We start from the raw sequence: 57,671 nt of genomic DNA on the forward strand, positions 1-57,671 counted from the left end.
CTCCGTTTATAATATGATCTTCAATCTTGAGTTAAATAAGGGGGATAGGGTGGTCAGTTAAAACAAAACTTTTACAAAGAAATGTTTATACATTTTATTTTCTTCTCAAATTTTTAGGTTTTATCTACCCCCAAACCCCCTAAAACTGAATGATGTCTCCTGATAGAGTAGGAGGTTGCAAATCATCTAGTCCTTCCACCTTCATTCCGTCAAAGTAAATAGTTCCTCTCACTTTCTTTTTGATAACTGAGATATTTTCACTCTCTAAAATAACCTTGAAGTATCGCCAAAAGACCTGACGAGATTTTGTTCCTTTATCATCAATACCTTGTACATGCAGCCACCTCAGGTATATCTGATAAAAGTCCGCCTGCTTTGTTCGAGCACCTTCCACAATAGATACATGCTCTTGAAAAAACTCTTTAACGGGATTTTGTTCGACATAGTAAGAACGGTGACATTCCTCAATAGTCTTACTATGACTGAATTGATAACTGTTTTGTTTTAGTCGTATCAGCCCCTCAATAGCCCAGTTTAAAATTCCAGGTAGTTCTTCCAGCAACTCATCTTTTAAATTAACATTGCGTTCATCTTTGCTGAAAGTTCGTCGAAATGGGATGATGAGTAGTTTTCGGAAATACCCACTCGTCACATCTATTGAGTCAGGTAGACTGTTAACCAAAAAAACTAAACGGCAAAATGGCTGATAACTGATTGCTGGACGGTACTTGATATTGATGTTAATATTATCACCGCTTACAATCGCTTTGAAGTTCTCAGTTTTAAGGGCTTTTCCACCCATTTCATTTTCAGCGGCTATGTTTAACGATTTCCCCATCAAGTTTTCCATACCGAACGGGTCATTAAAGCTCGCCAAAGTAACACTACTTACGTTGGCGGGTCCCACAATGTTAGTGATAACCGTTGCTAATACACTTTTCCCGTTAGCACCCCTCCCGAAATAGTAGACAGCTTTCTCAGCTTTTGTTTCGCCGGTTAGCAAGTACCCAATTAGTTCTTGATGTACGTCTATCAATTCCGCATCATTGAGCGTAATCTCTTGCATGAACGTCAAGAACTTAGGAGAAACAGCGGATGAATCATACTCAATTGGAAGTTGCACCGTTGATAAAAAAAACGGTGAGTGTTCTTCTAAAACGTAAGTCGAAAGATTCAACATTCCGTTCTTCAAATTAATGAAGTTTCGGTCAGCATTCATCGTATCAACGATAATAGCTTCACGTTGAAGTGCCTTGGATATTTCTGTTTCATAGATGCTTTTCCAACTATTCCATCTGCCTTCATGCATCACAGTTCGGATAATTTTACCAAGATTCACTTCAGACAATTCTTCGTACACACCTTTACGATTGTATAGAAATATTCGTCCGTCTTTAGTGGAGCGAACATGGCATCGCTTAATGAAGTGCTTTGCAAAGGCATTGGCATTGAAGTTGAATCGTTTTTTCTTTTCGTCATAGAAGAATCCTCTCTCTTCTGCTTTTGCTACTTTCTTTACGTGTTCCAGTTCCGAGAGTAATAATTCAGATACTAAAGATTCAGACACGATTTCCGTCTTACTGTACATTTCATGTACCGACTTCTTTGACATGTTATGAATGTCTTCCAATAGCGCATTAAAGAACGTTTCTCCCTCTTCATGAACTACTAGATTAATCCCAGTCACTAACATGGAACGCTTTTGTGGAACACTGACTTCCTGCACCAGTCTCTTTAAAGTTTCGCAGGAGTCTAGTATTCTAATTTTTGATATAGGATAAGGTGCTATGTAATCATTCATCTCAACCTCTTTCTGTTTCATCTTCAGTTCCCCCTCATAAGTGTGGTATGTGTAGGAGGAGTTACTCCTCCTACCAATTTATTTTTTCAGTTTTTCTACAGTTCGAACGGCTAAACGCTCATACTCATCACCAGAGTCAGTCATGTAATGCGATATGTCACAACCACCTTTCAAACCGATTAACTGTTGAATTGTGATACTTTGTCCCTCAAATACACATTTGAAATTAATTAGAAACTGCATCAATGGTGAATCCGGATTAGATGAAATAGTATAAGGGATTGTAATATGGTTTGGAACATCTTCACCAGATCGGAGCAGAGAAAAAGTCAGTAGATATTGGTCATATGGGCCATAATTCCCCTGAACCCCTTCCCTAGACGTAACGCTATCAATTTCGAAGAAATAACTCCCCTCTGCCACCTTTGCTCTTCTTAGTAATTTCACCATTTCGTCTGAAAACTTAATTACTCGATTAATTGGTAACCTCGCATTTTCAACAGGTGATTCCGTTACTTCCCGCTCTTCCTTTATTTCTCTTATTGGCTCAATGAGGGAATCTTCATGTGAAGGATCTTCATCAACCGTTCCTTCAGAATTATCCGCGGCTAGCATTTTTTCATGAGCTTCTATTGGACCTCTCAGTATTGGTCGAATTACTTTTTTTAAAGCCATTATGCTACCCCCTCCAATCTTTCGTTTAAGAATAGGACTCTTGTTTCATGTTCATTCAAACAAAAACATGAAGTACAAAAACTGGTATTAAATTGTATAACTTCGTTCGGAGCACTCCAAACCAACCTGTTAGGATCTTCTATTAAACAACGTTCGAGAAATGTCAGTTTAAAGTTTTGAATGTTCTTAATAAAAGAAATGAATTCTTGGATTAATTCTAAATACTGCTCTTGGGTAACTACCATTTGAAACGCTTTAGCGTACCAGTGTATTTCTATACGATTTGTAAATATTATAATTTCATCTGGCGACACCATCCATTTTTTTGAATCCCAAACTAGGTTATTTACCATTTTATTCAGGCTTTGAGTATCTAATCTATTATCAAGGGATACTTCTGCGGAAAATCTATTCAATGCATTTTGGCCATCATAATGGTCTTTTCGCATAGTGAATTTTTTTAACCTTTTGTGCTTTATGGAATACAGTGGTGTTGATTTCATTTTTTTATCTCCTATTCTATTACTTAGTCATTTAATGCTGTTGATTGGTCTGAAAATGTAAATGTGTTAATAACAGAATTTAGATACCATGCAATCACAATTGAATCCTTTTTTATTTCGTAGCCTACAGGTTTCACGTGAAACTTATCCAAATTATTAATAATCCGTTGTGTCACTTCATATCTTTCATTTTCTGTCATATCAACGAGCAAGATTTCTTTAAAAGAATTTATCTCTGCAAAAGCCATTAAATTCTTTAATGTGTTAATATCCTCCAACACTGCAAATTCCTCTTCATCAATTGAATCATAAGGTTCATCACCAAACTGAGAAGTATTCATTAATCTTTTTTCTTTTATCGATATTTCTTCCTGTTCATATTCCCCTTGAATATTATTAATCAAAGTTAATTTCCCATTATAATATTTCTTAACTTGTTCTATCATAAAGTCATCTCCTATTGGTTTTTTTAGTAGTAATCACTTTCTGTAATTGATCATATCAAGAATGAAAGAATATTTTTAGTAGGGCAAAATAAATAATTACACTAACCCTAGTCCAGAAAGCAAAAAAAAACCACCATCAGAATGGCAGCTAATTCTAGTAATTATTTTTATTTGTAAAGCTCCCTTAATGCTTTCTCCAACACTGTTTTACTATCATCATAGGTTATATCATCAGGATTTTCATTTTCATCAATCGCTTGTATCACCTTATCTTCAATCTCTTCATGACGAATTTCACTAAAAATGTCAGCCACTTCACCAAATTCAATAAAACATTTGTAAATCTTTTTTTCCAAATAGTCATACAGTTCAACTACATCGTTTTCATTAAGTAATCTAGTATCGTTAGTTTCATCAGTTAAACCTTCCATTAGAGATGTTTCTTGTTTGTCACTATTATCTGTATGATCTAAATCCCCAAAAGCTCCATATCTCAATTCGGCTTTCTTTATCAACCAACTTAATTTATCAATTAAGCGGTGATGTCTTTCTATAGAAAAATAATGATGGTCAGCATAAATTTTGTTTCTGATTTGCTCTTTTTGAAGAGTATTCTTAATATCCTTAGTACTATATTCCACCAGTCCGTTCACCAACTCACTCCAGGTGGAATACGGTAAACTATCTAATCCACCTTTTCTAATTGCCTTTACGGGTGCCGAAGTATAGTTTAAAAGTAAGAATTTTATGTATTCCTTTGAATCCAACGGTATAGCAAATTCTCTTCCATTCTTTATTGCATTTTTTTCTATGCCTTTAATCTTGAGAAGATCCACTAATTTTTTCACATGTTCTTTTTTATAATTTCCAAATTTTTTTTCATCTACTACTTTTATATTTCCATCTACTTCTTTCTTCACAAGACAATAATTACTTTCCAATGCAAGTTCTTTTGAAATTTGGTACATCGAAACAGTTTTTTTAAAATTCATATCTTAATCTCCTGTCTAAGTCTAATAGAGGAAAGCAAAAAAATTATAGTGAAAGATATCTACTCAATCATTTTACTACATTTTTTCATTATACCAGTATCTTTTTAGTATCATTATATATCTCCTAATCACTTACCCATGATTAGGAAACTATAAAAACTCACTTGATAAATTTAACATCTTTAAAACTAACCAAACGTCCTAGAGTAATTTCTTATTTTATTTCCTTATAATTACAATTGAATTACTAGGCTAAACAGAGGTTTAATTAAAAAATTTGCTTAGATCTAAAAAAAAGTAAATATGAAAAATCATATTTACTATCTAATTATTAATAATCGGTTGGAAACAGCATAGTCTGCTTATCAGAAAATTTAATATCAGAGGTCTGAAAGTAATCCATCCTTTCTCTCTTCTTCTTAGCTAACAGGTCCACTAGATTCCATAAAAGGATTTGTATCTCTACTTCATCATTTATTGCTCTAAATATATAATTAGACTTAATATACTCCGTCATTTTTATCTATCTTTTAGGAGAATTGTAATCCTTTAAAGTTGTTCATTATTAATGAAAATTCGATAGTATCTTTTCATATTTAAGATCCTTTTAAATTAGATCTAAAGGCACATTTTCATCAATTAGTTCCCCATCCTTAATACAAATAGCATGTAGCCACCTATCCGCAATATCAATTTCCGTTACTATAGAGAAGATCCACTCCTGCTCATTTTGATCCATATAAACCGTTGTTAAAAATAGTAATGGATCAGGTAATCCTTTAAGTACATTTACCGGAAAAACATTTTCATCTATCTCAGTCTTATACATTGATAATCCTTCAAAGATCACCTTATCTATATTCACTTTAATATTGTGTGTTTTTTTCATATAATTTACAAATAGTTCAGTTTTACCATTCATTAGATATACCCCTTTTCTTTTAGTGAATTGAAGGTGTTATCGCCTACAATAATATGGTCTAATAGTTCAATTCCAATTAGATTTCCTGCCTCAACTAATCTCTTTGTCACCTTGATATCTTCATTACTTGGGTCAGTTAATCCAGATGGGTGATTATGAAGAACCATAATGCTTGCTGCTGAAGACAAGATGGCTGCTTTCATAACTTCACGAGGACTTACAAGGCTAGCGTTTAAACTGCCAATGTGACAAACATTTATTGAAACAGGTTGATTCTTTGTATCTAATGACATTACAATGAAGTGCTCTCTGTCCTTATCCTCCAAAAAGCTTTTAGCTAATTCGTAAGCATCTTGAGGTGAGCGAATACATCTCTTTTCATAAAGAATACTAGACTCCCTGACTAATCTCACACTAACAATATTCACTCGTTTTGCTGGATCCTGCTTTCCTTCTTTCACTACATCTACTAACGGCAACTTTGACTCTTTGGTGTTCACATACTTTTTCAATTTAAATTCCTCCTAAAATAGAAATAGCCCAAATTCCTTAAAAGGAATTTGGGCTTTGTATTAATAAAATTTATTCTACTAATATTACATATATATTCACGCTTAAATCAGAAGATTTAAATTGATATCATACTCTTTTTTTAATATTAAATAATAAAAGAACACCTCTAGTATCATCCACAGATGTTCTTTAGCACTATTATATTAGAATTTTTAAATATAATATTATTAAGCATTATAATAATCAATAAGTCCATTATAATCTATCTTTTCTATACTTTTATGAATTATCTCCGAAACATATCCTTCAGTAACATATTGTAATTCTTCCATTATATAGGCTTCTATTTTCTCGCTTAATATAGATATTAGCTCTAGTCTGTCTTCACTTTCAGCTTCAGCTAAAATAATATCGATTGCGTTTCCAAACCATTTCGAAACTAAACTTGTTTCAATATTCATGAATTCTTTCATCTTAAAATCAACTCCTTCTATATAGATTATATATACAGTAATATTTTGAAATTCGGATAACAGAGTATCAACTTTTCTCATAATAAGTAATGAGCGATCATTATTCCTTTTGATAATTTTCTACTCTATTGAACTCCTCCAATTCTATAATAACCAAAGGTACTCTTCTACCTATTGATAATATAATTTTTCAATATATATTTAATACGGATACTAATATTTTCATTACTATACTAGGACTTAAATAAATACAGAGTTTACTGATTATACTTTTTAAAATAAAACAAGCCCTAATTCCCTTTTAGAGAATTAGGGCTTATAGCCTGTTCCATTCCTAATAGATCATGTATTGCATTAGCTAACTTTTCACTGAATTTTGGTGGTACTGCATTTCCAATCATCTCATAATTTTGTCCCATACTACCTAAAAATTCAAAATCATCATCAAATGTTTGTAACCTCGCCGCTTCACGTACAGTAATTGAGCGAGCTTGTTCGGGATCTGGATGAATATGTCTGAGTCCATCCTTCTTTAAATGTGCTGGTATTGTATTACTTGGTTTATCCCACCTTAAAACATAATACTTATGAATATTTGATGTTTTTCCTGTTTTCTCTGTGTAAAGCTGTTTTAATGCTTCAGAAGATTGGTACTTATTTTTACCTGTAATAATATCTTTTGCAAGAATACTAAAGATATCCATATCCCGCTTATTATGGTATCTTGGATAATGCCAATTAAAATCAGTTTTATATGGAGTATGCGAATACTTGCGCTTTCCAATTCGATAATCACTTTCTGTTGGCTTTAGTTTTGGAAGATCCATTATTGCATCATGCACATTGAATTTCTTTTCAGACTTATATCTTCCCAAAATTTCATTATAAAAACACTTTAAAATTTGTTGATTTTTATCTTTATTTCTAAAATAGTTGCGGTTTAAACCAACTAGGATCACTCTTTTTCTCTTTTGAGGCACTCCAAATTCAGATAAGTCAAGAAGCGCTTCTCCTTTTATATCGTCTATAATATCAAACCCATAATCATTAAATCCTCTTTTTATCTTATCAACAATACTTTCTCCATCCGGCATAGCCGAGAGCATTCCTTCAACATTTTCGAAGACTACTATTTTGGGATTATAGACTTTTACAACTTTTAAGTAACTTTCAAAAAGGTAATTTCTATAATCTTTTCTCATCCCATCTTTATCCTGAATTCTACCTGCAACTGAGTATGCCTGACATGGTGGACCACCCACAATAACATCTATATCTCTTCCGTTCACTACTTTTTTTAGACCTCGATGGGAATCAAATTCTATATCCTTATCCCAACCATTTATTAACTCTTTCGTTCTTTGTATATCAAAATGAAGAACCCTTTTCTCAGCATCCTCATAATTATACTTATTCTTCAATCTGTTTATCAAGGTATTACAAGCAGACTCCTGCCATTCAACACTAGCAACTGTATTATAGTGACCTGATTTTTCAAACCCATCTAATAGACCACCACACCCGACAAATAGTTCTATTGTATTTAATTTTTGCATAAAATCACCTTTGATTGCTTAGTTCAAGATTTGACTGTGTATAGTCATTTACTTTTATTTTCCCTTTGCTAATATCACTAAAATGTTGCTTAATAGATTTAGCTAAGTGATACGAAAGGAGTGGCGGTACCGCATTTCCTACCTGCCTATTTTGTTGAGTTCTTGTACCTTTAAAAATAAAGTCATCTCTAAAGGATTGTAACCTTGCATTTTCTCTAATTGTAGGAACTCTATTATACTTATAGTGAAAATGATTTCTGTGACCTGTATCAATTGTTCGTGAAGGTTTTTCACTGTGATATCTTGTCCATGCTTCGTTAAATTTCCTGCTATCACCTACACCAGGAGGCAAATCTTTATGATTACCACCTTCGGGCACCTGGTTAATAACCCATTTAACATGGTCTGTATGTTTAGTAGCAACATGGTTATATAGTTTTGAACTGTCTTTTCGCATAAGTTCTTGATACGATGATCTAGGTGAGATAACATACTCATCAATTTCTTCCCCTAGTTCTTTCTCTCTACCAGGCAAATCACTAATGGCGTCAGCACATGTTACATAGTTTTCCGGTGTATGTGTTGGTTCTGGAATTTTAAAGAGTCCATAACCTTTTTGAAAACCCACAAAAAACATTCTTTTTCTCATTTGCGGAACTCCAAATCCAGCTGCTAAGAGAGGTTTTTCGGAAACTGTTACATTGTATTCCATATCCTCAAACGTATTTAGGATCTGCTGTTTAACATTTCCCCCATATAAAGTCGAAATTCCTGGTACATTTTCTATTAAAAATGCTTTGGGTTTAAATTTTCTCACAGCCTTAACAACTGCTAAATAAAGTGTATTTCGAGTATCATTGATATCTCTAGAACCTGTCAATGAAAACCCTTGACATGGTGGTCCTCCGATGATGATATCAATTTTTCTATTTCCAACTTTATCAGATATTTCTTTTATCACTTCATCTTTTGAAAGATCCGCGAGTAAAGTATCCGATCCATTATGATTGTATTTATATGTCTCCAATGCTGCCTTATCAAAATCAACACCTAGTATGACATTATACCCTGCATCTATAAAACCTTGTGACAATCCACCACAACCACAAAATAGATCTAGTACATTTAATTGATTATTTACCATAGACCTATCCCCCTACTTTTAATGCGAACGTATATTCTTTATTTTAATATTACTTTACAAATTAGGCAATTCTGAAATTATATTATAACACTTCTAGACATATAAAAGAGAATAAAAAGAGTTGAATTTATAGTGACTCTAATTAAAATCAACTTCTGTTGCTTAAAATCTCTTTACTACAAAATAATCTTCTGTTCTTTTTTACAATTACTAACTTAATGTGTCTTACACTACGCAACTAATAAAGCCTTATAGATAGCATAATCCCCCCCTTTCTATAACGTAGATATTATATATATTCATAAAAAAATTAAAAAAAAGGGATAACTTAATTATGATCAATGAGATTTACCATTGATTATCTTTGTGTAATTAATGACCAAAATACAGACTAGATGAATTCTTGTGCTGCTTAGTAGACTTATACTATGCAACAAATAATTTCTTTTTGAGAGAAAGTACTTAAAGTAAGATTTATTTATAGGTGATTGGTCTTAACAATCGGGCCAGATTGTTGAATATTTACCAAAATGAAGAGTTATTTGAGATAGTTTATATCAAATTCAATGCTTAATTGTACATTATTCTGGATTTGTTTATTTCGAAAGTCGTTAATATGATATAATTATGTAAATACTGGAAGCCGATGATTTGTTTTGTAATAATACACTCCTTTTACTATCGGCAAATTTAGAGCTTTACCATCCATCTAGTTGAGTATGGTAAAAATAGTTATCAAAGTGTATTATTGATATTAAAATAGTATATTTGGAGGAAATAATGCTTAGTAATAAAGATATAGTAAGAGAAATTATTAAAAGTAAGAACTTAGCTATTTATCCATTAAATACTGAATATATAAATGGTAGTTCAATTAATTTAACTGCCAGTGATTTGGCATGGTATTCTGCTGAAAAAATTAACGGCTCTAATCCACAAGAAGAACCAATTATTATTGATACTCCTGGTAAGTATGCTGTAAATCAAGGGAAAATAAATATTCCTAAAGGAGAAACTGTAAATATATTGACTCAGGAAGCAATATGGGTTTCACGAAAGATTAGCGGTACTTACCATTCAAGGGTTTCAATTTCAGCAAAAGGTTTAAGTAACATTTCAACAACATTAGATCCTAAATGGTGTGGGTTATCTTTAATATCAATCACAAATAATTCTAAGTATGATCAGAGTATTAATGTAGGGGATGGTATTGTTACCTTAACTTTTGATTATTTAAATAGAAAAGCTTCAAAAGATCATGTAGAGATCGCAGCAAGTAGACAAGATATTTATAATAGATTTGATATGACGGGTATTAACTCAACAAGGCTACAATATTTACAAGGAAATGAGCATAGAACTCCATTTAGAATTAAAAATAATATGAGAGAATCTGACATATACAAACAGTTAAGACAGGATACTCCATTAAAGAGGTTCTATAATAATTTTTTATTAAATCCAATTGTATTATTGTTGATTGGTGCCGTATTAACTAAAGTAGGTGAAAGCATTTATAAGTGGATTTCTGGATTATTCAGTTAATCCTTCATAAAAAAATAATATTAAATAAGAGTATAATGGCTATGGGTAACTCAGCTAACTCCGGTTGAACCCGGTGTTATATTTATAGATTATGATTTAAATTGAGGGGAGCATAACAAGATAGAATGTATATCATTATTATTTTAATGCTAATCTCTCTAATAGCTTTAAGTCGAACCTCAAAAGGAAATATACTAGGTTCCTAAGTTTAATGGCTTGTGCAATGGGGATAGTGGTTATTTATTTCTATTTAGAACAAAATATTTTTTCTGTTTTCTACTTTATTATCTGTATGCTGATAATTAATGTGTGTATAACGATTGCAAAGAATAAAAAGAAGAACAGCAGTGCCATATAAAATACTATAACTAAATTCTTCTTCCTAAAACCAAAAGAGATATGTATATTTAAATATAGAAGAGTCTTAATCGATTCTCCTATCAAACAAATAACACATATTCAAATTAAGAAAAAGGGAGTATTACATAAATGACAAATAAAAAATGGGAAGAAATTATCTTAGTTGCACCTCGTAATACAGTATTCAACAATGAATCATTAGCTTTTCAAGGTACTGAACAACGTAAGGAAGTAGTAGATGAAATCATCGCTAACTTATCCGATTCTAATACTTCCTTCCGAAGAGGTGCAACAACCGATCCTACACCTAAAGAGAATAATGCTGAAATCAATACTGACTATAAACAACCTATTCCATACGTATTAATTAAACGTGGTAATGAAATCTATACATATGAACGTTTATCCGGCGGAGGGGAATCACGATTGCATAGCAAATTATCTCTTGGGGTCGGTGGTCACATGAATCCAGAAGAAGGTAATTTTCAAGAAGTATTAATGATTAATCTAAATCGTGAATTACAGGAAGAATTAAACATCCAATCTTCTGCTCGTAATTTACAATTTATCGGATTAATTAATGACGACTTAAATGAGGTAGGTAAAGTACATCTAGGCATCTTAGCAATCCTTGAATTATCAGATGATGCTACGGTAGCTGTTCGTGAAGTAGAACAACTTGAAGGTTATTGGTTAACTATTGATGAGTTAAAACAGTCCGGTACATATAACCGATTAGAACCCTGGTCACAAATTGCGGTAGATATTCTCTAGTTCAGAAATTAATTAGCAAGGTATTTTTTACATATCAAACTAGTATGTTTTTATTTGACATTTAGTATGCTTTTAAGTAGTCAGATGGCGTTTCCTCTTAAGAAGAGTATTTAGTCTAGTTGTGAGGAATCGCCACCTACAGTTCAAATATAGTTTAAGTAGAGCGCTTTAATCTGAAACATGTTAGGAGATTGAAATAATCCAACCCTCTTGTTGAACGGACTAAGGAAGGTAGTACAATGTTCCCTCTCTAACCTCATATCCATATGGGGGATTAGACCCCTTGAAAAGACCTTTTTTGGCTCTAGTCCGTAATGTCTCTTTGACACGACTGCTTGTATTTTGTGACTCCTGTTCATACATCCAGCGTACAAACCAAACATGTTAGTGTTACCTGTCAAAGTATTAATCGCATTACCTAAAGTGATGATATGGATCCCTTGATTCTCGCAAAGGTTTTTAATTTTGTAGGATAATTCCCCATTACGAGCTAGACGAGAATGTTCTTTAGCTAAGATGATATCGAACTTTTTTTCTTGAACATCTCCAATCATTTTTGAAGATTTTTTCTTTTACCCGTAGTTCCTGTCTGGACATCCACACAAAATTCGTAAATGTCCCATCCCTTTTCTTCAATGTACCTGTAAAAAAGTTCCTTTTGATACTTTAGCGATGCTTTTTGTTCCTCTTTATCAGTTGAAACTCGAATGTATATTGCACATCTCATTCTTACATCATTTCCTTTATGAGTAATTTGAGATGTAGCAGTGTTTACCTTAATAATTATGGACAGGACAGCTAAAATTATAAGGTACCTTGGTTTCATATTCATAAGTTGACTTGGAATTTGTAAATAAATGCACTAACGAGGCGGTAATGTGGCATAAGAAAGTCGTAAGTCTTTATAGCGCAGTAGACTTATAATGCGCAATAAATAAAGTGAGGTTTGAAGTAAGCTAATTAGTTTTAAAAGGGATTTTTATGTTACAGTAGAATTAACTTTGTGAAATAGTGTACTTAAAGTAACGACCAATTTCATTCAATAAGAAATCATAAAAGGAACGAGGCTTACTATAAAATAAGATTTGATGTATTAATTTTTTTAAAAATTATGTATAAAAAACGATGTGCTAACATTAGTAAAAAGGTGCGAAAAGAAAATACATACAATCGTAATTTGTAAAGGAGATACATCGGATTATGGATGAAAGTTGGAAAGATAAAATTGTTTACAGTGAAAAATTCTCATATCATTCTTACAAAGAATTAGTCAAAAAATATTGGGAAAATGATTGGAGGGAGATTATCTTTCAGAATCGTGTTGTTATTCCACTTTTAGATAAGCTGTTTATCAACGAAGAAGACATATCTATTATTGATATTTCGTTACAAACCGATAAAAACAATAGTGGTATACATAATACTCGTTTTTACAGAAAAGAGAAGGCTTCATCGCCAGACTTGTTAGTAGCACGTCATTGGAACTATGCCAATATAGTTAATGACGAAATTAATTATCTCGCTGTCGTAGAAGTAAAATCACCTATATTAAATCCTATTTATAATAATAAGAATGACTTCAACAATCAGATAAAAATGCATTTACAGGCAAATGGAAAAGTTATACTAACTGATTGTATTAAGTGGAAATTTTTCAAGAAAGAATATGATTTGGTCCCAGTAAAAACCATTAACTTGTTTGATGAAAATAATAATTGGAAAAGAAAAGACGGTAAAACTCATGAGTGTCTAATAGGAGAATTTCAATTCGAACATACCTATGAAGATGAACCACAAGAATGGAACCAGTTATGCGAATATTTACATGAATTTATAAATGGAAATTAACATTCTTTGTTTGTAAAATGGTGTGCTTAAAGTATTGAGGGGCTATTGTTGAATAAAAAAGACCAAAAACTCCAGATCCTTTGCTACGCAGTACGATTCAATTTCTGTAATAATTCTGAGATAGATTTTTAAAAGTCAACCAGCTTAAAATTATTACAAATCCTCTTAATTATGAGGTAACAAAATTTAACGTTATTATGAATTCCCAAGCAGCAGTAACAATTATTAATAAGAATCCGACTCCAATTGAAGTCACAATAATAAAAGATAGCAGAAAATAAATAGGAGAAGCATCTTTCCTAATCGAAATTATTGCCCAATAGTAAGCTCCTATTAAGAGTGAGACTATTGCCAAAACTATACCGAAGTAAACAACCATACTATTCAATAATTAATGAGGTTCCGCAATCATAAACAAACGATTGCGGAACCTCATTGTCCTAATTCTTTGATAAAAATAAAGAGGATTAAGCTTTTTAACTGTAAATTTTTTCTATCGGTAAACTTTTTACATTAAGCGGTAAATCGCGTGGCAACTACTAGTTAAACAGGGATGGTACATTCTTATGTCTATAATCATAAGTTATTATTTTTTCGGTTTTTATTTATAGCATGACTGATATATATTTATGTGCTGCTATATAAAAACCACTGGTTTAAAAATGTGTTTTTTTAGAATTACTTAACAAATCTACCAAATACATGTTCCCTATGATATTTGATCATTTCCAAGCTTGGCTTTAATTCTTCATTTTGGGGCAGTATTATTTTCTTGCGATCAATATCCAAAAGTATTTTATTGTCCAATGCCTTTTCATGTACTTTAACAGTATAATCATCATTAATGGTAAAGAAGCCACGATCAAATGCCCAATGAAGGTCTAATGAAAAAGAAATCCCATTTTTTGGATTATCAGAGCCCCCGTACTCTTTTCCTTTAATATGAGCTGCTTGTACATTGAATGTATGTCCATAGTTAATGGAAAGTCCTGTTACTGAACATTCATAACTATAAGCTTTGAGAACAGCTTTACGGAATCTACTATCGCGTTTAATTTTTTTCAAAACAGTGACTGTTCGATCAACGCCCTCATTTTGTAAGCTTTGTCTCAACAAATCAGACAATGCCTCTGGGGACAAAGTAGATGAAACTTCCGGAATTGATTTAAGACTAGTGTCTACAGGTAATGCATCAGTTACTTCTTCATCATAATCATAGAGTGATTCATTACTTTCAAACATTTCAGCAATTGTAATATCAATGTCGACTAGCTCTAAAATCGGGATTAGTGCTGCCAAACTTCTCCCTGATTTGTACTTTTTCAACAATCCCTTTACCTTTTCATATTTTAGATTACTGGGGTTAATAAGATAAGTGATGTATTCAACTGGTGGATTAGGTGAAGCAATCATTAGTAAAATGTCACCAGGATTTAACTCTTTGATATAACCTGAATACATACGATACTCATCTCTACCCTTTGGTCTCGATTCTACAATTCTACTGTTATGGTAATCATATATATAGTCATACACTTCTCCACTTTCATTAGCTTTAATGCTAATCGTCTTCTTAGGGTTTAAAATTGACATTGATAGTTCACCAAAGTAACCTTTCGCAACTTGCTTAGGGACTAGTAAAAATGAACCAGCTCTTTTTCCATTAGGGCGTTTCCCCAATTCATTTGATTGCAATAGTTTAGCAAATACTACACCACCATCTTTCATTTTAAGCATTCTGTTTTTATCTTTAGCATTTTGAAATGCTTTCTCTCTTGCGCTTGGAGTTAATAGATGCCCTTTATTTTCTAAAAGAGCAATAAAATTATTTGGTACTAATATTTCCTTTAATTGCTCTTTACTGTTCATAAGATGCTCACTATTTTCTAGATCAATCTCCAAGATTTTTAATAATGATTTCATTGTAATACTGTATTTCCGAGAAATTTCCGACAACCTTGATAAACTATCATCCACTAAATTTTTCATGACCTTATATCCTCCCATACTTTAGTTATTTAAGTTATTTTTTAATTAAATAATTAACTTAAACAGCTGTTTATATATAAAATACACCAAACGCTGTATAATGTCAAATATATTTGAATTATAAATAATAAAAACACTTAAATACAGCGAAAAGGTTAAAGAACTGTACTTAACATTAGAAGGTTACGTAAGATTAGCAAGAAATATAGTGGATACTTTAGATTGCTCCTTCGGAGTTGCTGTAGACATCTCATCAATTCTAGAGCAATTCAAAGATTATGTAAGACCTTTATTGCGAAGAGAAAAAGTTATTGATATAACATGATACCCACATATGGTTGAAGACGTTGAAATAGATCACATGGGACGGCTTTAATGATTGATCGTATCGTATCAACTACATAAGGAAATAACAAAAAAAATAGGCATTCTCCGTACAGGTAAGAGTGTTTGAAAATGACCTATCTATTAGCATTGAACGTCTTGAATATGCCATTAATTTAGAGTCCAGTTTTGATACTCTTATTTGCACAGCCCCTTGATTTGGTTTTTCTAAAAGGGGTTAAATTCCAAAAAAACTATAGATAGATACTAGAAGAGTGTGTATTTTCTATAGGTACCATTTAGTGATAACTTTCTTATTTATTTTTTATGTAGATAACTTTTGACTCATTTATTAATTTCTGGGTTATTGATAAATTCCAGGCCCGTACTCTACTATGCCATTTTCTTTTATTCAAAAACTCGTCCCATGTCAATTCAATTATTTTATCTAATAAGTAATCCCCATTAAATACCACTATTATTACATACTCAAATTTTTTCTGATCAGGTTCAGCCGAATTTGGTTCATTCAATCCATAAAACACACCTGTAGTTTTACCCGTAGTCGACTTTATGCTATATCTTTCTCCATTTATACTAATAGCATCAATATTTTGAGTACCAATTGGTGCAAATTGCAATTTGGGTAACCCTGCAGTCTTGCTATAAAAGTTAATTGCAAAATATTCACCTAAGTCACCTAATAAATTCTTACTTCTAATTATTTCTCTATTCTTTAATTCATTTATTACTCCCCCATAAGCCTCTATTAATTCATCATCAGTTAAAGCTTCAATCTGAAACATTTAAATTCCCCCGTTTCCAATTACTTTAAAATGTAAAATTTTCACCCTCTTTTTTAATTACATGTACTGAATCGCAACTATAAATTTCTATAACATTTTTTATAAAGACTCATTTTTCACGTTGACCTTTCCTTTATTAGTTTTTATGGTCTACAAAAATATTTACTGACCTATCAAATTTATTTAATAGCAGATTCACTAATCTTTTACAGTACAATTGGATTTTAAATCAAATTCTATTGAAGCAATTACAATAGCTAGTAGGTAAGGTTTCCTCTTAAAGTTAACGCTATAGCTAATTTATCCATCATATACCTATACACTAATGTCAAAAAAAGTGGAAATGGCAATAAAAATAAATACATTTTATTTTGCGTAAAAAAACCTCATTTACTTATGGTACGGTTCCCCTCGATTTATCCGATAAGCCCGATAAACCTGTTCCACCAGCACCAAACGCATCAACTGATGTGGTAGGGTCATTTTTGAAAAGGACAGGGCAAAGTCACTGCGACTTCTAACTGATACACTTAACCCAAGCGATCCACCGATCAAAAAAGCGATTTTACTTTTTCCGTGTGTTGCTAGGTCATCTAGTTGGCTGGCTAGTTGTTCGGAGGTGAGTTGCTTGCCTTTGATTTCTAAAGTAAATACATATGTATCTGGTTGGATTTTGGAGAGTATCCGTTCTCCTTCTTTGTTGATGACTTCTTGCATTTGTGCTTGACTCAAATTCTCTGGTGCTTTTTCGTCAGCAACTTCGACAAGGTTGATTGTCGCATAGGCACCTAGACGTTTTACATATTCCTCAATGCCTTGCTTCAAGTATTTTTCTTTTAACTTCCCAACACTAATAATTGTAATGTTCATCTATTTTCCTCCAAATAGCCTTTCATTTCATCGTTCCTTTGTATTTTGTTCATGCAGACTGTGTAACATTTTCATTAATGTTCGTTTTAGTTGTTCAAATTCTTCTGGGTCCCCATCGACATTCTCAAGTAGCTTTGTCGGAATACATGCCGCTTTCTCCTGTGCTGCTCGTCCTTTTTCTGTTAAGGTTACGATCACTTTACGTTCATCTTGATCTGATCGTTCCCGCTTGATCCAATCGTGCTCTGCCATCCGCTTCAGCATTGGCGTCAGTGTACCTGAGTCTAAATATAGGCGATGCCCCAGCTCTTTTACAGAGATCGCATCCTTTTCCCATAATACGAGTAAGACAAGGTATTGTGGATATGTTATTTGTAAATCTTCTAAAAGCGGGCGATAGCGCTTCGTCATTTCACGAGTCGTTGCATATAGAGAAAAGCATAATTGGTCTTCTAATTTTAAAATTTCATCCGGCATTTTCATCACTCCTATATCTATTATAACAAAAGATTTATTTGAACACTCAAAAGGCCAAAGACTTTATCTTGCTTTTTTCATTTAGATTGTGTACAATTAAATTGCAGATAATATAATTATAACACAGAAATGGAGTCGATAAACATGTCAAACGCTCTTTATACTGCAAAATCAACTGCTGAAGGTGGACGTCAAGGTACGGTAAAATCATCAGATGGAACGTTAGACCTTACGCTTTCTATGCCTAAAGGCCTTGGAGGTTCAGAAAAAGCAGGAACGACAAATCCGGAGCAACTTTTCTCTGCAGGGTATGCTGCTTGTTTTGATAGCGCAATTCAAATGGTTGCAGGCCAAGCAAAGAAAAAAATTAAATCTACTGTAACTGCTGAAGTAAGTATTGGTGCAGAAGAAAGTGGTTTTGGTTTATCCGTTAAACTACATGCTGCTATTGATGGTGTATCGCAAGATGAAGCTGTAGAATTAGTAAAAGCTGCTCATGAAGTTTGTCCATATTCACGTGCTACACGTGGAAACATTGATGTTGAAGTAAGCGCAAAAGCTTTATAATTAAAACGCAGAAGACTAGATGAGTCTTCTGCGTTTTTTTGTTGACAAATAGTGGGTTATAGACCAAGCTTAAATTAACAGAAAACTTAATAAAGGTGGTCACTTATTATGATAAAAGCACTACATACCGAAGATGAATTACTTGCAGCATTTCCTGTAATGAATCAGTTACGAACACATCTTGATGAAAAAAAGTATCTTGCTTTGGTTCAAGAGGCGCAAGAAGTAGACCAATACCAAATCGCTGCTCTATACGATGCGAATGAAATCGTTGCAGTCGTTGGTTTCAAACCGATGATCACACTCTATTATGGCCGTTTTGTCTGGGTTTGTGATTTAGTAACAGCGTCAGATAAACGTTCGAATGGATATGGCGAAGAGTTATTATCGTACGTCGAAGATTGGGCAAAGCAAAACAACTATGAATCCGTTGCACTATCATCTGGTTTACAGCGCACAGACGCACACCGTTTTTATGAAAAGAAAATGGATTATGATCGTGCTAGTTATGTGTTTAAAAAGGTGATTAACTAATGAAACAAACAATAGTAGATTTTTGGAAGGCTTATTGGAAAGACAAAAATGTGCAAGCACCTACTACTTATACGTCATGGCAATTTGGAGTTGAGGCCGACACATTAGCTAAACTTGTTTGCGATAATATAAAAACAGCAACGTGCTCCGCCCATATCTTTTATGAAGTTGAGAAGGAGCCGCTTCCTAAAGTTGGTGACTATAGTATTGTCCTAGACAGTCAGGATGAACCTGTCGTAATTATTAAAACGACAGAAGTGACACTTGCACCCATGAATGAAGTACCAGAAGAATTTGCACTAGCGGAAGGTGAGGGTGACAGAACCTATTCTTATTGGTGGCATGCACATGAGACGTTTTTTACAGAGGAACTTCGATCATTAAATATGGAATTTAAAGAGGATCTGCTTCTAGTTTGTGAACGCTTTGAGGTACTAATTTAGTTGGTCATACATATCTTAAATTTTTCAAGGAATGCTACTAGATGTACTTTCTAAACAAATGGAGGACATCTATATGGCAGAAGAGAACTTACATTTTCAATTACAGGACATTAGCAAAAAGATTCAAGCAGCGCAACATGATGTGATGCAGGCACAAGGTAAAGATCCTCATTTACTTCAACAAGCACAGGAACTGTTACAACTAGCTGAAGATGCCTTGCATAGTACACGTGAACAAGCTGGTACTGAGGCAACAGAGAATCCACAATTCCAACAAGCAGCGGAAGAGCTCCACGATATCCGGCAACAAGTACAAGAAGCACAACAAAATAACAGTGACGTTTTATAGGAGACCTCTAAACAGAGGTTTTCTTTTTTTGAAAAAATAACCGACTATTTATTGAAACTTTTTAAGTGAGGCTCCCGTCTATCTTATTAAAGGAGTTGAACGAAATGACAAAGCAGTGGTTAGTTGGCCTATTTTTATTTAATGAAGTAGAGGTATTAGACTTTGCTGGTCCATTTGAAGTGTTATCTATTACAGAAGATCCCGTGACGAAAGAAAAACCATTTCAAGTTAAGACAGTCTCAGAAGATGGCATGCTAATTAAAGCGCGTAATGGTTTAAAAGTACAACCTGATTATAGCTTTGAAACAGCACCATTGTTTGATATCGTGATTATTCCTGGAGGGTATGGAGCTGATCATATTGAGATTGAAAATCCAGTAGTGATTAACTGGATTCAGGCTCAAAGTTCACAAATAGAAATACTTGCCAGTGTCTGTACGGGTTCCTTTCTTCTTGCCAAAGCAGGATTATTAGATAATTTAAAGGCCACCACACACTGGATGGACATCAAGATTTTACAAAGAAAGTTCCCTAAAGTGCATGTACTATCTAACGTGAAATACGTAGACGAAGGAAGTATTATTACTTCAGCCGGAATTTCAGCAGGGATACAGATGAGTCTGCATATAGTAAGACGTTTATTAAATGAAGAAATTGCCTTACAAACAGTTAAGCGAATGGAATATGATCTAGCTAAGATTTGATTCTTAGCTAGATCTTAAACCCCCTCTTTTAAGCGATTAAGTTTACGGTTATCACCCATTACAATTAAAATATCGCCAGTTTCAATCTCTTTATCAGCAGCTGGTATCATGACAACACTTTCTTCATTCTTTTTAATAGCAATAATTTCACATTTATATTTTTCTTTTATTTTTAAGTTAGCTACTGTTTTACCTATAATTTGGCTACTCGCTACTATCTCAATAATACTGTGTTTATTACTTATTTCAATGTAATCAACGATTCTATCCGACGTAATGTGATGCGCAATTCTTCTGGCCATATCACGTTCAGGATGAATAATTTTATCTGCACCGATTTTTTCTAGTATTTTTTGATGGTATTCATTACGAGCTTTCACCCATACTTGTTTCATTCCCATCTCTTTTAATAACAGTGTTACTAATATGCTTGACTCCATATCATCACCGAAACTAATAATAGCACAATCAAAGTTACTGATACCAACTGCATTTAATGCTTGTTTATCCATTGCATCAAGTACAACACCTTGACTTGCAATGTCTTCGTACTTCTGTACTCTCTCACGATCCTTATCAATCGCCAAAACATTAACGCCTTCTTTAATCAACTCTTTACACATGCTACCACCAAATCTACCTAATCCCATGATGACAAACTCTTTTTTCTCAACTTTTACCATCTTAATTCCTTTCAAAACAATAGTTATTTTTAATGTACTATGGCTTTAAATACCTTTTCAAGCATTCAAATTGTTACTAGCTTACCATAAGATTAAAACAAAGGTAAAGAAACTATACATTTCTACTGTTTTTTATAGATATAACGTCTAAACGTATTAGTGCGTTTTAGTTTTAATCCATTGTTACTTGGCAATAGGAGTGACGAAATCTTCTTTCGAGAATCTTTAAAATGTATCCCTCTTAGCAATAGTAATAAAACATATTACTTTGACTCTGCCTTCTTATTATCCTTGCCTGCGAAATATCCAGCACACAGAAGAAAGATTATTCCTAAACCAATCCCAGTAACCATGGCGTATTCAAAAATATTATTCAATGCTAAACCTCCTGCAATTGATCCAACAAAGAACATAATAAACAGCACTGTATAGTTATTTTTCATATTGTTATCAACCTCCGTATTACTATTCTAACACGTTCAACCTTCAAGTTTATATACACCCGTTTTCGATAGATATCTTTTTTAAAAAAACAATCACCATTTATATGATGACTGTTCTTTTGCTACTTTTTATTCCATTGTGTTTCCTTTTGCAGGGATTGGATGATCCTTTAATAATTTCGCGAAATACAACGTGTTATATGCTAGCATACTAACATGACTCTTCACAAAGTCACTATCTTTTCCTCCAGCATCAATAAATGAAGGACCTGGTCCAGCTTCTCCTACCCAATAAGTATCTACATTCGGCGGGATCACAAAACCGATATGTGATAGTCCATATAAGACGGAAGAAGCAGCCTTTTTAGCGCCATCTTCATTTCCTGTTATAACTACGCCACCAACTTTATTATAGTAAATGGATTGTCCTTTCTCATTGGTTTCACTACTACTCGCATATAGCCGTTCAATTGCAAGCGTTGCTAAACTACTCTTTTCACCTAACCAAATAGGCGTTCCAATAAGTACAATATCTGCAGCCTTCACTTTTTCTAGGACAAGTGGCCATTCATCTCCATCACCCATGTCTTCACTCATACCGAATGGAATATGGTAATCGGCTAAACGAAGATTCTCCGTTTCACATTCTTCCTCACGATATATTTCCTCCACCTGTTGATAAAGCGCTTCTGTATTTGAAACTTCTTCTCTACCTTTTAAAGATGCATTCAAAAATAGAACGTTCAGTTTACTCATACTATCCCTTCTTTCTAACTTTTATATTTACATACCCTAATTCTAAACCGATAAATCTGAATGCTTTTAACTATCTACAGAAATTATGCTAAACTAACTATTATAAAAACGTTTACTTCAAGCATAAGAAGGAGTCTTTTCATGATAAATCTTGTTGGTGAAAAAGTAGTTTTAAAAGAAGCAACACAAGTGGATATTGATCGACTATATTACTGGCGATATGAAGAAGAAGAACAAGCCGCTAAGAAATGGAATGGACCCTATATTCCAGAAACACATCTTTCAAAAGACGAGTACAAATTAAGTTGGAAAAAAAATAATACGTTATACCCTAATGTTCCAACTACTTTGGTTATTTTGATAGATGATAAACTGATCGGTACAGTTGGTGCTTATTGGATCGATAAAAACACCAACTGGTTGGAAACTGGAATTGTTATCTACGACAAAAATTATTGGAATGGCGGTTATGGTTACGAAGCATATAAGCTATGGATAGATTTCCTTTTTAAATCAACAACTTTACATCGTTTAGGTATGTCAACTTGGTCAGGAAACCTTAGAATGATGAAGGTTGCAGAAAAAGTTGGGATGCAAGTAGAAGCAAGAATTAGAAATGCACGATTCGTAAATGACACCTATTATGATGCAATTAAAATGGGTATTTTACGTCAGGAATGGGATGAACTATCTCTCGAATAATTACTCAGATTATCCAGGTAATACTTTAACAGGTGAAAAGGTTATTTATTAAGACGTGTCGAAATGATTACATAACAACTATACGACGTTTATACACTATCAGAATCAGGTATGCTTAGTATATGTAGACTATAGGAGGTATGAAAAATGGAACGTATTATTTTTGTTGAAACAGGAACAGGTATGGATACACACGGGCAAGATATAACGAAAGCATCTATAAGAGCCGTTCAAAATGCCATTCATTATAATTCAATGCCTGGAATAAAGCATTACTTACCTGATCAGTCATTAGATAACATGGTGGTGAATGTTAAATTAGCTGTACCTGCAGATTCACACCTTGTTGATATGGAAAAAGTTATTGCAGAAATCCCTTATGGATCTGTTACTATCGAGATCATTGATGGTGGGATGGCGATCTCTAGTGGCATTGTTTTAGAAGAACAAGCTGACAAGAATGATTTAATGTATATCGTTATTGCAGCCGTAGAAGTAGGCTACTAAAAAGGAATCAAAATAGGAGGACTAATGATGACTTATATACCTGCAAGTGATCGATATGAAAACATGCCGTACCATCGGGTTGGAAATTCCGGTTTAAAACTACCCGCTATCTCGCTTGGCCTTTGGAACAACTTTGGTGGTGAAGATGCCATTGAAAACCAGCGCAAAATGTTGCAACGAGCTTTCGATTTAGGAATTACACATTTTGACTTGGCAAATAATTATGGACCTCCTCCAGGCTCCGCAGAAGAAAACTTTGGAACTATTTTCAATAAGGATTTTAAAAATTACCGAGATGAACTGATCATATCCACTAAGGCTGGTTTTAAAATGTGGGACGGTCCTTATGGTGATTGGGGATCAAAAAAATATCTTGTTTCTAGTTTAGACCAAAGTTTAAAGCGTTTACAGTTAGACTATGTTGATATTTTTTATCATCATCGTCCAGATACAGAGACTCCTTTAGAAGAAACAATGGCTGCACTTGATTTAATTGTTCGCCAAGGTAAAGCACTTTATGTTGGAATTTCAAACTATTCAGCCGAGCAAACTGATAAGGCAGTGAAGATCCTACAAGAACAAGGAACGCCTTTTATTATTCATCAAGCAGCTTATTCAATGTTTAACCGTTCTGTCGAAGATGGGTTAACCACTGTATTGGAAAAGGCAGGTATTGGTTGTATTGCCTTTGTTCCTTTAGCACAAGGTTTACTAACAGATAAATATATAAATGGCATTCCTAATGATTCACGCGTAGCAAAATCTCACATTCCATTCCTAAATGAAAAGGATGTTTCAGAAGATGTGTTAATCAAAGTCAAACAACTAAATGAGGTTGCGAAAGAACGTGGACAATCATTAGCACAAATGGCCTTAACATGGGTCTTACAAGAAAAAGCGGTCGTCTCTGCTCTTATTGGTGCAAGTCGTGTCAGTCAAATTGAAGAGAATGTAAAAGCATTAGAATATGCTGACTTCACTGAAAATGAATTAGCAACCATTAATTCCATCTTAAAATGATAATAAGAAACACCGTTAGGATTATCATTCCTAACGGTGTTTTCTTTTTGATACAAATCTAAAATACAGCTATTCAAAAGTTAATAACTGTACGTTCGCACTTAAAAATAAGCGCTAATCATTTGCTGTTATGAGTTTGGCGTCTGTTCATTATAAAACCTGACACTATTTAAAAAAGTTATTTGTTACTGAACATCCATAGATTCTGTGGTAACCGCCATGCTGATTTCCACTTCAGGCAGTCGCTTTCCGCGCGAGTCAACTGCCTTGCGCTACAATCAATTGCTAACTTGTATTTTAATTACAAATAACAACCATTTAATATGATTTTTAATAAGCGGATTAAACTAGCGGATCAAGCGAAATGGGTGACACTCCTGCAGGAACAGCGCGATCTGAAGATCCACTTCGGAAAGCGCCTTTTGCTTAACGAAGTTAGCTGAAGACGTGCCTGCGGAAAGGGAGCCCATTTCGCTTGAGGAGCGGGGCATACACTTGTTATATAGCCATTGATATGAAGAGTGTTACCACAGAGTTTACCTCAAGTTTGTCAAATGAAACGCAGTTATTTTCTATGGAAGCGTTAGCCTTTGTTTTGTTATAAATATTGATTTAAACTTAATCTACTAAGTAATACGCTCTTTATTTACTATATTTGAGAGGAGTTCACATGATGATACGATTAGAATATTTTACAGAAGACGACTTTGAACAATTGATAGAATGGAATAATGGAACCTCACCTGCTTTTTTACTTCAATGGGCTGGTCCGACATTTATATTTCCGCTTTCAAAAAGTCAATTAAGCACCTATCTTGAAGATAGTAACCAGCAAGATGCTACGAAACTTGTTTATAAAGTAATAGATGTGCAAAGCGGCAGAACAATTGGTCACATTTCTTTAGGCAATATAGATTATAGAAATAAAAGTGCACGAATTGGCAAAGTCCTAGTCGGCGATACAAGTATGCGAGGGAAAGGGACAGGGGAATTGATGATTAAAGCAATCGTCAAAATAGGTTTTGAAGACTTACATTTACATAGACTTAGCTTAGGTGTATTTGATTTTAATATTGGCGCAATCAACTGCTATAAAAAGGCCGGATTCCTTATTGATGGATTACTCAGAGACTATCGAAAGATGAATGATCAATATTGGAGTCTCTATGAGATGAGTATACTTGAGACTGAATGGCAACGTGATTAAAAGCCAAAAAACTTCCGTCTGTTAAAACAGACGGAAGTTTTTTATTTACTCTACAATAAATTTACTCACACTTTGTTGTAATTTTTCACTCATTTATGATGGATACGAAACAATAAATTCCGCTTGTCCTTCTAATCGATAGTGATCAACTGTTGCTGGAATAATAAAGTTTTCACCCTTGTTTATTGTAAATACGTTTCCTTTAACAGTAATTTCCGCTTGTCCTTTTACAACACTTATTTGCAGAAAATCGACAACACGTTCTTTTTCAACTACACCATCTAAATTCCAATGGTACACAGTGAAATATGTTTCTTTTACTAAACGTTTGGCAGTTAAGCCAGCATCTATTTCTTCTAGTTGGTCAACATTTGGAGTCTCATGCGGAACAGTTGTCACGTCTGTTGCGGCATTTAAATGTAGCTCCCGCGTATTACCTTGTGCATCTGTGCGATTATAGTCATAAACGCGATATGTAATGTCAGAGCTCTGCTGTGTTTCTAATATGACAATACCTTTACCTATTGCATGAATGGTTCCACTTGGAACGTAAACAAAATCGCCTTCTTTGACAGGCACCCTTCGTAATAAGTTATCCCACTCTCCATCTGCTATCATTTGTTTCAATTCATCATGTGTGTTTGCATGATGTCCAAATATAATTTGAGCATCATCATCTGCTGACAGCACATACCAACATTCTGTCTTTCCATATGGCTGATTTTCCACTTCTCTCGCATATTTATCATCAGGATGTACTTGGACAGATAAATCATCATTGGCATCAAGAATTTTAATTAATAATGGAAAGGCCTCATCGTTCGTTGTTTTTCTATTAAATAAATCGCCATGTTGTTCCCAGGCCTCTTTTAAAGACTCTCCTTTTAAGGCACCGTTCTTTATTATACTCGGGCCATTTGGATGCGCGGATATAACCCAAGCTTCACCAGTATGTTCAAATGGAATCTCATAATTAAATTCAGTTTGTAACTTTTGTCCGCCCCAAATCCGTTCTTGAAAGACAGGCGTTAAGAAAATAGGTTCTTGATACATTACTTTATACACTCCTTTTAATAGGCTGTTTTCTGAAAAAATATTTTTGGATAAAATGGATAAACATAATGAAAAACACATATTACTTTTCTTCTTTATATCATATCAAACTATTTCCTATTTGCGTATGTAACAAATGAATTTGTTCAACAATTGTTATCCACAATTTTATACACAAATTCTATTATAATCGTTTATCAACAGTACTTAACAGGTTAATAACAGGTTATCCACGTATTTTATCTACATGTTTTTTTGTTTATTTGCTATTTGGTATCGGAATAAATGTTCGCCACTAAATATAGAAAGTTATCCTCAGCTTTATACACAGGCTGTGCATAACTTTCTATATTTGACCATTTCATGTGTAAAACTTCTTATTTTCTATCGTTTATCCACTTATAAACCTGTGTATAAGTAAAAAAAGAGTAGCATTCTTATCTGCTACTCTTGCTCCGTTAATTTTATCGTTACTTGATTTTTTTCTTTGCCTCTGTAATATGTCACGACCATTTCGTCTCCTGGTTCTTTTACTTGATACAAATGCTTTCTCAAATCAATAATATTACCAATTTCCTGATCATCTAAAGCAATGATAACGTCGTAAGGTTCCAAACCAGCTTCTGCAGCTGGTGACATCGGTTCTATTCGTTGTAAATAGATACCACTCTCTACGTCATTAGGTAGATTTAAGCTACGTTGCCATTCAACCTGTGCTACATCTCCTAAAGAATAAGCTTCTACTCCTAGAAACGCTCGTCTCATTTGACCTTCTGTTTCTAATTCATTTATAACTGGTACAGCAGCATCAATAGGTATAGCAAAACCGATTCCTTCTACTGCCGATTGGGCAATTTTCATCGAATTAATACCAATTAAGTGGCCATTCACATTAAGTAGCGCTCCTCCACTATTACCAGGGTTTATCGCTGCATCCGTTTGAATAACCTCTGTTTGCCAATCGGCTCGTCCATCTCCATCAAAGTCCTGAGGAATTGCTCGTTGCTTACCGCTAATAACACCTTGTGTGACTGAACCGGATAAATTTAAACCTAATGGATTCCCAATTGCAATAGCAGGTTCACCGACTTTTACTTCATCTGAATTACCAATCTCAATTACATGATTAACTGCTTCACCATCCATCTCTAAAACGGCTAAATCAGTAAAAAGATCGGTCCCTTTTAACTCCGCTGCTAAACGCGTTCCATCTGATAAAATAACTTCAATTTGATCAGCACCTTCTATCACATGATGATTTGTAACGACAAATGCTCGATTATCCGCTTTTTTATAGATGACACCTGAACCGGTCCCAGCTTCACTTGATTCCTGATCCCAAAAGGTTGCTTCTGATTGGATATTTTCTATCCCAACTACTGCTGGACTAACGTCTGCAACAATACCTGTGATTTGTGTTGTGACATCTAAGCTTAACGATTGAAGATTATTATTCAGATCGGCTGTTTCACCATTATTAACAGTTAGTTGATCCTCGCTGATAACGATTTGATAAGGTAAAATATCGTACCGTACTAAACTAGGTAAGGCAACCGCAAATAAGAACATCCCGAGTAACAAACCGATTATGCCAGGTAAAACCCATCTGTTTCGCTTTTTTTCAGTTGTTCTTTGATCCTGTTCATTCATTTCTTTCTCATCATCATGGTAATAGACCATCATGACCTTCCTCTCTATGATTTCATTTCTTACCGATAGTTTGTGTTGATAAGCTTTATTTTAAACTACTTTATAGAGAGAAGTTGGTGTTGTTGGGTCTGTATCATAAATATCAATACCATTTCCAATTGAAAATCCAGATTCTCGTAACTGATTTTCAACTGACATACGTGCTAGTTCCTTCATATTATTATCTTTACTTAAATGAGCCAAGTAAATTCTTTTCGTATTATCGCCAATAATATCCTCAAGCGCTAAAGCACAGTCTTCATTTGAAACGTGTCCTGTATCACCTAAAATACGACGTTTCACGCTCCAAGGATAACGTCCCATTTGTAACATCGAGACATCATGATTTGCTTCAAATATAAGAGCATCAGAGTTTTCAACTGTTTTCTTAATACGTTCCGAAACGTAACCAAGATCTGTTACGAGTGAAACCTTTTTTCCTTCATGGTGAAACGTATAAAACATTGGCTCTGCAGCATCATGCGAGACACCAAATGATTCCACATCAATATCTGCAAATGTTTTGGTTTCCTCCATGTTAAAAAGAAACTTTTGATCAAGTGTAATCTTACCTATCGATCCTTCCATTGCTTTCCACGTTTTTTCGTTTGCATAAATTGGCAAGTTATACTTACGCGCTACGATACCTAAACCTTTAATATGATCACTATGCTCATGTGTCACTAATATCTTTGTTAGTTTATTCAGATCAATTGAAGACTCTAAAAATAACCGCTCAATTTGTTTTCCACTTAACCCTGCGTCAACTAAAATATTTTCTTTATCTGTCCCTATATAAAAGGCATTGCCCGAGCTACCTGAAGCTAATACCGTAAATCGTAATGTCATTCTTCTTCCACCCCAATAATTGCATTAGATATCTCCAATAAATTTAGTTCTATTTCTTCAATTAGTTCTGTTTCTTCTCCCTCATCTTCTGCTTGAATAAATTGAAAATCACTTGTACTGGCAGTTTGAATTACATCTTGAAATGATGCAACCGTTGTTTTAATAAAATCATCATTTTGGGGATAGGCAAGTCCCGCTATTGCATTTATAAAATAGTGTTCAGCTTGGTCAACTGTCACATTCCAAGTTGGGTTCAATATTTGCAGTCCATTTGGTAAGGATGTCACGTTATGATAACCAAGCGCAACATCTGTCACGGTATCTCCTTGTTCTAGAGAGCCAGCATTATGAAATAGCCTTGAAACTGCGTCAATTTCAGTAATTAAATCTTTTGCTTCTTCCTGCTCTTCATCTTGTTCTAACTTTGTTTGTACATACTGTATCATTTCGTCATCATCATTTAATTGAATGAATAACAATGCATTCTGATTATAATATATTGGTTGTTCCATTGTTTGAAAAAAAAGTAAGCTGTTTGACTTTTCATCCTTACCCCAATACGTATATTCGCCACTATTTAAAATCAAACTATTTAATGATTCCATATTCACTCCAGAATCCTCATCTATTGAAATAGGAATGGGCTCATCAAATTGTCCAAATAGATAAATTTCATCAACAATCACATTATTTTGGTTCGAATATTGTTCGAGCCGTATACTATCCTCAGCAGAGTATGATTGATTGACTGCATATATTAGCGGTGCTTCTATTGTTTCTTCAGATAAATCATCTAGACCATTAATATTCAGTTGCAATTGTTCTTCCTTTGTAGACTCTGTTATGAAAGACACGTCTTCTTGCTTGTCAATTAATTGTTTTATGAGAAAAACATCTAAAACTAGAAAGCAGACTATAAATAGTGATTTAATTTGTCCCCATTGCACTATTATCGCCTCCTAACAACTCACCAGGTATCTCTAATTCTTCCCAACCACTAATTCCTTCTACATACCAAGTTGGAATTAATTTATACGCCTGAGTCTCACTTCCAGATTCCTGTTCTATTTGATATCCTACAGCTACGTCATAAACGGTTTTATCACTATACGTATTTCCATTCAAAATTTCTAAAACACTAGTCGTATCTAAAAATGCTGTTGGCACTAGTCCTGTTTCAAGTCTATCAACTAATTGAACAATCGGATGACTGTATATAGAAGGGTCCTGGTTATGCCAATTGATTGAAATGGTTGCTAATGATCCCATTTCATAAATTGGGTACCCTAGATAAGCCAAATTATATTCTACTAAATTGGTGTTTGCTGATGTTAATAATTCAGATAAGAAAAATTGAAATGGCTCTGTAGACGTAAAACCATTGTGTTTATTTATAAATTGATGTACTTGATCAAATAATTGATATTGCGTAACCGATTCTTCTAATACTTGAGTATCATTTAATGGATTAGAGAAGCTAATACTATATCCATCTTCTATCGTCATTTCACTGATACCATCTGTATAGATTTCTCTATTGTTATTCTTGTAATTTCTAACTGATGATGGTGTATTAAACAACAAATTACGAAAAGGTTCACTATCCAGAGTTTTATATGAAAAGTACTCTATCGCTAATGAAATCTCACTTGGTAAATAAATCGCGAGTTCATTTGCATTTTCCAACACTTCATAACGAATGCTTTCATTATCATTTTCATAATCAATTAGAAATTCAATCGTTTGATTTGAATTTTGAAATTTTGCACCTATTGCCGTTCCAGTAGAAGTTTTCACAAAAACAATTTGATTATCTTCTTGGTTACTTGATAGCGTTATATAGACGCGATCAAATGTACTATCTGGAATATTCACCTCATTGTCAATAGAGAACAGATCAACAATAACATCCGTTGGGAGTTCTGTTGGGAAAATAATCTCTACTTGATTTTGATTATTCTCTAATTGATTCATAGGATTAGACATTACTTCGAAATTATATAATGACAAATTTAAAATTTGATTATAAAGATCATTTTCATTGTTTTTATCGGCTAGACCTACTGCTTGTCCTTCTAATTTATAAATAATTTGTGAGGGGCGTACCACATCTTTTTTAGTTAATTGTTCGCCATCTAATTGTGCTTCAATTACACTATCTTCGGTATCGCCCTCATCCTCATCAATATTCGGTTGATAATTCCAAGTCGCTAACGTTAATAATAAACTAGCAGCAATTAGAAATATTAATATAAATGATTTAATGCTCTCTAGATTCATTTCTTAGCACCACGCTTTCGGGTTATGAGTGGCAATGTAAAGAGAATAGTTGTACCTTTTCCTTCCATACTTTCAGCCCAAATTTGACCGTGGTGTGAGACAATTATATCCTTAGCAATTGCAAGCCCAAGTCCCGTTCCACCAACTTCTCTAGATCTTCCTTTATCAGCACGGTAAAAACGGTCAAATATTTTATCCAATTTTTCACGTGCAATTCCAGGTCCTTGATCAGCGATACTCACTCTGATTCGTTGCTTATCCTTAACAACCCGAAAGTGAATCGTTCCGTCTACTGCCGAATATTTAATAGCATTTGAAATAATATTATCGATAACTTGAATAATTTTATCTTTATCCATCCATAGAAACAGGCTGTCTTTAGGAATATACCGATTAATCGTAACAGACTCTTCCTTATTCATCTCAAATCGATCGAGGACATGATGGAAAAACGGAACAACATTTACGCGTTCTTTGTGCATTGTCTGTTCTTTATGATCCATCTTCGATAATTGCAATAAGTCGTTAACTAATCGAATCATCCGTTCTGTTTCATTTTGCGTGACCTCCAAAAATTGTGGTGCTATTTCTTTATCTTCCCAAGCGCCGTCAGTTAACGCTTCTAAATAACTACGCATTGTCGTAAGTGGTGTGCGCAATTCATGGGATACGTTAGAAACAAATTCACGACGCTCTTTTTCTTCTTTTTCCTGTTCGGTTACGTCACTAATAACTGTAATTAACCCTGTGAAATTTTCACTTTCATCTTGCACGACAGAAAAGTTAGCCTTAATTAAAAACAATTGATCATCATCACTAAAATCAATTGTAAGCGAACCCGCTTCTTGAAAATCCATTAAATCGATGGCTTTATCCTCAAGCTGAAGGACATCAATAATAGATTCTCCTTTAATTTCTTCAAACGTTTTCGCAAGTAACAAGGAAGCAGGTTCATTCATTAGCGTTACTTGTCCGTTCTCATTTGTAGCAAGCACACCATCAGACATATTTGAAAGGACTGAACTTAATTTTTGACGTTCTTCTTCTGTTGTGTGATTTGCTAATCTTATTTTTTCATTCATGTCATTAAATGTTATGGCAAGTTGCCCAATCTCATCTGTACCGTATACATTTACCTTCTGCGAGAAGTCACCTCGGGACATAATAGTTGCTTGTCTTCGCATTTCTGTTATCGGTTTTGTAATAGCTCGCGCTACTAATATTCCTACTATTGTTGATACAAATATCGCTATTAAAGTTCCATTTAAGAAAATACCATTAATATTTTCAACTTGAGCAAATACTTCTTCCATTGAAGCTTCTAAATAAATGGCACCTAGTGGTTCATTATTGTCATAAAGTGGTACGATACGAATTAATCGCCGTTCACCTGTCTGTTGATCACGCTGCATTTCTCTTGTAGAATTATCATAGATAATAGCGGTTCGAACATTACTATTACCTGTTAGTTTACCGATATCTTCTTCTTGTGTATTTGTACCAATTATTCGATATTGCCTATCCATAACTTGTAACTGGGAATATGCATCGCTTCTACCATATAATTGTACGATTTCCCTTACATCAGCCTCAAGTGTTGGACCAGTACCATCTTCTGGTCTTTCTTTAACTAGAGCCTTTACCAAGTTATCACTTAGGACTTCTAAGCGTTCATCAATATTTTCCTCGAAATTTGCTCTTAAATCCGTTTCCAATCTCTGAGCAAAATAAGATCCTATTACCTGCATAGCAAGTAATAGCAACAAGATCATAATGATAATAATTTTCCACTGCATCGATTGAAAGATATTAACCTTTTTCATGAAAATTACTCCTGCTCAGGGTTTCGTAAATAATAACCAACACCTCTTCTAGTTACAATCCAAAGTGGTGTGCTTGGTGTCTCTTCAATCTTTTCACGCAATCTTCTAACCGTAACATCAACCGTTCGTACATCACCATAATAATCATAGCCCCATACCGTTTCTAATAAGTGTTCACGTGTCATCACTTGACCAATATGGCGTGCTAAATAATGTAATAATTCAAACTCTCGATGCGTTAGTTCCACGTATGTGCCATTTCTCGTAACTGTATAGGCATCTGGATGGATAACTAATGTTCCGATTTGAATATCTTTATTCACTCTTTGGTTGTCAACTGGAACTTGCTGACGTCGTAAATTTGCTTTAACCCTAGCAATAACCTCTCTATTACTAAATGGCTTCGTCACATAATCATCCGCCCCTAATTCCAAACCTAACACTTTATCGATTTCAGAATCTTTAGCTGTTAACATGATAACTGGCATACTATGTCTTTTCCTAATCTCACGGCATACTTCATTACCATCACGATTAGGTAACATTATATCTAATAATAAAAGATCTGGATTTTCCTGATCTGTTAATCGAACTGCTTCATCACCATCATAAGCGCATATAACGGTATATCCTTCTTTTTCTAAATTAAATTTTAATATATCTGCAATTGGCTTCTCATCATCTACAACTAATATCTTTTGACTCATTTTAGGTAAAGCCTCCTTTTACAAACTTACTCACTATCATTTTAGCGTACTTTAGCTTAAATGTCTTTTCTTTAACAATGGAAATATAATTAAAACCCTTGAAGCATTTTTGCAACAAGGGTTTAGCTCTTTATTAAATTGATACAGCATTTATCTCCACTTTAAAATATACTTGCTGGATCAATTCTATTACCGTCTTTATATACTTCAATGTGTAAATGAATACCTGTTGAGTTACCTGTTGTACCCATAACACCAATCTGTTCGCCTTGTGTAACTGTTTCTCCAGAGCTTACACTAATAGAAGCTAGGTGTGCATAAACTGTTTTATAACCATTATTATGATTAATAATAACTTTGTTACCGTAACCACCACTATCCCAGCCTGCTGATTCTACTGTTCCATTATCAGCCGCTATTATTGCTCTATTACTAGGACCAGCAATATCTATGCCTTTATGATAAGAACCCCATCTTTCTCCCATATAACTAGAAATGTACCCGCCAACAGTTGGCCAAATAAAATTACCTGACCCTCTAGATGATTCCACTTTCGTACCTTCTACTATAATTTCTTTTGTCGGTTCTTTCGTTACTTCTTCGTTAATAACTTCTTTAGACACAACACTTCCATTACTAATCTCAATTGCATATTGTACTTCTTTCTTACCATCTTGTCCTTCTTGCTTTACTTCTTTCTCGCCTTTATATAAATCGTCGGATTGTTCAACTTCTTTTTCGTATGCGATTTCTTCTTCTACTAATTCCTCTTTTGTCACTACTACATTAACAAATGGCGCATATTCTGTTACATTCAATTCTTGTCCAATTTGTAATACTGCATCCTCTGACAAGGTTTCATTTAAAGCTATTAATTTCTCTGTAGTTAAGTCATATTGACCTGCAATAGAGCCCAGTACATCACCTTCTTCTACCGTGTGTACTTTATCTTGTAATGTACCTTTTTCTAGCAACTCAATACCTTGATCAACAGTAATAACTACATCTTCATTAACTTTCTCTTCTTGATAGGTAACCTCTTCTGATAGTTCTACTTCTAAAATAGCGGAATCACCAACTGACAACGGCATTTGTTCATCATCTGAATCTTTATCAGCATTCTCTAGATTCTCTAATATTTCTTTATCTACATATTTCTCTTTATATTGCTGTAAGGTTTTCTCAGCCTCTTCTTTGTTTTTAAAATAACCGGCTATTTTATCACCAATTTGAAGACCATATGCATTCACTTGAATTGCAATATCTTCTTCAATCTTTGTTAATACCTCTTCGTTAGAGGCATCTGGATTAAATACACGTTCTGGAACGTAGGAGATTTCTTGTTTCGTGACGTAAGCATATGTATCATTTGCCTCTTCACGCGCAGTGATTAATTCATCTATATACGAAGTAATAACGTCTTTGCTGTCTGTTGTACCAATGTGTTCTCCGTCCATATAGACGTGGTAGACCGTAGATAGTCCATCGTCAGCAGCATATGCAATATTACTTGTTAATGCAATACCCAACACAGTTATTAATGCAGTTTTTTTAAATATACTAAGTTTGCTAGATTTCACATTGCTTCTCATCATTCTAGTCCTCCTACGATTCCTTGGTCTCTCTATCAACTCTATTAAATTGAGACCTTCTATAGGCTACCACAGAAGCATTCTATAATTAAACCCTTTTAAAGGTTTTGTAATATAACTGTATAATTGTAACCATTTAAACCCTGTTAACTGTTAATTTAGACAATAATCTTCTTGTATTCTTTAAAAAGGTGAGAAAATTAACATAATTTGTATGTTTTATTACAATTATGTTATGAGATTGTATCTAACATGATTAAACCTTGCTAAACCATATAAAAACCTACCAAAATAATTCTTTGGTAGGTTCTTATTTTAACTATATACACTTCTTACTTCGTTGGTTTGCATCCGATCTGGACCAACTGAGAAAATAGATAAAGGAATTTGTGTGAGTTGTGAAATCCGTTCCAAATAATGACGTGCATTCTCTGGAAGTTCATGTAAACTTTTTACTCCAGTGATATCTTCATCCCAACCAGGCATTTCTTCATAAATTGGTTCGCAATCAGCTAATATTTTAAGACTAGCTGGAAATTCCTCCATTACCGTTCCTTTATACCGATAGGCGGTACAAATTTTTAATGTTTTAATACCAGTTAGAACATCAATTGAGTTTAATGATAAATCGGTAATACCACTGACACGGCGAGCATGACGAACAACGACACTATCAAACCAACCAACACGACGAGGACGTCCAGTTGTCGTACCATATTCATTTCCGATTTCACGTATTCTATCGCCCGTTTCGTCATGTAACTCTGTTGGGAAAGGACCATCTCCTACTCTTGTCGTATATGCTTTGGATACGCCAACTACATGATTAATTTTTGATGGGCCTACACCAGACCCAATTGTTACCCCACCAGCAATAGGATTGGAGGAAGTTACAAAGGGATATGTACCCTGATCAATATCCAACATAACACCTTGTGCACCTTCAAATAAAACACGACGTCCTTGATCAAGCGCATCATTTAAAACAACAGATGTGTCAGCAACATATTTTGCGATTTCTTGTCCATATTGATAATACTCTTCTAGAATGTCTTCTACATGCATTTCTTCTATTTCATATACTTTTGAAAATAAGCGATTTTTTTCTGCTAAATTTTGTTCTAATTTTTCACGGAAAGCTTCTTTATCTAAAAGATCTACGATACGAATACCAACCCGTGCTGCCTTATCCATATAAGCAGGACCAATACCTTTTTTCGTTGTACCTATTTTGTTAACACCTTTTTCTTCTTCTTGTAATGTATCTAATTTTAAATGATACGGTAAAATTACGTGTGCACGATTACTAATTCGTAAGTTATCCGTGCTAACACCCTTATCATGTAAATACTTTAATTCCTCTACAATTGCTTTCGGGTCAATCACCATACCATTACCAAGTACACATACTTTCTCCTCAAAAAATATCCCAGAAGGAATTAAGTGTAATTTATATGTTACTCCGTCAAACTTAATTGTATGTCCTGCATTATTCCCACCTTGATATCGCGCGACCACTTCTGCATTTTGAGACAGGAAATCAGTAATCTTACCTTTACCTTCGTCTCCCCATTGTGTTCCTACTACTACTACTGATGACATATTCGGCACCTCCGCCAGTTGTATTTTATCAAATTATTTATTTTTTATTCCACACACTTGTTACATAATTTTAAGATAAACACGCCAAAGTTAGTGTACCAATCTAACATGCTCCTGTCAATCGATTAGGCGAACGTTTTCTTTGTTTTCAAATAATTCGTTCGACTTTTTTATTTTCGGATTTCCCAGGAAATAAAAAAAGAGAGCCAAGCATTTTATCTGCTTGTCTCTTTCTATTAATCTATTATTATCACGCTGGTGGTATATCTGATTCATCATATCGATGATCTAAGTCAACAAATTTATTATATTCTTTTACAAATGCAAGTTCTACTGTCCCAACCGGGCCATTACGTTGTTTAGAAATAATAATTTCGATAATATTTTGTTTTTCTGATTCTTGATCATAATAATCATCACGATAGAGGAAGCCAACAATATCTGCGTCTTGCTCAATACTTCCTGATTCACGCAGGTCTGACATCATTGGTCGTTTATCTTGTCTTTGCTCCACTCCACGAGAAAGCTGAGAAAGTGCGACTAACGGGACATTTAATTCCCTTGCTAAACCTTTTAATGACCTGGATATTTCCGATACTTCTTGTTGACGGTTTTCTTTTGCATTGCTTGCACTACCTTGAATAAGCTGCATGTAATCTATTAAAATCATACCAAGACCATGTTCTTGCTTTAATCGTCTACATTTAGACCTGATTTCGTTAACACGAATTCCTGGCGTATCATCAATAAAAATACCAGCATTAGATAGACTACCCATTGCCATTGTTAGCTTACCCCAGTCTTCTGGCTCTAAGCTTCCTGTACGAAGACGTTGCGCATCAATGTTACCTTCCGCACAAAGCATACGGTTTACAAGTTGTTCTGCACCCATCTCTAAACTAAAGATCGCCACGTTCTCATCTGTTTTAATCGCTACATTTTGCGCAATATTTAAAGCAAATGCCGTCTTACCTACAGATGGTCGTGCAGCAACAATGATTAAATCATTCCGTTGGAAACCAGAGGTGATTTTATCTAAATCTCTAAAACCAGTTGGTACTCCTGTTACATCTGCATCATTATGGTGTAGTTGTTCGATATTATCATACACATCTATTAAAACATCTTTAATATTCTTAAATGCACTAGCATTTTTTCGATTGGAAACCTCTAAAATATTCTTTTCAGCTTCACTTAATACTTCTTCTACTTCATCTTCTTTTGAAAAACCGTCTGTAACAATATCAGTTGCCGTTCGAATTAAACGACGTAGGAGTGCTTTTTCTTCAACAATCTTATTATAATAACCAATGTTTGCTGCGGTTGGAACTGCACTGGCTAGATCACTTAAATAAGAGACACCACCGATTTCATCTAACAATTTTGCATTTGATAATGCTGTCGTGACCGTTACTAAGTCAATTGGCTCTCCTTTATCAGTCAGTTGCATCATCACTTGAAAAATCCGCTGGTGGCTAGCACGATAAAAATCTGAAGGTATTAGTAACTCTGTAGCAGAAGAGATTGCCTCTGGTTCTAAAAATATAGCACCTAATATTGCTTGTTCCGCTTCAATATTATGTGGTGGTGTTCGTTGTTCATTCCATTCCTCACTCATGCAATTCCCCCCTTTAAGAATCAAATAGACAAAGGAATGGGAGGAATAAATCCTCCCATTCCTTTTTTCCAATTAAATTAACTGTATCTTTTATACTTCTGTTACGTGTACTTTAATTATACCGGTTACTTCCGGATGTAATTTTACAGGTACATTTGTTACCCCTAAAGAACGGATGGGATTATCTAGCTCAATTTTTCTTTTATCCATTTTAATATTATGTGTTTTCTTTAATTCCTCAGCAATTTGTTTACTTGTTATGGAACCAAATAAATTGCCATGATCTCCTGATTTTGCTGTTAACTCAACTTGCATGTTTGCTAATTTTTCTTTCAGTTTTTCTGCATCATCAACTTCTGCTTGTTCTAGATTTTTTTCTTTATTTTGCTTAGCCTCTAATCCTTTTAAATTGCCTGGGGTTGCTTCTATCGCCACATTGTTTTTCAAAAGATAGTTACGTGCATAACCATCAGAGACATCTTTAACTTCCCCTTTTTTGCCTTTTCCTTTTACGTCTTTTTGAAAGATTACTTTCATTCTTGTTCTCCTCCTTCAATAGATTGATCTATAATCTCTTTTAATTGCTCATAAGCGTCTTCTATAGAGGCATCATCTAATTGTGTTGCTGCATTTGTCAAATGACCGCCACCATTCATCTTTTCCATGATTACTTGGACATTAATTTCACCTAGTGATCTAGCACTAATACCAATACGTCCATCCTTTCGTTCAGATATGACAAAGGAAGCAACAATACCTGTCATTGTTAAAAGGGTGTCAGCAGCTTGTGCAATAATAACTGGTCCAAATAACTTTCCAGGTGTGCCTAATGATATAGCAATATTATTTTTATATATGGTTGTACTTTCAATTAAATGGCTCCGTTGAATATAAATATCCAAATCTTCTTTCATGAAGCGTTGGACTAGTACGGTATCTGCACCCTTAGACCGCAAATAAGAAGCAGCATCAAAAGTACGAGAACCAGTTCGTAATGTGAAACTTTTGGTATCAACAATAATTCCTGCTAAAAGTGCTGTAGATTCAAGCATGTTTAACTTCAATGTGTTTGGTTGATATTCCAATAATTCAGTTACCAATTCTGCAGTTGAGGAGGCATATGGCTCCATATATACAAGAGTTGGATGATCAATAAATTCCTCTGCACGGCGATGGTGATCAATGACAACGACATATTCTGTTTTACTTAACAACTTCTCTTCTGCAACAAGTGAAGGTTTATGTGTATCCACAACTACCAACAGCGTGTTCTTTGTAACAATGTCAAGTGACTCATCCGGTGATACAAAGTGAGACCACAATGCATCTTCTTCTTTTATCTGTTCCATCAACCGCTGAACGCCTGTATCTATATCGTTTTCATCAACTACAATAAACGCATCAACATCACTGGCTTGCGCAATTTTTAAAATACCAATTGCAGCACCTATCGAATCCATATCAGGTGCTTTATGTCCCATTATTAATACTTGATCGCTTTCTTGGACTAATTCTTTTAATGCGTGTGAAATAACACGTGCTCTCACTCTTGTTCGTTTTTCCATTGGGTTTGTTTTCCCACCGTAAAAGCGAACTTTACCTGATTCATCTTTAATGACGACCTGATCGCCACCTCTTCCTAATGCAAGATCTAAACTAGACTGAGCTAGGATCCCTAATGAAGGTAATGAACCGCCACCTAATCCTACACCAATACTTAAGGTAAGTGGAACATTCTTGTTATCAGAGATTAATTCTCTTACTTCATCTAGAATTTCAAATTTTGATTTTTCTAGTTCATCCAAAATTTGATGATTCATTACAGCCAAAAAACGTTCCTGTGATATCCGTTTTAGATAAATCCCATAATCCATCGACCACTCATTTAAAATCGATGTCACACGGGAGTTAATTTGACTTTTTGCTGTGTCATCCATAGCTTGCGTTATCTCTTCATAGTTGTCTAAAAATATGACACCTAGAACAGTTTGTTCATTATGATATAAATTTTGAATCTCAGTTTGTTTCGTTCGATCAAAGAAGTATAATAATCGTTCTTCTTTTTTGACTGCGACTTGAAAATCATACGTTTCAATCGGGACCCAAATGTCTTCTTTTTCTTCTTTAACCTTAGTCAATAAATCTGAAGATAACTGACTCAACGGTTGCCCTACAAATGATTCTTCATTAGTAAATCTATTCATATATGGATTTGTCCATTCGATTTTATAATCTTCACTATATAGAACAATTCCAATCGGCATTTCAAGTAGTGCTTCTTGCCCTACTTTCTTTACTCGATGAGATAAAGTAGTAATGTATTCTTCTGTCTCATTTAACAAGTTTCTTTCCGATCGAATACTATAATATAAAGATCCAATTAATATAAATGTCATAAATATTCCTAACATCCATTGGAAAAACCAAATAAATCCCAATAAGAGAAATGATAGTCCATATATAACCCATATATGATTGCTTAATGTTGGCTTCTTAAATAAATCAGACATATTTGTCAGCTCCTACATCCAGACGAGCACTCATTTTTTGTTCTCAAACCTTTCTCTTAAACCAAATCCTATATCAATTATACCTAAAATACGCAACATATAAAGTCCTGCTGGCAGAATAATGATACTACCAACAATAATTAAGATCGGAATCGCACTAGCTAATTTCTTTTTATATGAATAAAATAAAACAAATGACAGACCTTGTAAAGTCAGTAATAAACCAACTAAATTCGTTACATTAACTACACTGACAGCTAAACTACTTGTGGGATCTAATTCGAACCAAGTAAATAAAATTGCAAAGAAGTAAATCCAAACAACCGTCTTTGGTAATAAAAAGAATTTAAAAGGTGGAAAGCGCAATTTCCTATTCTCACGCCAATTCAGTATTTTATAGCTTACCCATTGTGTTACAAAAGCTATACCTAGTGCACAAATCACTAATATAGATGGCAAAAGCGTCGTGATTTTTAACATTTCTTCTTTTATTAAAGCTATTTCATCAGAAGATAACTCGATTCCTAATGATGTTACCAAGCTTTCTGTCGAAGTAATGGATTCTTGAACCATTCCCTGATACTCATCCACAATATTAATCTGTAAAACAAGCTGGATCATTAAAAATAAGACTAACAAGCCTATTGTTACACCAACTGTTCCAAATGCCCATGTTTCATATGCATTTCTTTTTTTATAAATTGCTTCTCCTATCATCGTACCACCTAAAACAGACATAATGGTTAATGGGAAAGAGATAACAAAAATAAGTAACAACGCTAAGACTGTCACAAAACCTCCTAAAATCAATGAAGCTTTATAACCGTGGTGTGAAGCATAAATCACAAATGGAATCGGCAATAAAAATACTGTTACTAATTCAATTGCTGGTACCAGTATGGTTACAAGTAACAGTAAACCATAGATAGTGCTTAATAGCACACCTTCCTGCACTTTCTTTGAATCATACATTCTTACGAACACCTCATTAATTGCTTTCTATTAGCTTAGAAAAAGCACAGCTACAGGGCTGTGCTTTTGGATAGCTTTTTAATTAACTGTATAAAATATTCTTTTTTAACATAGAAAGACATTACTTTTTTGCTTTCTATCTGATTATAAACGATAATAAGGAAAAATGACAAATGATAGTTTTTCCTGTCTCAATTTTGACACTGTTTTATAATAAATTCTCACTTGCTTGCTATTCTTGCTATACTATTATCATACCATATTTGTAAAGGAGACTTCCGATGATTACTACAATTTTTTTCGATCTTGATGATACATTGCTTTGGGATAAAAAAAGCATTCAACAAGCTTTTCAGAAAACGTGTGAATTGGCTAAAGTGAAATATGGAATTAGTGAAAGCACTTTAGAAGAGGCCGTACGATTAGAAGCGCGTAAATTATATGAGGGCTATCACACATATGATTTCACACAGATGATAGGCATAAACCCTTTTGAAGGCTTGTGGGGTAACTTTGATGACGATCAAGATATGTTTCGTGAGATGTATAACATTGTGCCTAATTATCGAAAAGAAGCTTGGACTAATGGTTTAAAGGCACTTGGAATTAATGATCCAAGCTTTGGTGTACAATTAGCAGACCAATTTATTAAAGAACGAGAAGAAAGTCCATTTTTATATGAAGAAACGTTTTCTGTATTAAATGAGTTAAAACACGAATACCAATTACTTTTATTAACAAACGGTGCACCTTCTTTGCAACAGAAAAAGTTAGCTATAACACCTGAACTTAAGAAATACTTTAATCATATTGTTATTTCTGGTGATTTTGGTAAAGGAAAGCCCGATCCAAGTATTTTTGAACATGCCCTTGAACTTTCAAATGTAAGTAAGGAGCAAGCACTAATGGTCGGTGATAATCTAATGACAGACATTCTTGGATCAAATAGAACAGGAATTAGAAATGTTTGGATTAACCGTGAGGATAAACAATCAGTAGAAGTTAAACCAACCTATGAAATTAAACATCTAGAAGAATTATTTTCTCTACTTGATAAGTTGAACAAATAAGTTAGTATCTCATATAGCTTCATTAAACAGTATCAAGTATAGAAATTACGGAGGACTTACATGTACCATGCAGAATCGTTAAAAGAAAAAACACGTTTATTTCTTTCTATTATGTGGCCAATTATGATAACTCAGCTCGGTTTAGCAGCCATGAACCTAGTGGATACTATGATGTCTGGTCGTGTCGGAACGAATGATTTAGCCGGGGTTGCTATCGGCGCAAGCCTTTGGATGCCTATCTTCGTCGGTATTAATGGCGTAATGTTAGCTGTAACGCCCATCATTGCACACTTAATGGGAAGTAATGAAAGAAACAAAATACATCGCACAGTAACACAAGCTCTTTATTTAGCAGTCATAATTGCTTTAATTGTCATACTAATTGGTGGTATATTACTTCAACCAATTTTAACATTTATGGATTTGGACCCAGATGTCCACTACATTGCGTTTCATTATTTAGTTGGGCTCTCCATCGGCATTATTCCATTGTTTTTATCTAATGTCATTCGTAATTTCTTTGATGGACAAGGCTTCACTAGAATTACAATGTTCATTACTATCCTTGCTGTTCCTTTTAATGTCCTTTTAAATTATAGTTTAATCTTTGGTCATTTTGGTATGCCCGAACTCGGTGGGATTGGCGCAGGTTATGCTACTGGATTAACATTTTGGATTATTTTATTTGCTAGTGTCTGGATGACTTTTAAGTTAAATGTTGTGAGGGAATACAAATTATTAGTCAAATGGACCAAGCCTTCATGGCAAGCTTGGAAAGAACAGCTTTCAATAGGAATACCTATGGGCCTTTCGATTTTCTTTGAAGCAAGCATATTCTCGGTTGTGACTTTATTAGTCGGCATTATGTTCTCGACCATTGCCATTGCGGCGAATCAAATCGTAATAAGCTTTACTTCATTGATTTTTATGATTCCTTTAAGTATCTCAATGGCCTTAACTATTGTAGTAGGGTATTCTATTGGCGGAAACAAATTACAGGCAGCAAAACAATATAGCTATATTGGGGTTTTAGGTGGAATTGGTGTTTTAGCTATAGGCGCTGTCTTTCTATTCTTTTTTAAAGAACCTATTTCTTATCTATATACAAAGGATCCTGAAGTTGTAGCATTAGCAAGTCAATTATTTATGGTTGCAATTATTTATCAACTATCAGATGCTGCACAAGCAGGGTTACAAGGTGTACTTCGAGGCTACAAAGATGTTAAACTACCGTTTTATATTGCATTCGTCTCTTATTGGATAATTGGAATTCCTAGTGGTTTCATTCTCTCAAGTTACACGAGCTTAGGGCCTGCTGGATTTTGGATCGGCATTATACTAGGCTTAAGCTTTGCTGCTATTGGCTTTCTATTTAGATTACGAATCGTTTACCGAAGCGCAAAAAGCTCTACGGTTGAGAATAGCACTGTATAATGAAGTTTTATTAATGATCATAGATAATTTGATGAGTCCTTTTGAAGGATTCATCAGATTTTTTCTATACGCTTCAATCCGTCGATAAGATCGAATAGATATGATGGTCTTCAAACTTTCCATTGATTTTCAGTTGATCACGCAAGGTCCCTTCTTTCTTAAATCCACAATGTTCTAAAACATTAATTGATCCTTTATTTCTTGGCATAACACCTGCCTCAATTCGATGAAAGTCCGCTTCTTCAAACGCGAACCTAATTGCGAGCTTGACCGCTTCTGTCATGTATCCATGCCCTTTATATCGATGATCCAGTCCATAGCCAATCATACATTTTTCAGCTGTTCCTCTTTCAATGAAAAAAAATGAGACCGTTCCTACTAGTTTGTTGCTTCCATTAATAAAGATACCAAATTGATACCCCTTATCCTCTTCCCATGCCTTTTTATCCTTTTCTATCATTTCTTCCTGCTTTTCTAATGTAAAAAAGTCATCCTTTTTATCAACAGGAGAATAACGATCAAATATCTCCCTATTCTCTTTATTCATATCTAACAATGCAGATGCATCCTCTTTTTGTAATGCTCGAATCGTAATGTTTGTTCCAATTAATTCACTTTTCACTTTCTTCCACCCCTTACATTCTCTTTCTCATCTATCTATTGTAATAGAAGTTAGCGAATATTTCCTGCTTTAAAATCGATAGTGTAACTGCTACTAAATTATTCTAGTAAAATGTCTTTTATCTATTTGTCGAAATTATTCACCCTATGTAACGTAAGACAATTTCTACTTCTTTGAAAATGTAAATTTCCATACTATACTCAAAAAAACTGGTGATCCTTTAATAGCGGATTCACCAGTTTCTGCGCTTGTCATTTTTAGGATCTTTTTGTAAAATTATTCTAAATTAGTAATTTAAAATGTTACTTTTACATTCTAAACCTTTATTATAATTGTATCGCTGTTACAGTATTAATATCTGGAAGGTCTGTTAATGCTTTTATGTTTTCATCATCTAGATTTTTATCCACTGTTAATAACATAATAGCTTCCCCACCAATATCTGCTCTACCTACTTGCATCGTCGCAATATTAATCTTATGTTCTGCAAGAATGGTACCTACTTTACCTATTGCACCCGGTTGATCTTTATGGTGAATAAACACTATATTACCTTCTGGAACTACATCAACACTATATGATTCAACTTGAACAATCCTAGAGCCTAAACCATTCAGTAGTGTACCAGCTACGGCTTTTGTTCCAGTTTTTGTTTTCACTTCTACTGTAATTAAATTTGTGAACCCTTTTGTAGTGCTAGTTTTCTGTTCATTAATAACAATGCCTCGCTGTTCAGCTAAATAGGCAGCATTCACATCATTAATATGGTCCCCAAAATGGCGTTTTAATAATCCTTTGACTGTATTTCTAGTTAATGGTGCAACTTCAACTTCATATAATTCACCTGCATAGTAGATAGTTATTTCTTCGATAACCTCTTCTGTGATATTTGTTAAGAAAATCCCAAGCTTTTCAGCTAAATAAAAATAGGGTTCAATTTTAGCCATTAAATCTTTTGGTACAGAAGGTAAATTCACAGGATTTTTAACCAACCCTCCTGTTAGTAAACGAACGACATCGTGACTAACATCGACTGCAACACTTTCTTGTGCTTCTACTGTACTTGCACCTAGATGTGGTGTAGCAATTACTTCAGGTAATGCTAATAACTTATGGTCTGTTGCTGGTTCTTCCTCAAACACATCTAATGCAGCACCAGCAACCTTTCCAGATATAATAGCATCATACAGAGCATCTTCTTCAATAATGCCGCCACGGGCACAATTAACTATTTGAACGCCATCTTTCATTTTTTTAAATGCCTGGGCGTTAATTAAATGTTTGGTTTCTTTTAATAACGGTGTATGGACAGTAATAAAATCTGCTACTTTAATCACGTCTTCTACCGAACCTACTTTAACGCCAAGTTGTTCCGCTTTTTCCTCTGTTAAGAATGGATCATAAGCAACGATCTTCATTCTTTGTCCCTTTGCCCGCATAGCCACTTCTCGGCCAATTCGACCCATACCTATTACGCCTAGTGTCTTGCCCTTTAATTCGACTCCAACGTATGATTTTCGATCCCACTTTTTCTGCATTAAAGCATGATAGGCCTGTGGTATCTTTCTAGCTAATGACATCATCATTGCCATCGTATGCTCAGCAGCAGAATTCGTATTTCCATCAGGTGCATTAACAACAATAACACCGTGTTCTGTAGCGGCATCTAAATCTATATTATCAACACCTACACCTGCTCGACCAATAATCTTAAGGTTTTTACCTTGTGCTATAATCTCACGTGTTACTTTCGTTTGACTTCGTACAAGTAATGCATCATAGTCTACAATTTTCTCTGCCAATTGCTCTGGCGTCAAATCAGTTATCATATCTACTTCAATTTGCGCTTCCTCACGTAATGGAAAAATACCGTCTTCACTTAATGGATCACTAATCAATACTTTAAATGTCATTTTAATTTACCCCCTGTTTATTAGTACTACAACTAGCATGTCTAGCACTCCATTTATCTAATACCTTTACTTTGTCTCCTTTCTGATTTTAATATATTATTAGAAAAAACTAAAAAAACTTTCCACCCTCTACGTTTACGTAAGGGGCGAAAAGTTGAAACATCCGCGGTACCACCCTAAATTTCACTGTGTTTATTTATTACACACAGTCTTCATTGGTATTATGCTGTAACGGGCATAGCCGTGCAGACCTACTTAATTAACCTTTCAATCCGCCAACTCCGAAGTGCTATTTATTATACGACACACTGGTTCGCAGCTACCACCAGCTCTCTTTAGTATACAATATAATAAACCTGTCTTCATCTACGTTCATTATCTATTCACAAAGTATTTTGAATTTTCATATATCATAGCATGATAAAAAATAATGTCAACAGTTTTTACAGAAAAATTAAAAATTTGACCTTGTTTTTTCGATAATATTGTAATATATCATTTTTCATAAAAAAAAAAGCCTATCCTTCTGCTACTATCTAAAAAGATAGCAACAGAAAAGATAGGCTTTTCACTTTCAACAAATCAATCGTTCACGTATGGCAATAAAGCCATTTGGCGCGAGCGTTTGATTGCTCTTGTCAATTTACGTTGATATTTTGCAGAAGTACCTGTTACACGACGAGGAAGAATTTTCCCTCTTTCTGAAACAAATCTTCTTAGTAAATCAACATCTTTATAATCAATGTGTGTTATGCCATTTGCTGTGAAATAACATACCTTACGACGTTTTGGACGTCCACGACGAGCTACCATAAGAAAGTCCTCCTTTATAATTAAATATTAAAACGGTAAATCATCATCTGATATATCAATTGGCTCTCCGTTATCTTTAAACGGATCCGATTCATTTTGGTTCGAATTATTAGTATTAGACGACTGGTTTTGGTCCTGAGCTTTATTATACCCATCCATACCTTGTCCACTATTCTGTGAATTTGATCCTCCGCTACCTTTTGACTCAAGAAACTGAACAGAATCTGCTACAATTTCTGTGACAAATACACGTTTTCCGTCTTGTCCTTCAAAGTTTCGAGTTTGCACACGACCATCAACACCCACAAGACTACCTTTACTCATAAAGTTAGCCAAATTTTCTGCCGGACGTCTCCATACGACACAGTTGATAAAGTCTGCTTCTCTTTCTCCTTGCTGGTTTGAAAACGGGCGATTGACTGCTAAGGTGAAATTAGCTACTGCAACGCCATTTGCAGTATAGCGTAAGTCTGGATCTTTCGTTAACCTGCCTACAAGTACGACACGATTTAACATGAGATCCCCTCCTTATTTGTCGTCTTCGCGTACAGCTATGTGACGAATAATATCATCACTAAACTTCGCTTGACGATCAAATTCATTAATTGCTGTTACATCGCCTATAAATTTAATCAATACATAGTAACCATCACGAAAATCATTGATTTCATAAGCAAGTCTCTTCTTGCCTTTTTCTTCAACTTTTACGATTTCCGCTCCATTATCAGTAAGGATACTGTTAAAACGCTCAACTAATGCTGTCTGCGCTTCTTCCTCAATGTTTGGGCGGATGATGTACATAATCTCATAATTTCTCATCCGTTTGCACCTCCTTTTGGTCTTAGCGGCTCCTTTTGGTATAAAGGAACAAGGAGTAATTTCATTCATTACTCACAATCAAGTATTATACCAAACTTTTCAAAAAAGCGCAACATTATTTTGAGCATTACTTCCTTCTGTTAAAATTATACGTTTACTTCTATAATGATCCAGGCTTACACATTGAAACGGAAATGTATTACATCGCCGTCTTTCACCAAATAGTCTTTTCCTTCTAAACGCACGTTTCCTTTTTCTTTTGCACCAGCCATTGAACCGCCTTCAACTAGATCATCATAAGATACCGTTTCTGCTCGGATAAATCCACGTTCGAAATCTGTATGAATGATACCTGCGGCTTGAGGAGCTTTAATTCCTTTGTTAAATGTCCAAGCACGAACTTCCTGTTCACCAGCAGTGAAATAAGTTGCCATACCTAATAATTGATACGTTGCTTTAATCAATTGATCTAGACCAGACTCTTCAATTCCTAACTCTTCTAGGAACATCTCTTTCTCTTCGCCGTCTAACTCAGCAATTTCTGATTCTACTTTTGCACTTATTACAATAACTTCTGCTGTCTCATTTCCAGCAAATTCACGTACCTTTATTACATGAGGGTTTATATCTGCTTCTAAAAGTTCGTCTTCCCCAACATTTGCAACATACAATATTGGTTTGCTTGTTAATAAATGTAATCCTTTTACAATCTTTTCTTGATCTTCTGTAAAACTTACAGACCTAGCGGGTTTTTCAGTTTCAAATGCATCATGTAACTTAGTTAAGACATCAAATTCTGCAACAGCTTCTTTATCTTTTTGTCTTGTCATTTTTTCAACACGTTGCATTCTTTTCGTAACGGTTTCTAGATCTGCTAGAATTAATTCTAAATTAATTGTTTCAATATCAGAGATTGGGTCTACTCCTCCTGATACATGTGTGATATTTTCATCTTCAAAACAACGTACAACGTGGCAAATAGCATCCACTTGACGAATATGAGATAGAAATTTATTCCCTAATCCCTCCCCTTTACTAGCACCTTTTACAATACCTGCAATATCAGTAAATTCAAAAGCTGTAGGAATTGTCTTCTTCGGTTTTACTAATTCAGTTAGCTTAGATAATCTTTCATCTGGTACTTCTACGATTCCTACATTAGGATCTATTGTACAAAATGGGTAGTTTGCTGCTTCTGCCCCAGCTTGTGTGATCGCGTTAAATAAAGTCGATTTCCCCACGTTAGGTAAACCAACAATTCCTGCTGTTAATGCCATAAAACTTCCACTCCTTAAGGATATACCGCTCATATGAACGTTTCAGTCATACCAATTATAAATACAGTGATTCAAATTGACAAGTTATTAAAATTAGATTTTAACTGTTTATTTATTTTACACTTCTTACTTTTATCTACAGCTTTTCTGCAAGTTAAGACAATTAACTTGCACAAACTATAACTATAGTTGTTTTTTGTTCCACGTGAAACATACTTTTAATTATCTCAACATAGTAAGTTTTACCCTCGATAATATGATGCCTTAATCCTCTGCTGCAATAATTACTTTCTTTAGCTTACTTTCGAATTTCTTACGCGGTACAAGAACACTATGTCCACAACCTTCACACTTAATACGAATATCCATTCCCATTCGAATTATTTTCCATTTGTTTTCTCCACAAGGGTGTGCCTTTTTCATCTGGACGACATCATGTAATTGATACTTTTTCTCCATTATATCATGCCCCACTTCCTACTATATTTTCTTATTAGTAGCCTATAGTTTATTTTATCATTATCCACTTGTTTTGTATCGATTTATGAACGGATATAATAGTAAAGTTGCTAATATATATAAATTTAATAAGCCATATAGAGGATATAGATATTCAATTAACGTTGAAAAACCAAATTTCGTTAGCGGAATCATACATAACACTAGCACTAATACAATTAACCATAACGGTGCATTGATCTTATCCCGGATTCTACTTACTAAACCAAGCGTTCCTGATACAGCAGTTGTAAAAATTGCAAACCATAATAATACAGACATAAACAAAAACATTGTATAGGGATAGTTTTTTAAAATCGCAAACAGCGGTATCTCATATACTAATATATCATCTGCAATTTGAACAAGACTATTATTATAGATATAGGATATAAAGCCTAGTATGGCACCACTTCCAATACTAGCAAAAACTGCTTCACCTTTCGCTTTTATCTGATTACCTATTGCACCTATTACGGCAATTAAAGGTAATATATTTAAAGATGTGAATGTAAAAGCAGCCATCCAGTTTCTTTGCTTATCAATAGATAATAAAAGTGTTAAATCTTCTTTAATGATGAAGGAAATAAGTACACTTATTAACCCAACTAATAGTAATGGTAAAATAAAGCTATTTATTGACAGTATGCCATCTATATCCCATATAAAAACAAGTATCAATGGAATAACAATTAATACAATACCCCACCAATAGGGATATTGAAATGCCTCAACAGTAACACCACTACCCGCTAACATAATTACAGTGGTTGAAAAAAGATAAATAACAATCATTGCATCATATAGGTGCGCAAAACGCTTGCCAACTAATACCTTTAACACAGGCAAATATTGCGTCGTTTTATTTTGAAAACTGATAATCAAAATTGAATAACAACAAATCGAAAATAAAATTGTGAATAATCCTATAGCTAGTCCACTTTCTGCACCAAAAAATTGCCATAACTCTCTTCCAGATGCATAACCTGCACCTATCATTGTACCTATTATTAAAAAAGTCCATTTCATTCCTGCTTTAAACATTATTATATTCACTCCCATTTTTTTAAAAGATGTATAGAATCATTCAAAAATTCGTATACTAATAAAAATATGTTATGGGAGTGAAAGCTATGAATCTAAAAGAAGTATCATTTGATAAATCAGAAAAAAGATATCCTTACGATGACAGATTTGTTTATCGTTCTCTTAGTCAGAGTATCTATCAATGGCTACCTTCTGAAGCATACGAATTCATTATTATCTGTATTGGAACAGATCGATCAACTGGTGATTCCCTTGGTCCTTTAACAGGTACATTATTAAATAAATGGAAACATTCTCATTTCACTGTTTATGGCACATTAGAAGATCCTGTACATGCCGTTAATTTAAAGGAACAATTACATAAAATAAAAAGCAAACATAAAAACCCCTATATTATTGCAATAGATGCTTGCTTAGGCAGAAAAGATTCCGTCGGCATGATTACCACTGGCATTGGTTCTATACGACCTGGTGCAGCTTTACAGAAGGACTTACCACCTGTAGGCAACATTTATCTTACAGGTATCGTGAATATTAACGGTTATATGGATTATATGGTTTTGCAAAGTACTCGTTTACACCTTGTAATGAACATGGCAGAAACAATTGCTAAGTCTTTACATCATCTACATCATTACCTTTCATATCCTACTATGGAGAGAAAAAAGATAGAAACCATTTAATTAGCAGTAATGGTTTCTATCTTAAAGTTAGTAATCTATCGGATTAACCTATTAAGTATTGATATATTGTATATATAATACCTACCATAAACAGTGACGGTAATAGATTAGCTATGCGAATACTAGTAATGTTTAGCATATTTAGACCTATTGCGACTATTAATAGACCACCAGTTGCTGTCATTTCGACAATAAACCCATCTAATAATAAAGGCGGTATCCATTTTTCTATTGTTGTTGCCATTAATACAATCGTCCCTTGATAAAGAACTACTGGAATTGCAGAGAGAATAACACCAAATCCTAATGTAGTAGCTAATACAAGTGAGGTAAAGCCATCTAATATAGATTTCGTTATTAGTACACCATGATCTCCTCTTAGCCCACCATCTAATGCACCTATAATAGCCATTGCTCCTACAACAAAGATCAAGGATGCTGTAATAAAACCTTGTGATATTTTTGAATCAACTTTATTACCACTAATAATAGATTCGACCCAAGTCCCAATTTGATTTAGCCTATTCTCTATATCTATTACTTCTCCTAGTATTGCTCCGATCATAATACTTAACAAAACAATTATAATGTGATTGACTTGTAAAGCCATTTGCAAGCCAATCAGTATAATTGTTAATGCTATCCCACTTAAGATTGTTTCTTTGTATCTTTCGGGGATTTTTCTGAAAAACAAGCCTAGTACAGTACCAATTATAATAGCTACCCCATTAATGATCGTACCTAATAAAGCCATACTAATTTCACCTACCCTCATCCTGGCTCTCATTGTTCCACGTGAAACAATATACTAAACTACAGAAATAAAGCCTGACAGATGGGGTTTCTTCCCGTTGTCAGGCCTTTATTTACTGAAATAACTCTAAGATTCTATCTAGATCATCATCTGAAAAAAACTCAATTTCTATTTTACCTTTTCGCTTACCTTTATGGATTTTTACGCCCGTTCCTAAATGGTCTCGTAATAGCCCTTCTCTTTCTGTAATAAATAAATCTTTTTTATTTGGTTGTTTTTTTTGTTCTACTTTTTTCTCATTAAGATGATTAACAAGTTGCTCCACTTGTCTAACATTTAAATTGTCTTTGCGAATCTTATCAATCAATGGTTGTAACTTATTTTTATCTTTTAAACCAAGTATAGCCCTTCCATGCCCCATTGATAGCTCTCCATTGTTAATTAATGCACTTATAGTTGTTGGGAGGCTAAGTAAACGAGTTAAATTCGCGATATGAGGCCTACTTTTACCTAATCTTTTAGCTAATTCTTCTTGCGTGATGTTAAACTCTTTCATCAGATTAGCATAGGCTTGAGCTTCTTCAATTGGTGTTAGATCCTCACGTTGTAAATTTTCTAATAAAGCTAACTCCATCATTTTTTGATCAGTTAGGTTTTTAACAATTACCGGGATTGTATCAAGTCCCGCTTCTTTTGCAGCACGAAATCTTCTTTCACCAGCGACAATTTCAAAGCCCTTAATACTATCTCTAACAATTAAAGGTTGTAGTATACCAAATTCCATAATTGATTCCTTTAATTCTTCGATCGCATCTGCTTGAAATGTTTTACGAGGTTGATATGGATTGGGCCGGCATTCTTTAACCGAAATTTGAAGTACTGATTCCGATTCTTTCTCATCCTCTAACTCTGGAAAAAAAGCATTAATTCCTTTCCCTAATCCTCTCTCCATTTGCAATCACTTCCTTTGCTAAATCAAGATATACTTCAGCGCCTCTAGATTTCGGATCATATAGTATAATCGGTTTCCCGTGACTTGGCGCTTCACCAAGACGTACGTTTCTAGGTATAACTGAACGATAGACCTTATCCTGAAAATACTTTTTCACTTCATCTATAACCTGAATACCTAAATTTGTTCGTGCATCTAACATTGTTAATAAAACGCCTTCTATCATTAACTGTTTGTTTAAATGTTTTTGGACAAGGCGAATAGTGTTTAATAACTGACTTAAACCTTCCAACGCATAATACTCACATTGAACAGGAATTAATACACTATCAGCAGCTGTTAATGCATTGATAGTCAATAACCCTAATGAAGGAGGGCAGTCAATTATAATATAATCATATTGATCAACAACTGGTTCTAAAGCCTTTTTTAACCGTACTTCTCTTGAAATAGTTGGCACAAGCTCTATTTCTGCTCCAGACAATTGAATTGTTGCTGGAATAACATCTAAATTTGCCACCGAAGTAGAAACACAAACTTTTTCAGCATCTAAGTCCTCAACCAATACATTATAAATACATTCATCCATATCTGCCTTATTAATCCCCACACCACTTGTTGCGTTTCCTTGTGGATCTATGTCAACTAATAAAACTTTATAATTAAAATAGGCTAAACAAGCACTTAAGTTAACTGATGAAGTAGTTTTTCCTACGCCACCTTTTTGATTGGCTACGGCAATTACTTTTCCCATGGTGTCACCTACCTAGTTAAAACTCTATAATTTATATTCTATCACTTTTTTTAAAAATAAACATTGGTAAATAGTTTTGTTTTTTCTTATCAAAGAAAAAACCCCAACCTTACGATGATCGAAGACGGGATTTCTACTTTACTTTTTTTTCTTTGGAATTTTGATTGTTATTTGGTAATAATCATCATAATCTTGTTCTTCTGTTTCTAAATCAATTCCAGTGTCCGTTACCATACTCAATGATTGACGAATTGTATTCATAGCAATTCTCATATCTTTGTTTACACCTTTTAATTTAGGCTTTTTCTTTTTAGGTGTATCATCCATTAGTTTTGCTATTCGTTCTTCTGTTTGTTTAACATTTAAATTTCTTTCAATAATTTCATTTAATAATTGCTCTTGCTTATCTGCGTCTTTTAATATGATTAATGCGCGTGCATGTCTTTCGGTTACTTTTTTCTCTAATATTGCATTTTGAACAACCTCTGGAAGCTTTAGTAAGCGTAATTTATTAGCTATCGTGGATTGATTCTTGCCTAAACGTTGTGCTAAAGCCTCTTGCGTTAAATCATGTATCTCTAATAACCGACTATATGCTTTAGCTTCTTCAATAACAGTTAACTCTTCTCTTTGTAAGTTTTCTATTAATGCAACAGACGCCGTTTCTGCCTCAGTCATTATCCGTATGATCGCAGGAACTGTTTCCCACTCCAAAGAGGTAACCGCACGCCATCTTCTTTCACCAGCGATTAATTCATACTTTTTCTCTCCATCTTCCATTTTTCGCACAACAATAGGTTGGATCATACCATGTGTATGAATCGTCTGTGCCAGTTCTTCTATCTTTTCTTGATTAAAAATAGCACGTGGTTGATACCTATTTGGTGCAATATCTCTAACTGGAAGTTGGACTACTTCATCTGGAATATACTCCTCCACTTCTTCAGATTTATCACCTATGCCAAATATTCGGCTGAAAGGGTGTAACATGAACAGACACCACCTTTATATTCCTACTTAACGTACGTATGAAATATGAAGTATTGGCTATTTATCACCAATACTTCATAACTAACAATACGTTTTATTAGTGAGGTAACTTTAATAAATTGTTTCACGTGAAACAATTTATTAATCTATTGAGATAAGAATAGTCTTAAACGACTGTGTATCCCTTTTATTTCTTATCTGCGACGTTATATTCTTCTATTATTCTACCACACATTACGTATAAAGCGTAAGATAGTAGAACAGAAAATGCGAAAAATTTGCTAGATTTTAAGTAAGCAAAGATAGTACTGATCTTTTCAGTACTATCTTTGTTTTCATATCTTTTACATTACAATGGAGATTTATTTGGAACTCCTGGTTTACGCGGGTATTTATTGGGTGTCTTTTTAATTTTCTTAATGATAACAATATTACGCTCTCCATTATTATCTGGTAAATCAAAAGTATGGATATTAGAAACTTCTCCACCCAAAATTTCAATTGCTTTTTTTGCATCAACTAACTCATCCTGTGCATTTGGACCCTTCATAGCAATAAACGTTCCTGTGATTTTACATAACGGTAAACACAACTCACTCAAAACGGATGTTCGGGCCACTGCTCTAGCCATTACAACATCAAAGGATTGTCTGTATACTTGATTGTTACCAAATGACTCTGCTCTATCATGATAAAAGGTAACTCCTTCTAACTCTAACTGATCAGCTAGATGATTTAAGAAATTTATCCTTTTTTGTAGTGAATCAACAATTGTAACCTGTAATTGCGGGAAACAAATTTTTAATGGAATACTTGGAAAACCTGCACCCGCTCCCACATCACAAATACTAAGTTCTTTACCAAAATCGAAATAAAATGAGGCAGTTAGAGAGTCATAAAAGTGCTTGAGATAGACTCCGACTTCATCCGTTATTGAAGTTAAATTTATTTTGTCATTCCACTCCACTAGTGTATGAAAATAAATATCAAATTGATGTTTCTGTTGTTCAGATAATTCAATTCCATGTTCCGACATTTTTGTAGCAAATGATTCAGCATTCATCGACATTTAATTCCTTTCTATCTAGAAACAAACGTAACAAGTAGTTACTATGATTTACATTATATAATGCTTATTATTATACCTTAGCAATGTTTCCTTGTTCAATATAGACAAGAAGAATAGATACATCAGCTGGATTTACACCAGAAATACGCGAAGCTTGACCTACTGACAAAGGACGAACTTTTTTGAATTTCTCTTTCGCCTCTGTTGCAATACCACTAACGGCATCGTAATCAATATCTTCTGGAATCCATTTATTCTCCATTTTTTTCATTCGTTCTACTTGTTGATTAGATTTCTCAATGTAACCTCGATATTTAATTTGAATCTCTACTTGCTCCTTAACATCAA

General features: G+C 34.1%; 59 protein-coding genes, 1 pseudogene and 1 other annotated feature (1 of these 61 cut by a window edge). Of the genes and pseudogenes, 15 read left to right on the forward strand and 45 right to left on the reverse strand.

Annotated elements, in window-relative coordinates:
* Nucleotides 1-139 precede the first annotated feature (139 nt).
* The 10 genes from DM447_RS17880 to DM447_RS17930 all read right to left on the reverse strand — a co-directional run bounded on the left by DM447_RS17880 (nucleotide 140) and on the right by DM447_RS17930 (nucleotide 9,025).
* A complete protein-coding gene (locus DM447_RS17880; RefSeq protein WP_112182535.1) occupies nucleotides 140-1,822 on the reverse strand; it encodes a DNA primase family protein in 1,683 nt (560 codons plus the stop codon).
* 57 nt (nucleotides 1,823-1,879) lie between these two features.
* Nucleotides 1,880-2,476: a hypothetical protein gene (locus DM447_RS17885; protein WP_112182536.1), complete on the reverse strand. Its 597-nt coding sequence runs from the start codon at nucleotides 2,474-2,476 to the stop codon at nucleotides 1,880-1,882.
* The gene (locus DM447_RS17890; protein ID WP_112182537.1) at nucleotides 2,476-2,979 is read right to left on the reverse strand and encodes a hypothetical protein; all 504 of its coding nucleotides are present in this window, start codon (nucleotides 2,977-2,979) and stop codon (nucleotides 2,476-2,478) included. The genes DM447_RS17885 and DM447_RS17890 overlap by 1 nt, the downstream gene beginning before the upstream one ends.
* A gap of 23 nt (nucleotides 2,980-3,002) precedes the next feature.
* Nucleotides 3,003-3,425, reverse strand: coding sequence for a hypothetical protein (locus DM447_RS17895; RefSeq protein WP_112182538.1), 423 nt, complete (start codon nucleotides 3,423-3,425; stop codon nucleotides 3,003-3,005).
* Between the two features lie 167 nt (nucleotides 3,426-3,592).
* Nucleotides 3,593-4,417, reverse strand: a complete 825-nt coding sequence (locus DM447_RS17900; RefSeq protein WP_112182539.1) for a hypothetical protein — start codon at nucleotides 4,415-4,417, stop codon at nucleotides 3,593-3,595.
* A gap of 607 nt (nucleotides 4,418-5,024) precedes the next feature.
* The gene (locus tag DM447_RS17910) at nucleotides 5,025-5,339 is read right to left on the reverse strand and encodes a hypothetical protein (RefSeq protein WP_112182541.1); all 315 of its coding nucleotides are present in this window, start codon (nucleotides 5,337-5,339) and stop codon (nucleotides 5,025-5,027) included.
* The gene (locus tag DM447_RS17915) at nucleotides 5,339-5,818 is read right to left on the reverse strand and encodes a JAB domain-containing protein (RefSeq protein WP_241964592.1); all 480 of its coding nucleotides are present in this window, start codon (nucleotides 5,816-5,818) and stop codon (nucleotides 5,339-5,341) included. Before DM447_RS17915 ends, DM447_RS17910 begins: the two co-directional genes overlap by 1 nt.
* A 261-nt stretch (nucleotides 5,819-6,079) precedes the next feature.
* Entirely contained in the window at nucleotides 6,080-6,325 is a 246-nt protein-coding gene (locus tag DM447_RS17920) for a hypothetical protein (protein ID WP_112182543.1), read from the reverse strand.
* 290 nt (nucleotides 6,326-6,615) lie between these two features.
* Nucleotides 6,616-7,881 carry a DNA cytosine methyltransferase gene (locus DM447_RS17925; RefSeq protein WP_112182544.1) on the reverse strand — a complete coding sequence of 422 codons (1,266 nt, stop codon included), beginning with the start codon at nucleotides 7,879-7,881 and terminating at the stop codon, nucleotides 6,616-6,618.
* Nucleotides 7,882-7,885: 4 nt separating this feature from the next.
* The gene (locus DM447_RS17930; RefSeq protein ID WP_112182545.1) at nucleotides 7,886-9,025 is read right to left on the reverse strand and encodes a DNA cytosine methyltransferase; all 1,140 of its coding nucleotides are present in this window, start codon (nucleotides 9,023-9,025) and stop codon (nucleotides 7,886-7,888) included.
* Between the two features lie 780 nt (nucleotides 9,026-9,805).
* On the opposite strand from DM447_RS17930, the gene DM447_RS17935 reads away from it, so the two are divergent.
* Nucleotides 9,806-10,570: a dCTP deaminase gene (locus DM447_RS17935; protein ID WP_112182546.1), complete on the forward strand. Its 765-nt coding sequence runs from the start codon at nucleotides 9,806-9,808 to the stop codon at nucleotides 10,568-10,570.
* Nucleotides 10,571-11,059: 489 nt separating this feature from the next.
* Nucleotides 11,060-11,704, forward strand: coding sequence for an NUDIX domain-containing protein (locus tag DM447_RS17940; RefSeq protein ID WP_112182547.1), 645 nt, complete (start codon nucleotides 11,060-11,062; stop codon nucleotides 11,702-11,704).
* 143 nt (nucleotides 11,705-11,847) lie between these two features.
* Here the strand turns inward: DM447_RS17940 and DM447_RS18895 are convergent.
* Nucleotides 11,848-12,536 (reverse strand): annotated as a pseudogene (locus DM447_RS18895) (recombinase family protein).
* 368 nt (nucleotides 12,537-12,904) lie between these two features.
* On the opposite strand from DM447_RS18895, the gene DM447_RS17955 reads away from it, so the two are divergent.
* Nucleotides 12,905-13,552 (forward strand): hypothetical protein, encoded by a 648-nt coding sequence (locus DM447_RS17955; protein WP_112182549.1) that lies wholly within the window; start codon nucleotides 12,905-12,907, stop codon nucleotides 13,550-13,552.
* A gap of 678 nt (nucleotides 13,553-14,230) precedes the next feature.
* Here the strand turns inward: DM447_RS17955 and DM447_RS17960 are convergent.
* The 4 genes from DM447_RS17960 to DM447_RS17975 all read right to left on the reverse strand — a co-directional run bounded on the left by DM447_RS17960 (nucleotide 14,231) and on the right by DM447_RS17975 (nucleotide 18,018).
* On the reverse strand, nucleotides 14,231-15,541 hold the full coding sequence (locus DM447_RS17960) for an HNH endonuclease (RefSeq protein ID WP_162632685.1): 1,311 nt from the start codon (nucleotides 15,539-15,541) through the stop codon (nucleotides 14,231-14,233).
* A 638-nt stretch (nucleotides 15,542-16,179) separates the two neighbouring features.
* Nucleotides 16,180-16,671: a hypothetical protein gene (locus DM447_RS17965; RefSeq protein WP_112182551.1), complete on the reverse strand. Its 492-nt coding sequence runs from the start codon at nucleotides 16,669-16,671 to the stop codon at nucleotides 16,180-16,182.
* Between the two features lie 390 nt (nucleotides 16,672-17,061).
* Nucleotides 17,062-17,541: a 23S rRNA (pseudouridine(1915)-N(3))-methyltransferase RlmH gene (rlmH, locus tag DM447_RS17970; RefSeq protein ID WP_112182552.1), complete on the reverse strand. Its 480-nt coding sequence runs from the start codon at nucleotides 17,539-17,541 to the stop codon at nucleotides 17,062-17,064.
* 27 nt (nucleotides 17,542-17,568) lie between these two features.
* Nucleotides 17,569-18,018 (reverse strand): MarR family winged helix-turn-helix transcriptional regulator, encoded by a 450-nt coding sequence (locus tag DM447_RS17975; protein ID WP_112182553.1) that lies wholly within the window; start codon nucleotides 18,016-18,018, stop codon nucleotides 17,569-17,571.
* Between the two features lie 144 nt (nucleotides 18,019-18,162).
* Between DM447_RS17975 and DM447_RS17980 the strand changes: the two genes are divergently transcribed.
* From DM447_RS17980 to DM447_RS18000, 5 genes are all read left to right on the forward strand, one after another.
* Nucleotides 18,163-18,585 carry an organic hydroperoxide resistance protein gene (locus DM447_RS17980; RefSeq protein ID WP_112182554.1) on the forward strand — a complete coding sequence of 141 codons (423 nt, stop codon included), beginning with the start codon at nucleotides 18,163-18,165 and terminating at the stop codon, nucleotides 18,583-18,585.
* Between the two features lie 108 nt (nucleotides 18,586-18,693).
* On the forward strand, nucleotides 18,694-19,119 hold the full coding sequence (locus DM447_RS17985; RefSeq protein WP_112182555.1) for a GNAT family N-acetyltransferase: 426 nt from the start codon (nucleotides 18,694-18,696) through the stop codon (nucleotides 19,117-19,119).
* Nucleotides 19,119-19,562, forward strand: coding sequence for an ASCH domain-containing protein (locus DM447_RS17990; protein ID WP_112182556.1), 444 nt, complete (start codon nucleotides 19,119-19,121; stop codon nucleotides 19,560-19,562). The genes DM447_RS17985 and DM447_RS17990 overlap by 1 nt, the downstream gene beginning before the upstream one ends.
* A 73-nt stretch (nucleotides 19,563-19,635) precedes the next feature.
* Complete coding sequence (locus DM447_RS17995; RefSeq protein ID WP_112182557.1) at nucleotides 19,636-19,911, forward strand: hypothetical protein; 276 nt, start codon at nucleotides 19,636-19,638, stop codon at nucleotides 19,909-19,911.
* 104 nt (nucleotides 19,912-20,015) lie between these two features.
* On the forward strand, nucleotides 20,016-20,615 hold the full coding sequence (locus tag DM447_RS18000) for a DJ-1/PfpI family protein (RefSeq protein ID WP_112182558.1): 600 nt from the start codon (nucleotides 20,016-20,018) through the stop codon (nucleotides 20,613-20,615).
* Nucleotides 20,616-20,629: 14 nt separating this feature from the next.
* Here DM447_RS18000 and DM447_RS18005 read toward each other — a convergent pair whose 3' ends face one another.
* The 3 genes from DM447_RS18005 to DM447_RS18015 all read right to left on the reverse strand — a co-directional run bounded on the left by DM447_RS18005 (nucleotide 20,630) and on the right by DM447_RS18015 (nucleotide 22,497).
* Nucleotides 20,630-21,298: a potassium channel family protein gene (locus tag DM447_RS18005; RefSeq protein WP_112182559.1), complete on the reverse strand. Its 669-nt coding sequence runs from the start codon at nucleotides 21,296-21,298 to the stop codon at nucleotides 20,630-20,632.
* 263 nt (nucleotides 21,299-21,561) lie between these two features.
* A complete protein-coding gene (locus DM447_RS18010) occupies nucleotides 21,562-21,741 on the reverse strand; it encodes a hypothetical protein (protein ID WP_112182560.1) in 180 nt (59 codons plus the stop codon).
* 129 nt (nucleotides 21,742-21,870) lie between these two features.
* On the reverse strand, nucleotides 21,871-22,497 hold the full coding sequence (locus tag DM447_RS18015; protein WP_112182561.1) for a flavodoxin family protein: 627 nt from the start codon (nucleotides 22,495-22,497) through the stop codon (nucleotides 21,871-21,873).
* Between the two features lie 141 nt (nucleotides 22,498-22,638).
* Between DM447_RS18015 and DM447_RS18020 the strand changes: the two genes are divergently transcribed.
* The 4 genes from DM447_RS18020 to DM447_RS18035 all read left to right on the forward strand — a co-directional run bounded on the left by DM447_RS18020 (nucleotide 22,639) and on the right by DM447_RS18035 (nucleotide 25,933).
* On the forward strand, nucleotides 22,639-23,199 hold the full coding sequence (locus DM447_RS18020; RefSeq protein ID WP_112182562.1) for a GNAT family N-acetyltransferase: 561 nt from the start codon (nucleotides 22,639-22,641) through the stop codon (nucleotides 23,197-23,199).
* A 147-nt stretch (nucleotides 23,200-23,346) separates the two neighbouring features.
* Nucleotides 23,347-23,706, forward strand: a complete 360-nt coding sequence (locus DM447_RS18025; protein WP_112182563.1) for a Lin0512 family protein — start codon at nucleotides 23,347-23,349, stop codon at nucleotides 23,704-23,706.
* Between the two features lie 27 nt (nucleotides 23,707-23,733).
* Nucleotides 23,734-24,726, forward strand: coding sequence for an L-glyceraldehyde 3-phosphate reductase (gene mgrA / locus DM447_RS18030; RefSeq protein WP_112182564.1), 993 nt, complete (start codon nucleotides 23,734-23,736; stop codon nucleotides 24,724-24,726).
* 673 nt (nucleotides 24,727-25,399) lie between these two features.
* Nucleotides 25,400-25,933: a GNAT family N-acetyltransferase gene (locus DM447_RS18035; RefSeq protein ID WP_112182565.1), complete on the forward strand. Its 534-nt coding sequence runs from the start codon at nucleotides 25,400-25,402 to the stop codon at nucleotides 25,931-25,933.
* A gap of 93 nt (nucleotides 25,934-26,026) precedes the next feature.
* Here DM447_RS18035 and manA read toward each other — a convergent pair whose 3' ends face one another.
* The 13 genes from manA to DM447_RS18100 form a co-directional block, all read right to left on the reverse strand.
* Nucleotides 26,027-26,986: a mannose-6-phosphate isomerase, class I gene (gene manA / locus DM447_RS18040; protein WP_112182566.1), complete on the reverse strand. Its 960-nt coding sequence runs from the start codon at nucleotides 26,984-26,986 to the stop codon at nucleotides 26,027-26,029.
* A 444-nt stretch (nucleotides 26,987-27,430) separates the two neighbouring features.
* The gene (locus DM447_RS18045; protein WP_112182796.1) at nucleotides 27,431-28,666 is read right to left on the reverse strand and encodes a S1C family serine protease; all 1,236 of its coding nucleotides are present in this window, start codon (nucleotides 28,664-28,666) and stop codon (nucleotides 27,431-27,433) included.
* Between the two features lie 60 nt (nucleotides 28,667-28,726).
* Nucleotides 28,727-29,524 (reverse strand): MBL fold metallo-hydrolase, encoded by a 798-nt coding sequence (locus DM447_RS18050; protein WP_112182567.1) that lies wholly within the window; start codon nucleotides 29,522-29,524, stop codon nucleotides 28,727-28,729.
* On the reverse strand, nucleotides 29,521-30,471 hold the full coding sequence (locus tag DM447_RS18055) for a two-component system regulatory protein YycI (protein WP_157967321.1): 951 nt from the start codon (nucleotides 30,469-30,471) through the stop codon (nucleotides 29,521-29,523). The genes DM447_RS18050 and DM447_RS18055 overlap by 4 nt, the downstream gene beginning before the upstream one ends.
* Nucleotides 30,452-31,804 (reverse strand): YycH family regulatory protein, encoded by a 1,353-nt coding sequence (locus DM447_RS18060; protein WP_112182569.1) that lies wholly within the window; start codon nucleotides 31,802-31,804, stop codon nucleotides 30,452-30,454. Before DM447_RS18060 ends, DM447_RS18055 begins: the two co-directional genes overlap by 20 nt.
* Entirely contained in the window at nucleotides 31,801-33,627 is a 1,827-nt protein-coding gene (gene walK, locus DM447_RS18065) for a cell wall metabolism sensor histidine kinase WalK (RefSeq protein ID WP_112182570.1), read from the reverse strand. The genes DM447_RS18060 and walK overlap by 4 nt, the downstream gene beginning before the upstream one ends.
* Before the next feature lie 5 nt (nucleotides 33,628-33,632).
* Nucleotides 33,633-34,334, reverse strand: a complete 702-nt coding sequence (yycF, locus tag DM447_RS18070) for a response regulator YycF (RefSeq protein ID WP_112182571.1) — start codon at nucleotides 34,332-34,334, stop codon at nucleotides 33,633-33,635.
* A gap of 161 nt (nucleotides 34,335-34,495) precedes the next feature.
* The gene (locus DM447_RS18075; protein ID WP_112182572.1) at nucleotides 34,496-35,929 is read right to left on the reverse strand and encodes a M23 family metallopeptidase; all 1,434 of its coding nucleotides are present in this window, start codon (nucleotides 35,927-35,929) and stop codon (nucleotides 34,496-34,498) included.
* 312 nt (nucleotides 35,930-36,241) lie between these two features.
* On the reverse strand, nucleotides 36,242-37,528 hold the full coding sequence (locus DM447_RS18080; protein ID WP_112182573.1) for an adenylosuccinate synthase: 1,287 nt from the start codon (nucleotides 37,526-37,528) through the stop codon (nucleotides 36,242-36,244).
* Between the two features lie 250 nt (nucleotides 37,529-37,778).
* Complete coding sequence (gene dnaB, locus DM447_RS18085; protein WP_112182574.1) at nucleotides 37,779-39,146, reverse strand: replicative DNA helicase; 1,368 nt, start codon at nucleotides 39,144-39,146, stop codon at nucleotides 37,779-37,781.
* 90 nt (nucleotides 39,147-39,236) lie between these two features.
* Nucleotides 39,237-39,683 (reverse strand): 50S ribosomal protein L9, encoded by a 447-nt coding sequence (gene rplI, locus DM447_RS18090; protein WP_112182575.1) that lies wholly within the window; start codon nucleotides 39,681-39,683, stop codon nucleotides 39,237-39,239.
* Entirely contained in the window at nucleotides 39,680-41,656 is a 1,977-nt protein-coding gene (locus DM447_RS18095; RefSeq protein WP_112182576.1) for a DHH family phosphoesterase, read from the reverse strand. Before DM447_RS18095 ends, rplI begins: the two co-directional genes overlap by 4 nt.
* Before the next feature lie 30 nt (nucleotides 41,657-41,686).
* Complete coding sequence (locus tag DM447_RS18100; RefSeq protein WP_112182577.1) at nucleotides 41,687-42,628, reverse strand: YybS family protein; 942 nt, start codon at nucleotides 42,626-42,628, stop codon at nucleotides 41,687-41,689.
* Nucleotides 42,629-42,909: 281 nt separating this feature from the next.
* Here DM447_RS18100 and DM447_RS18105 point away from each other — a divergent pair, with 281 nt between their 5' ends.
* Both DM447_RS18105 and DM447_RS18110 read left to right on the forward strand, forming a co-directional pair.
* On the forward strand, nucleotides 42,910-43,698 hold the full coding sequence (locus DM447_RS18105) for an HAD family hydrolase (protein ID WP_112182578.1): 789 nt from the start codon (nucleotides 42,910-42,912) through the stop codon (nucleotides 43,696-43,698).
* A gap of 60 nt (nucleotides 43,699-43,758) precedes the next feature.
* Nucleotides 43,759-45,132 carry an MATE family efflux transporter gene (locus tag DM447_RS18110; protein ID WP_112182579.1) on the forward strand — a complete coding sequence of 458 codons (1,374 nt, stop codon included), beginning with the start codon at nucleotides 43,759-43,761 and terminating at the stop codon, nucleotides 45,130-45,132.
* A gap of 73 nt (nucleotides 45,133-45,205) precedes the next feature.
* Here DM447_RS18110 and DM447_RS18115 read toward each other — a convergent pair whose 3' ends face one another.
* From DM447_RS18115 to DM447_RS18150, 8 genes are all read right to left on the reverse strand, one after another.
* Nucleotides 45,206-45,754 (reverse strand): GNAT family N-acetyltransferase, encoded by a 549-nt coding sequence (locus DM447_RS18115; protein ID WP_112182580.1) that lies wholly within the window; start codon nucleotides 45,752-45,754, stop codon nucleotides 45,206-45,208.
* A gap of 326 nt (nucleotides 45,755-46,080) precedes the next feature.
* Complete coding sequence (serA, locus tag DM447_RS18120; protein ID WP_112182581.1) at nucleotides 46,081-47,667, reverse strand: phosphoglycerate dehydrogenase; 1,587 nt, start codon at nucleotides 47,665-47,667, stop codon at nucleotides 46,081-46,083.
* Nucleotides 47,668-47,806: 139 nt separating this feature from the next.
* Nucleotides 47,807-48,045, reverse strand: a binding site (T-box leader).
* A gap of 204 nt (nucleotides 48,046-48,249) precedes the next feature.
* Nucleotides 48,250-48,480, reverse strand: coding sequence for a 30S ribosomal protein S18 (gene rpsR / locus DM447_RS18125; RefSeq protein ID WP_112182582.1), 231 nt, complete (start codon nucleotides 48,478-48,480; stop codon nucleotides 48,250-48,252).
* 27 nt (nucleotides 48,481-48,507) lie between these two features.
* On the reverse strand, nucleotides 48,508-48,996 hold the full coding sequence (gene ssb, locus DM447_RS18130; RefSeq protein WP_112182583.1) for a single-stranded DNA-binding protein: 489 nt from the start codon (nucleotides 48,994-48,996) through the stop codon (nucleotides 48,508-48,510).
* A 12-nt stretch (nucleotides 48,997-49,008) separates the two neighbouring features.
* Nucleotides 49,009-49,299 (reverse strand): 30S ribosomal protein S6, encoded by a 291-nt coding sequence (rpsF, locus tag DM447_RS18135; RefSeq protein ID WP_112182584.1) that lies wholly within the window; start codon nucleotides 49,297-49,299, stop codon nucleotides 49,009-49,011.
* Nucleotides 49,300-49,475: 176 nt separating this feature from the next.
* The gene (gene ychF, locus DM447_RS18140) at nucleotides 49,476-50,576 is read right to left on the reverse strand and encodes a redox-regulated ATPase YchF (protein WP_112182585.1); all 1,101 of its coding nucleotides are present in this window, start codon (nucleotides 50,574-50,576) and stop codon (nucleotides 49,476-49,478) included.
* Nucleotides 50,577-50,840: 264 nt separating this feature from the next.
* Complete coding sequence (locus tag DM447_RS18145; protein WP_112182797.1) at nucleotides 50,841-51,038, reverse strand: DUF951 domain-containing protein; 198 nt, start codon at nucleotides 51,036-51,038, stop codon at nucleotides 50,841-50,843.
* Nucleotides 51,039-51,095: 57 nt separating this feature from the next.
* Entirely contained in the window at nucleotides 51,096-52,118 is a 1,023-nt protein-coding gene (locus DM447_RS18150; RefSeq protein ID WP_112182586.1) for a YkvI family membrane protein, read from the reverse strand.
* A gap of 89 nt (nucleotides 52,119-52,207) precedes the next feature.
* On the opposite strand from DM447_RS18150, the gene yyaC reads away from it, so the two are divergent.
* Nucleotides 52,208-52,804: a spore protease YyaC gene (gene yyaC / locus DM447_RS18155; protein WP_112182587.1), complete on the forward strand. Its 597-nt coding sequence runs from the start codon at nucleotides 52,208-52,210 to the stop codon at nucleotides 52,802-52,804.
* A 43-nt stretch (nucleotides 52,805-52,847) separates the two neighbouring features.
* Here yyaC and DM447_RS18160 read toward each other — a convergent pair whose 3' ends face one another.
* From DM447_RS18160 to mnmG, 6 genes are all read right to left on the reverse strand, one after another.
* Entirely contained in the window at nucleotides 52,848-53,558 is a 711-nt protein-coding gene (locus DM447_RS18160) for a DUF554 domain-containing protein (RefSeq protein ID WP_112182588.1), read from the reverse strand.
* Between the two features lie 112 nt (nucleotides 53,559-53,670).
* The gene (locus tag DM447_RS18165; protein ID WP_112182589.1) at nucleotides 53,671-54,510 is read right to left on the reverse strand and encodes a ParB/RepB/Spo0J family partition protein; all 840 of its coding nucleotides are present in this window, start codon (nucleotides 54,508-54,510) and stop codon (nucleotides 53,671-53,673) included.
* Nucleotides 54,482-55,264, reverse strand: coding sequence for a ParA family protein (locus tag DM447_RS18170; protein WP_112182590.1), 783 nt, complete (start codon nucleotides 55,262-55,264; stop codon nucleotides 54,482-54,484). Before DM447_RS18170 ends, DM447_RS18165 begins: the two co-directional genes overlap by 29 nt.
* 138 nt (nucleotides 55,265-55,402) lie before the next feature.
* A complete protein-coding gene (noc, locus tag DM447_RS18175; RefSeq protein ID WP_112182591.1) occupies nucleotides 55,403-56,254 on the reverse strand; it encodes a nucleoid occlusion protein in 852 nt (283 codons plus the stop codon).
* A gap of 349 nt (nucleotides 56,255-56,603) precedes the next feature.
* A complete protein-coding gene (gene rsmG, locus DM447_RS18180) occupies nucleotides 56,604-57,317 on the reverse strand; it encodes a 16S rRNA (guanine(527)-N(7))-methyltransferase RsmG (RefSeq protein ID WP_112182592.1) in 714 nt (237 codons plus the stop codon).
* A gap of 76 nt (nucleotides 57,318-57,393) precedes the next feature.
* Nucleotides 57,394-57,671 carry the final stretch of a tRNA uridine-5-carboxymethylaminomethyl(34) synthesis enzyme MnmG gene (mnmG, locus tag DM447_RS18185; RefSeq protein ID WP_112182593.1) on the reverse strand. 1,603 nt of this gene lie beyond the right edge of the window, so 278 of the gene's 1,881 nt are visible here — the last part of the coding sequence; the start codon falls outside the window, past its right edge — the gene reads right to left on this strand; it ends in the stop codon at nucleotides 57,394-57,396.

The organism is Paraliobacillus zengyii (assembly GCF_003268595.1).
Classification (GTDB): Bacteria; Bacillota; Bacilli; order Bacillales; family Amphibacillaceae; genus Paraliobacillus_A; species Paraliobacillus_A zengyii.

What these genes read in the sequence shown, in the direction of transcription:
- DM447_RS17975 (WP_112182553.1), bottom strand. Translation starts at nt 18,018, where the DNA reads ATGCCGGATGAAATTTTAAAATTAGAAGACCAATTATGCTTTTCTCTA.
- DM447_RS18170 (WP_112182590.1), bottom strand. Translation starts at nt 55,264, where the DNA reads ATGGGAAAAGTAATTGCCGTAGCCAATCAAAAAGGTGGCGTAGGAAAA.
- DM447_RS17910 (WP_112182541.1), bottom strand. Translation starts at nt 5,339, where the DNA reads ATGAATGGTAAAACTGAACTATTTGTAAATTATATGAAAAAAACACAC.
- DM447_RS17880 (WP_112182535.1), bottom strand. Translation starts at nt 1,822, where the DNA reads ATGAAACAGAAAGAGGTTGAGATGAATGATTACATAGCACCTTATCCT.
- DM447_RS17900 (WP_112182539.1), bottom strand. Translation starts at nt 4,417, where the DNA reads ATGAATTTTAAAAAAACTGTTTCGATGTACCAAATTTCAAAAGAACTT.
- DM447_RS18050 (WP_112182567.1), bottom strand. Translation starts at nt 29,524, where the DNA reads ATGACATTACGATTTACGGTATTAGCTTCAGGTAGCTCGGGCAATGCC.
- DM447_RS18060 (WP_112182569.1), bottom strand. Translation starts at nt 31,804, where the DNA reads ATGAATCTAGAGAGCATTAAATCATTTATATTAATATTTCTAATTGCT.
- rsmG (WP_112182592.1), bottom strand. Translation starts at nt 57,317, where the DNA reads ATGAATGCTGAATCATTTGCTACAAAAATGTCGGAACATGGAATTGAA.
- DM447_RS17925 (WP_112182544.1), bottom strand. Translation starts at nt 7,881, where the DNA reads ATGCAAAAATTAAATACAATAGAACTATTTGTCGGGTGTGGTGGTCTA.
- DM447_RS17995 (WP_112182557.1), top strand. Translation starts at nt 19,636, where the DNA reads ATGGCAGAAGAGAACTTACATTTTCAATTACAGGACATTAGCAAAAAG.
- DM447_RS18080 (WP_112182573.1), bottom strand. Translation starts at nt 37,528, where the DNA reads ATGTCATCAGTAGTAGTAGTAGGAACACAATGGGGAGACGAAGGTAAA.
- DM447_RS17940 (WP_112182547.1), top strand. Translation starts at nt 11,060, where the DNA reads ATGACAAATAAAAAATGGGAAGAAATTATCTTAGTTGCACCTCGTAAT.
- DM447_RS17980 (WP_112182554.1), top strand. Translation starts at nt 18,163, where the DNA reads ATGTCAAACGCTCTTTATACTGCAAAATCAACTGCTGAAGGTGGACGT.
- yycF (WP_112182571.1), bottom strand. Translation starts at nt 34,334, where the DNA reads ATGAGTCAAAAGATATTAGTTGTAGATGATGAGAAGCCAATTGCAGAT.
- rpsF (WP_112182584.1), bottom strand. Translation starts at nt 49,299, where the DNA reads ATGAGAAATTATGAGATTATGTACATCATCCGCCCAAACATTGAGGAA.
- DM447_RS17985 (WP_112182555.1), top strand. Translation starts at nt 18,694, where the DNA reads ATGATAAAAGCACTACATACCGAAGATGAATTACTTGCAGCATTTCCT.
- DM447_RS18035 (WP_112182565.1), top strand. Translation starts at nt 25,400, where the DNA reads ATGATACGATTAGAATATTTTACAGAAGACGACTTTGAACAATTGATA.
- DM447_RS18165 (WP_112182589.1), bottom strand. Translation starts at nt 54,510, where the DNA reads ATGGAGAGAGGATTAGGGAAAGGAATTAATGCTTTTTTTCCAGAGTTA.
- DM447_RS17930 (WP_112182545.1), bottom strand. Translation starts at nt 9,025, where the DNA reads ATGGTAAATAATCAATTAAATGTACTAGATCTATTTTGTGGTTGTGGT.
- DM447_RS18095 (WP_112182576.1), bottom strand. Translation starts at nt 41,656, where the DNA reads ATGTCTGATTTATTTAAGAAGCCAACATTAAGCAATCATATATGGGTT.
- DM447_RS18005 (WP_112182559.1), bottom strand. Translation starts at nt 21,298, where the DNA reads ATGGTAAAAGTTGAGAAAAAAGAGTTTGTCATCATGGGATTAGGTAGA.
- DM447_RS17990 (WP_112182556.1), top strand. Translation starts at nt 19,119, where the DNA reads ATGAAACAAACAATAGTAGATTTTTGGAAGGCTTATTGGAAAGACAAA.
- DM447_RS18110 (WP_112182579.1), top strand. Translation starts at nt 43,759, where the DNA reads ATGTACCATGCAGAATCGTTAAAAGAAAAAACACGTTTATTTCTTTCT.
- rplI (WP_112182575.1), bottom strand. Translation starts at nt 39,683, where the DNA reads ATGAAAGTAATCTTTCAAAAAGACGTAAAAGGAAAAGGCAAAAAAGGG.
- DM447_RS18075 (WP_112182572.1), bottom strand. Translation starts at nt 35,929, where the DNA reads ATGATGAGAAGCAATGTGAAATCTAGCAAACTTAGTATATTTAAAAAA.
- DM447_RS17965 (WP_112182551.1), bottom strand. Translation starts at nt 16,671, where the DNA reads ATGTTTCAGATTGAAGCTTTAACTGATGATGAATTAATAGAGGCTTAT.
- yyaC (WP_112182587.1), top strand. Translation starts at nt 52,208, where the DNA reads ATGAATCTAAAAGAAGTATCATTTGATAAATCAGAAAAAAGATATCCT.
- DM447_RS18025 (WP_112182563.1), top strand. Translation starts at nt 23,347, where the DNA reads ATGGAACGTATTATTTTTGTTGAAACAGGAACAGGTATGGATACACAC.
- noc (WP_112182591.1), bottom strand. Translation starts at nt 56,254, where the DNA reads ATGTTACACCCTTTCAGCCGAATATTTGGCATAGGTGATAAATCTGAA.
- DM447_RS18010 (WP_112182560.1), bottom strand. Translation starts at nt 21,741, where the DNA reads ATGAAAAATAACTATACAGTGCTGTTTATTATGTTCTTTGTTGGATCA.
- rpsR (WP_112182582.1), bottom strand. Translation starts at nt 48,480, where the DNA reads ATGGTAGCTCGTCGTGGACGTCCAAAACGTCGTAAGGTATGTTATTTC.
- DM447_RS17955 (WP_112182549.1), top strand. Translation starts at nt 12,905, where the DNA reads ATGGATGAAAGTTGGAAAGATAAAATTGTTTACAGTGAAAAATTCTCA.
- DM447_RS17895 (WP_112182538.1), bottom strand. Translation starts at nt 3,425, where the DNA reads ATGATAGAACAAGTTAAGAAATATTATAATGGGAAATTAACTTTGATT.
- DM447_RS18045 (WP_112182796.1), bottom strand. Translation starts at nt 28,666, where the DNA reads ATGGTCTATTACCATGATGATGAGAAAGAAATGAATGAACAGGATCAA.
- DM447_RS18000 (WP_112182558.1), top strand. Translation starts at nt 20,016, where the DNA reads ATGACAAAGCAGTGGTTAGTTGGCCTATTTTTATTTAATGAAGTAGAG.
- DM447_RS18100 (WP_112182577.1), bottom strand. Translation starts at nt 42,628, where the DNA reads ATGTATGATTCAAAGAAAGTGCAGGAAGGTGTGCTATTAAGCACTATC.
- DM447_RS17935 (WP_112182546.1), top strand. Translation starts at nt 9,806, where the DNA reads ATGCTTAGTAATAAAGATATAGTAAGAGAAATTATTAAAAGTAAGAAC.
- DM447_RS18160 (WP_112182588.1), bottom strand. Translation starts at nt 53,558, where the DNA reads ATGGCTTTATTAGGTACGATCATTAATGGGGTAGCTATTATAATTGGT.
- ychF (WP_112182585.1), bottom strand. Translation starts at nt 50,576, where the DNA reads ATGGCATTAACAGCAGGAATTGTTGGTTTACCTAACGTGGGGAAATCG.
- DM447_RS18105 (WP_112182578.1), top strand. Translation starts at nt 42,910, where the DNA reads ATGATTACTACAATTTTTTTCGATCTTGATGATACATTGCTTTGGGAT.
- dnaB (WP_112182574.1), bottom strand. Translation starts at nt 39,146, where the DNA reads ATGAGTGAGGAATGGAATGAACAACGAACACCACCACATAATATTGAA.
- serA (WP_112182581.1), bottom strand. Translation starts at nt 47,667, where the DNA reads ATGACATTTAAAGTATTGATTAGTGATCCATTAAGTGAAGACGGTATT.
- DM447_RS17890 (WP_112182537.1), bottom strand. Translation starts at nt 2,979, where the DNA reads ATGAAATCAACACCACTGTATTCCATAAAGCACAAAAGGTTAAAAAAA.
- DM447_RS17920 (WP_112182543.1), bottom strand. Translation starts at nt 6,325, where the DNA reads ATGAAAGAATTCATGAATATTGAAACAAGTTTAGTTTCGAAATGGTTT.
- DM447_RS18015 (WP_112182561.1), bottom strand. Translation starts at nt 22,497, where the DNA reads ATGAGTAAACTGAACGTTCTATTTTTGAATGCATCTTTAAAAGGTAGA.
- rlmH (WP_112182552.1), bottom strand. Translation starts at nt 17,541, where the DNA reads ATGAACATTACAATTATTAGTGTTGGGAAGTTAAAAGAAAAATACTTG.
- mgrA (WP_112182564.1), top strand. Translation starts at nt 23,734, where the DNA reads ATGACTTATATACCTGCAAGTGATCGATATGAAAACATGCCGTACCAT.
- walK (WP_112182570.1), bottom strand. Translation starts at nt 33,627, where the DNA reads ATGAAAAAGGTTAATATCTTTCAATCGATGCAGTGGAAAATTATTATC.
- DM447_RS17885 (WP_112182536.1), bottom strand. Translation starts at nt 2,476, where the DNA reads ATGGCTTTAAAAAAAGTAATTCGACCAATACTGAGAGGTCCAATAGAA.
- DM447_RS18150 (WP_112182586.1), bottom strand. Translation starts at nt 52,118, where the DNA reads ATGTTTAAAGCAGGAATGAAATGGACTTTTTTAATAATAGGTACAATG.
- ssb (WP_112182583.1), bottom strand. Translation starts at nt 48,996, where the DNA reads ATGTTAAATCGTGTCGTACTTGTAGGCAGGTTAACGAAAGATCCAGAC.
- DM447_RS18020 (WP_112182562.1), top strand. Translation starts at nt 22,639, where the DNA reads ATGATAAATCTTGTTGGTGAAAAAGTAGTTTTAAAAGAAGCAACACAA.
- manA (WP_112182566.1), bottom strand. Translation starts at nt 26,986, where the DNA reads ATGTATCAAGAACCTATTTTCTTAACGCCTGTCTTTCAAGAACGGATT.
- DM447_RS17960 (WP_162632685.1), bottom strand. Translation starts at nt 15,541, where the DNA reads ATGAAAAATTTAGTGGATGATAGTTTATCAAGGTTGTCGGAAATTTCT.